Here is a 47,118-nt window from a genome sequence, read left to right on the forward strand (position 1 = left end):
AAGTTTGTGGATGATGTCCTGGTTGGCAAAAATCGTGCTGCATTGGAAAGTTATTATAATGGTGATCAGTACATTCAGCATAATCCTCTTTTTGGTGACGGTGTATCCAATCTGAAACAGGCATTTTCTGCAGTGGGAAGCCAGGGAGCTTCTTTTGGATATGATCAGATCCACATGGTCATTGGAGAAGGCAACTTCGTGCTGGTTGTGAGTGAATTGACATCGCCTAAGGGAACTTCGGCCGCTGTCTATGATCTGTTCCGGGTAGAGAATAGCAAGGTAGCAGAACATTGGGATGTAGTTCAGGACATTCCGTCTAAAACGGAGTGGAAAAATACGAACGGAAAATTCTAAAAAATGCGCTCGTAGTATGGCATGATTGAGACGCTTTCCCAACCGTCCTATTCCTGTTAAAATGATGCAAACATATAACAGGGGGTAGGACGATGGAAGGCTTAAAGCAACGTGTGGGCTGCCTGCATGCGCATCACTCGAACATAGCCTATGTGGAACGGGCTTTTGCTTCTTATGAGGTGGAGCTGGTACATTTTGTGGACCCTGGACTTATGCGCCGGGTTTCGTTGGATCCGAATTTTTCTGCGGCCGATGCCAGTCGCAAGGTAGAAGAGCAACTGAAATGGATTGCTCAAAGCGATATAGACATTATTTTGATAACGTGCACGAATTATATCGTTTTGGCAGAAAAGGCTCAATTGACAATGCCTACGCCAGTAATTGCGCTCGATGAGCCCTTTTTTCATGAGATATGCGATGATTTGCTGCCACGGACCTTGGTATTCACGAATCCGGCTACCGTAGAGGGAACGATGAAGCGTCTTTATCATACGGCTACTCTGTTAGGCAAACCGGATATCTCTTCTATGATAGAGGTTAAGGTGGTGGAGGACGCTTTTGAACTGATTATGCAGGGACGTGAAGACGAGTATAAGGAATTGCTGGTTCGTTCGCTGTATGAGCTAAGGGAGGCTGATCCAAGCAGAGAGCTGGTTGTAGCACAGTTATCTATGGTTGATGCTGCGTTACAGGTGGAGCTGGAGACGGGGCAAACGATTGGTAATCCCTTACGGTCGTTGTCGAATTCAATTGAGGATTTGTTAGGTTAAATAAGTATAACCAAAAGAACTTCCACCCCGTGTTTTGGGACTGTGGAAGTTCTTTTTTTTTGGAGGAGGCTGGCGAGCAGGTTACTTCTGTGTTGTTCATCACAGATTCTGTTGATCTTGGGTGATGAATGCTGCGCCTGCTGATTCTCTTTGGACAAGCGTAACGTATAAACGTTCATGCTCCACGTCTTCCCCAGCAATGATTTTAAGAACTTGTTCGGCAGCTACAGCGCCCCATTTACGCTTGGAATAGTCAATCGTTGTCAGACGGGGCTGAATATATTGCGCCAGCTCGATATTATCAAAGCCGACGATATGAATATCCTTGCCAATCGTCAGCTCTGACTGAGCCATTCGATTGTAAAAGCCCACTGCCATTTCATCATTGAGACAAAATACGGCTACAGGTTCCGAACCCGGGCTAACTTGTTGCTGCAAAATGATCTCAGCCGCCTGTTCACCGCCCGATTTCTCAAAATCGCCGTCAATTTCGATCATTTCAGCCACGCCGCTACGCTCAATGGTCTGCTTGACCGCCTGCATCCGTTGCCATGAATCGTAAGAACCTTCTGGTCCGGTAACCACATATAGCTTACGGTGTCCCAATTCCAATAAATGTTCGATTGCGAGAGCGGCGCCCGCTTTGTTATCCAGCAGCACCTGGTTAATGTTAGGATGATTCAGTTCACGGTCCAACACGACAATTTTATGTCCTCGCTCGGCGTAGTTCAGTAGCTCCTGACTATCAAACGTCTGATCCAGCACAATGGCGCCGTCGATCATGCGTTCCGGCAGCATTCGGTGAGATTGCTTACCGCTGCATACGATGAGATCATAGCCCTTGCGGTTTAAAATTTCCTTGATGCCATACAGTAAATCTCCATAAACGTCTCCACGAAAATCAGTCAGGAAAACGCCAATAATTTTGGTCTGCCTTTTCTTGAGATTACGTGCGGCGGCATTGGGCACATAGTTAAGCTCTTTGGCAATGGCTAAAATACGTGCGCAAGTTTCTTCTGTTACCTTATCGCTACCATTCAAGGCATATGAAACGGTAGATATGGAAACGCCCGCCTGTTTGGCGATATCTTTAATGCTGACCACATCGTCACCTCCTTGTCGTCCGTCTTATAATTGCTATTGTATATTCATTATTAACCACATATCTATTCCAAATGTCGTAGTCCTACACATAAGCAGCAAAGGGCGATCCCGCAAGATCGCCATCCCTTTGTTGCCTATACCAGATTTAGCATCAAAAACTCTTTATAAAATAATCTCCAGACGGTGTACACCATCATGTTCTGCCAAGGCTTGCTCGAAAATCTCGCGTTTGATGCGCAAGGCACCGGAGCGGTAGCGATTATCATCGGCTGGCACGCTTTCCAGTGGTGTTCCGTTCAATACTGTACGGCCTTGCTCACCGCCAGTGTGCTCTTGCAGCATGCGGTAGACGAAGGTGATCGGTTTTCCTGCAAAAGAAAATTCAAATTCCAATCCGTCGAGATGATCCGGCAGCACTGGGTCCAGGATCAGATCTTCGCCCGACTGACGAACACCAAGGACATTCGATATGAGCTGATTCATATAGATTCCTGGACCGCTGGAATAGATTCTCCAGCCACCTTTGACGGGTACGGCTCCTTCACGCAGTTCACCAAACCGTTCCTGTGCTTCATAGCGGGTATTAAATTTACCATCCGAGCTGCTGAAATAGGCGTTGCTTTGGCGCCATTCGGCATTCGGTACGGACGCACGTATGCCGACCGGATTGATGAGCTTCAAGCTGTGCCAAGCGTCGTCCTTGCGTCCCAACTTGGCCATCGCTTCCGCAAAGCGGATATGGGCATGCACATATTGCAGCCCGACCTCACGTCCAAAGTTGGCCGCTTGCTCTGCACGCTTGAAGTGCGAGCTCACACCGCCATCATACTGTGCAGGGCGGTTCATCAGACGTACACCATCCGGGCAGAGGAACTGCTCACGGATGAGTTGCTCATGAGCCAATGCTTGCTCAGGCGTGAGCAGCTGGCTGATCATGCTGCGTGTCATCGGCAGCAGCCGAAAATGGATTCCTGTCTCGGTGTCAGACGGATGGAGCATTAGCTTAGGTTGGCCGGGCTCTTCCATATACACGAAGCCCGGAATAATTCCACTCTCCAGCATGTAGCGGTTAAAGTCTTTACGGATGCCATTGGCCATTTGATGTAGATCTTGTGCGATCTTGTCGGCTTCGCTTACTACACCCGCGGGGGCCTGCTCTAAAGCAGCAGCAAAGTTGCTAATAACTTGGTAGGTGAGTGCAACCGTCCAGCTGCTCGCCATGTATTGCTTCAGCTGAGCATTGGCTGGTTGGAGGGTATCATCCCAATCGCCGTCGCCATAGGCCGACAAATACGTATCATGCAGGAAATTCTCCCGAATATATTCGATTTCCTTCAGGGCATGTTCCATGAGAGTCGCGGTCTGCTTGGTATAATCGAAAGTATGCCGATGGGTGTAAGGCACATTTTCTTCCAGAATACTGTAATCACGGGTAGCGGTCAAATAATCGCCCAGTACCTTGAGCGGCCAGACGATAATATCCCCATGGCTTTCTTCTTGCTGCACGTGAGTATAGTTGTCAAACATAAACCATTGCGGCCAGTTTCCGCTGTCCTCGTACTGATGGCTGAAAACAGTCAGCAGAATGGAACGAACCTCATCGAACTTTTGCATAGTTGAGAAATATTCCACAGGCCCCTGACACACATCACGTGTTCCCCAGGCTGCACCGCCGTATTGCTCCAGACCGTGAGGCACAGAGTAGTGAACGAGCATATTATGGGTGTACCACCAAGCCACTGCGTTCACACGGAATAGCTCGCTCGTTTCGTGTTGACCCAGAGTCAGATGGAAACCGTTCATAAGCTCGGCAAAATATTCCCGATAGCGCTCGCGCTCATCTTCAAAGGAAGCGTGACGCTCTTTGTGCACTGATTCTTGCCCGGCTGAAAGCCCATTCAGCCAACCCTGCACGGTGCAGGTCCATTCGCTGCTGTCACCCAGCTCCAGCACAACCAGAGACGCATCAGGGGAAGCATTCCCCTGTAGCAGTGCGTGAGCGTCGCTCACATGCTGTAATGGAGCGCCCTCTATGTGCATTCGGTACAGCAGGTCTGGATAGGCTTCGGCACTCAGGGAAGCAGAGTCTGCCCGGAAGAGTAGGGCGTCACCTTCACGTTCCATATGAAACGGGAGCTCATATTCGTTCACATGCATAGACATTTGCTGAGTGATGAGGAACGGATAGGTTTTGCCGCTTGCCGCACGCATGTGAAGCCGCACTTCTGGGCTATCGACATTCGTATGATTTGTAATAATGAATGTATCGTCAGCCGTTTTGTAATACCAGCGCACATAATTGAAGCCAATCTCGAACAGGGAAGGCATCGTGAGCAGGCGGTATTTCCCTTGGATTCCGACATAGATACGTTGACCGGATGTCTTGGGAATATTGAGCGCATTACGCGCGTTGGTAATCATTTTGTTGAAATTTGTATTGCCGATTACGAGCTGGGAATTGAACACCCCGTACATATAGGAGGTGGTTGTAATGGTTTCTTCCTTACCTCCTGAGTAATGCCCGCCCATTAAAATGTGCCCATGGGGACGCTCTACACGAAGCTCTTTGGATTTGAGTACGACATGCTCATAGCTGTCCGTGAAAAAGGAAAGTAGTTCATCGCCATCCCGTTCTTCTTCCTGCCGTTTGGGGAAAAGTTGATCCACTTCGGCATCGGTCAAGTCCAGTGTGCGCAGCGGCTCACCGATGGTTTGAGCTGGAGCCACACGCCCTGCCTGAAGATCACTTGCGGCGTGTGCGGGTATGATGGTCTCGGAAGCGTCCACTAAAATGGCAGCTACTTCGTCACGTGCCTTTGTCACCAGCTCCTGATACTCCAGCTTTGTCACTGCGGCTGGATGATTGGGCTGGAACAGACCGTAAAAAGTAAAGCGAGCTTCCCCGGCCAGTTTCACCCGCTCAGATTGCAACGCGGTATAGGCGAATTCGTATTGGTACACTTCATTGGCGAGCGAGTCGCGACGGAGTGCTTCCGGCTCAGTCGTTTCTTTGTACGAAAGTCCAAAGAACTGAAATCCGTCAGTGGAGTAACCAACAGTGCGGGTTAATGAGCCTTGTTGAATGTATGGGAATGCCTGACTTTGAGGCTGGTTTTGACGTGAGCAAACGGTATAGCCTCTTTGTTCATCATGATAGACGGTGTGGTCAATATATTGAGACAAATAAGCTTCATTACTGCGCACAGCAGCGGTATCGGCAATGCCGATATCCTGACCGTACACGACATCTGCTTCCACGTCATCGCCCTGTAGGGTTACATCCCAGAACCATACTCCCAGACGGCTTAGCGTGAAGGTCACCTGATAGCCTACACCAGCGGTGAAACCTTCCCAAATAATCTGCTGATCCGTTTGTCGGATTACTCCCGGTGAGCGAACTCCAAGCAGGGGAGTGATACTTACACCGGACGGACGGTACAGTCTCAAGTACAGATTGTTCAAGGAACCGTCGACTGAATTGGTCAACAGTTGGTTGATCATCGTTGAGCCGTGGGCGATCTTATACACATCACCGCTGCTCAAAAAGGTAAAAGACAGGTCGCCGGCCCGCAGCAAAATATTTTGATCCAGACTTGTATTCATCAAAGGGAACGCCTCACTTTCCTGTTTATTTCACTAACCGAAAACGGCTTTCACTAGTATCTCGGCTGTTAGGTCCTGTAAAGACGGCAAATTCGCCGCTGTCACTGCTGAGGCTCAAATCTGCATGATGATAGCGCAGCTGAGGCTCGGTCAATGCAAATGCCACTTCCCGGCTTTCGCCTGGGGCAAGAAGGACTTTGCAGAAATCTTTCAGTTCTTTCATTGGGCGAACCGTATCACCGCTAATATCACGAATATAGAACTGGACGGTTTCCTCGACTGGACGTGTTCCTGTGTTCGTTACCTGCACTTTAACGGTCAGTTCCTGACCAGGTATAAGGGTATCGCCGGAGAGCTGTACGCTGTCATAGGCTACATCGGTGTAACTCAGTCCATAGCCGAACGGGAATAAAGGTTCGTTTGGTACGTCTAGATATTGAGACACGTAGCGTTCTTTTGTATTCGGATCTAACTGCGGGCGTCCCGTATTAAAATGATTGTAGTACACGGGCACCTGTCCGACCGATTGCGGGAAGGACATGGTCAGGCGACCCGTAGGTTCGGCATCACCGTACAACAAATCGGCAATCGCCGCGCCGCCTTCGCCACCAGGGAACCAGGCTTCCAGTACAGCGTCTACTTCTTCAATAACACCGTGCAGATCCAACGGACGACCATTAAATAGTACGGCTACCATAGGCTTGTTCAGCGTCTTCAGGCGCTTCACCAGTTCCAACTGGGCTTGTGGCAAGCGAATATTGGAACGGCTGCCTGCTTCACCACTCATATCCGAGCGCTCTCCAAGCGCCAACACGATAACCTCTGCTTGGCTGGCAGCTTGCAGAGCTTCTGTATATTGCTCCTCAGTCATATCGTCGATAGAGCAACCTGCCGCAACCGTGAGCAGCGAGGAGGATATTTTCGATTGGAATCCGTCGACAACGCGAATAGCTTCCTCCTGCGAACCACTCCACGACCAAGAGCCCAGGATATCACCGCTCTCTGCAAAAGGTCCGATCAACGCAATAGGTTGATTGCGATTCAATGGAAGAACGGAATCATTTTTGAGCAACACGCAAGATTTAATAGCTAATTCTTTGGCAACCGTACGGTGAGCTTCGCAGAACACAACTTCACGTTCACGCTCAGGGTCTGCGCCGCGTAGCGGATTTTCGAACAAGCCCAGCTTTTGCTTGAGCTTCAATATACGTATCACGGCTTCATCAATGAGCGCTTCATCCAGTTGTCCGCTGCGAACCAGCTCAGGCAGATGCCCGTTATAGCAGGAGGTCATCATTTCAATATCTACGCCAGCCAGCAGCGCTTTCTTCGCTGCCTCGCGCTCATCCTCGGCGATGCCGTGAGGGATAAGCTCCTTGATGGCAGCCCAATCCGAGATGAGTACACCATCAAAGCCCCATTCATCACGAAGCAAATCACGCATCAGGCGCTTATTGCCCGTTGCGGCTACGCCTTCTACGGTATTGAAGGACGTCATCACCATTTCGCAGCCTTCATCTAAAGCAGCTTTGTAGGAGGGGAGATAATACTCTCGCAGCTGCCATGCGGATACATCTACAGTGTTGTAATCCCGTCCGCCTTCGCCAGCTCCATATGCGGCAAAATGCTTCACGCATGCGGCCACCCGGTCGGTATCGTTCGTCAGATCTTTACCCTGAAACCCGCGCACAAACGCACGAGCAAATTCGCTGTTGAGGTAAGGGTCTTCCCCTGTAGATTCCATCACACGGCCCCAGCGCGGGTCACGCACCAGATCGACCATAGGAGCGAATGTGACGTGAACACCGGATACAGCTGCCTCGCGGGCTGCAATGGTAGCGCTCTCTTCTGCCAGCTGCATATCCCATGAGCAACCAATGGCCAGCGGTATAGGGAAAATCGTTTTGAAGCCGTGTACAATATCTGCCATAATTAAAAGCGGAATACCCAAACGGTTTTTACTTAAATGAGCCTGCTGAACACGGATCGCTTCCTTGGCCCCTGCGATGCCAAGCACGGAACCGACGTTATGGACATTTTTTTCTGTGATGCCGAGGGAAGCCATAGGGCCGGTAATTTGACTATCCGTTCCCGCTTCTTCAAAGAAGGCACCCACAAGCTGTAGCAGTTGATCGACTTTTTCTTCAAGCGTCATGTTTTCTAAATAGGAATTCAGGTGTTGTTCCATCATATTCCTCCATAAGCTGTATTGTTGGTGGACAGCTCTCTTTTTCAGATTCATGAGATTTTTTGGATAAAGATGATTCAAAAAAGTGCTGAACAGGCTAATAGCTAGTATAGAAGCATAATATTCTGTCGTATTATTAATCGAAACGTTTCTATTGTTGAACTCAGTTGGATTATATACGCTTTCAAATGGAGAGTCAAATCCAATTCAGCGGGTTTTTATAGACTAAATAACGTAATAAAGATGATATAAACGAAAAAAAGTCGGGATTCTGTACAAATGAAAAATAATATTTCTATTGAATACGGTTTCAATTTGTTCTATAATGACTATCGAAACGTTTCTATTGACGGGTATGGTCCTTGTGCTTTGAACATAAGTGTTATAGCGGTATGCTTTAATCGCTATGTATTTACATGCATCAGGGTTTTGCAAGATTCGATTCCAGTCGCTCCAAAGTGCAAAATATAGATGAACGAGACATTTCGATCTATATATTGTTCATTGGAAGTCGCTAATTGTATTTTCGCAAAATCCTCGTATTTGAATCCGTTATCATATTGCATGATCGGTAAACCGATCATCTCGGGAGGAATTCGTATGATGAAAAGAACGTTGGGGATCATTTTGGCAAGCACCTTATTACTGGGGGGCGCGCTGGTAGGTTGTTCGTCCAAGGATGATTCGTCCGGTAAAGATGCAAACGGCAAGACGACCATCACCTTATGGGGTATGGGAGCAGAAGGAAAGCTGCTGCCTGAAATTGTGAAAGATTTTGAGAAAGAAAATCCAGATATTCACGTCGATGTACAGGCGTTACCTTGGGATAACGCTCACGATAAATTGCTAACGGCTGTTGCCTCGAAGTCTGGTCCGGATGTGGTCCAATTGGGCACGTCATGGGTACCGGAGCTTGCAGCTGCGGGCGCATTGACGGACATCACACCTTATGTCAGCAAGTATCCTGAACTGGAATCGAAGAATTTCTTCGAGGGTGCTGTAGGTACGGCCCAATTTGAAGGTAAACCGGTCGCTGTACCTTGGTACACTGAAACGCGAGTTTTGTTCTATCGTACGGATCTACTGAAACAAGTTGGATATAATGAAGCACCTAAAACGTGGGAGGAACTTTCCGATGCTGCCCAAAAGCTGGCGGCTCGGGGCAAGGGCAAATATGGTATCTCCTTTAGTGCAAAGGAGCAGTCTATGGGCTTTATGTTTGCTCTCCAGAACGGTTCCAAACTGGTTGACGAGCAGGGCAATCCGCTGTTCAACCAACCACCGTTTGTAGATGCTGTGAAGTATGTAAATACCTTTTTCCAAAATGGCTCTAACGCAGTGGATATTGGAATTGATTCCGTTCAAGGTTTGCAAGGCGAGGGTATCGTTCCAATGTTTATCAGCGGTCCTTTTATGATTAAAGAAATCAAGAGCAAGGCACCAGAATTGGAAGGTAAGTGGAATATAGCGGAGCTTCCTGGCAAAGTAAACAACCTGTCCGTTTTGGGTGGAGCCAACCTTTCAATTATGAAATTCAGCAAGCACCCAGAGGAGTCGGCCAAATTCCTGGCTTACATGAGCAAACCAGAAACACAGCTGAAATGGATGGATCTGTCCAGTAACTTGCCTGCGACTACTAAATCGTGGGAAGATGCCAAGCTTAAGAGTGATCCGATGCTTCGGACGATTCGCAAACAGCTGGATCATTCCGCAGCATTGCCGCAACTGGCCGCATGGGAAGAGGTTTCTCAACAATTCATCAAGAGCTTCGAACGTATTTACCGTGGTCATGCCGATGTACAGAAGGAAATGGATGACTTTAATCAGCAGGCTGCAAGTATTATGAAAAAATAATGATCCATATCCGTCATTGTCAAAGGGAGTGAAGGCATGAAAGGAAGCTCGCAGAAGCTTGCGCCATACTTGTTTATCGGTCCCTCCATCATCCTGTTAACGCTGTTTTCGTTGTTGCCGATACTACTGGCGCTCGTGATCAGCTTCACGGATATGGATCTGTCCGGACTCGTTAATTATGATAGTATTCGCTTTATAGGATTGGAAAATTACACGAACGTGCTTTTGGACCCTTCCTTTATAAAGTCCCTGGGTAATACGTTGTTCTTTGTCATCATTGGTGTTCCGTTGGTGTTGATATTTTCGCTCAGCATCGCGATCCTGATTAACATGGGTAAATCACGTGCCTTCAAAGTATTCCGCGTCGTGTTCTATCTGCCGTCCGTAACGAATGTGGTTGCGGTCGCAGTCGTTTGGAGCTATCTGTATAATCCGACGCTTGGATTATTCAACTACGTACTTGGTCTGATGAATTTAGGTCCCGTCCCATGGCTGACTGATCCAACAGTAGCGAAAGTTTCGTTGATTGTGTTAGCAGTTTGGCGGGGCATCGGCTTAAACATGATTATTTTTATTGCGGCTATTAAAGGGATTCCGGGTTCTTATTATGAAGCGGCTCAGCTTGACGGTGCCAATACATGGCAGCAAATTCGTTATATTACGCTTCCGCAGCTTCGTTACGCTATTTTCTTCGTGTCCATCACGACGATGATCGGCTGGCTGCAATTTTTCGAGGAACCTTTTGTCATGACCAAAGGGAAACCGCTGGACGGCACGCTGACGGCTTCCTTGTTCATTTACAATAACGGCTTCCAATTTAGTAAATTCGGGTATGCCGCGGCGGGATCGTTCATTCTGTTCTTCGCGATCATCGCGGTGACGCTGATTCAGTTCCGTTTGCAAAATAAAGCGGAGTCCTGATAGAGAGAGGTGATGAACGTGAAAACAGCTGTTCAGCAAGCCCGCGCCAATACGCGCAGTGGTGAAAAAACATTTCAATGGTTCGTGGCGATTCTCCTGACCGTAGGAGGTCTGTTGATGGTGCTGCCTTTTGCGTGGATGATTCTATCCTCCTTTAAGACAGAGGGGGAGGTAACCAAAATTCCTCCGACCATCTGGCCGCAGCATTTTACACTGGATAATTTTAAATTACTATTCGATAGCATGGCTTTTGGAACCTATCTGACGAATACCCTGATCATTGTTTTAGCTTCATTCTTCGGATTATTCCTGAATGCTATGGCGGGTTATGGCTTTGCTAAATTCCAATTTAAAGGTAAAGGGTTTCTGTTTTATCTGGTACTGGCAACGATGATGATTCCAGGTCAAGTGACGATGATCCCCGTCTATTTGATCCTGAACCAGATGGGATTGACCAATTCCATGCTAGGGATTGTCCTGCCTGGATTGGTAGGTGCGTTCGCGATCTTCCTGTTCCGGCAGTTCATGTCCGATATCCCAGAAGAACTGCTAGAGGCGACACGTCTCGATGGAGCAGGGGAGTTCCGTACTTTTCTGCAAATTGTATTGCCTATCTCGACACCAATTATCGCGGTACAGGCCATCCTGACCTTTATCGGCGGATGGAACAGCTTCCTGTGGCCGCTCATTATTGCGAACGATGAGAAGCTGTACACCTTGTCCGTCGGACTGTCCCTGCTCAAGGGGCAGAACGAAAGTCAATTTGCCCTTCAAATGGCAGGCTCGACCTTTATGGTCGTTCCGATCATGATTATCTTCATTGTTTTCCAAAAGTATATTATTGAGAACTATACGATTTCGGGGATTAAGTAATAGTGTAGTGACGAACTATAGGCTGAACATAGTAACGGCGTAGTTTCTTGGTTTTAAACCAAAGAGACTACGCCGTTTACTCTAATGGAAATATGAACAGCAGGACAACTATTATTATTTAGCAAAGGGTTATTCGCTCAATAAGTTTGTTTATAAAACGAAATACTTAGAAATACGTAACCAATTGCTTATCGTTTATCATGAATGTTAATAAATATATTAAGTATTTAATAATAATATTGACCATGATAAATATGGTGTGTTATATTAAAACCGTAAATAAAACGGCATCTTAGTCTTGGTGGTACAACGGATTTTATTTTCGCATTCAGAGAGGATGGTTTAGGTGGCAGCAGCTGTAAAAGCAAAGATGATTGTAGACAAATCTTTTCGTATTGCTGAAGTCGATAAACGCATTTATGGCTCTTTTGTAGAGCATCTCGGGCGTGCCGTATATGGTGGCATTTACGAGCCTACTCATTCAACCAGTGATGAAAGCGGTTTCCGAAATGATGTTAAAGAGTTGGTAAAACAGCTTGATGTTCCTATTATACGCTATCCGGGAGGCAATTTTGTATCCGGTTACAATTGGGAGGACGGTGTCGGCCCTGTTGCGTCCAGACCTAGACAGTTGGAGCTGGCGTGGAGAACGGTCGAGCCGAATGAAGTGGGTACGAATGAATTTTTCAAGTGGGCCAAGGATGTAGGTTCCGAAGTCATGATGGCGGTTAATCTGGGTACGCGCGGAATTGATGCTGCGCGTAATCTGGTGGAATATTGCAACCACACAGGCGGCTCTTACTGGAGTGATCTACGTCGTAGTCACGGTGTAGAGCAACCACATAAGATTAAAACCTGGTGTCTTGGTAACGAGATGGATGGCCCATGGCAGATTGGTCACAAGACAGCAGAAGAATATGGTCGTCTGGCTGTAGAATCTGCAAAAGCCATGAGGCTGATTGATCCTGACATTGAACTTGTATCCTGTGGAAGCTCCAGCTCCACGATGCCGACGTTCCCGGAATGGGAGGCAACCACACTGGATCATACGTACGAGGTAGCCGACTATATTTCCCTGCACCAATACTACGGCAACCATGACAATGATACGGCTAATTATCTGGCACGTTCCATGGACATGGATCATTTTATTCATACTGTCATTTCGACTTGTGATTATATCAAAGCGAAGAAACGTAGCAAGAAAAAAATGATGCTCAGCTTTGACGAATGGAACGTATGGTACCACTCCAATGATGCAGACAAAAAAATCGATCCATGGTCTGTGGCACCACCGCAGCTTGAGGATATTTACAACTTTGAGGATGCATTGTTGGTGGGCAGCATGTTGATTACGTTCTTGCGTCACGCGGACCGTGTAAAAATGGCTTGCCTGGCTCAACTGGTCAACGTTATTGCGCCAATCATGACCGAGAATAACGGAAAAGCGTGGAAGCAAACGATCTTCTATCCGTATCTGCATGCTTCCCGTTATGGTCGCGGGGTATCACTGATGCCTGTCGTGGATTCCGAAAAATACGATTCCAAGGACTTTACGGACATTCCTTATCTGGATAGCGCTGTAGTTTATGATGAAGAGGGAGACGCGCTGACTGTCTTTGCAGTGAACCGTCATTTGTCTGAATCGCTGGAGCTGACAGTAGATGTACGCAGTTTTGAAGGCTACCGCATTGTCGAGCATACTGTATTGGAGCATGATGATCTTAAAGCGACCAACAGTCCAGCCGGTGAAAAAGTTACACCTCACAACGGCGGCAACGCCAAGCTTGAAGACGGAATTGTAAAAGCTCATTTGGGCAAAGCATCGTGGAACGTTATCCGTCTCGCTAAGTCTCATTAATTCTCTTCTGTAAAAGGTACAGCTTCGACTGTATCTAAATAAGCTCGCATTCTCTCTTGTAAGAGTATTACAAGAGCGGCAATGCGAGCTTTTTGCGTAAAATGAGCCATTTGTCCCTCCATAGATATAGGTTTCTAAGAGAAAGGTGGATTTTAAATAAATATTATGTTTATTACTAAATTTAACTAGACAAAGATGATCCTTATTCACTAAGTGCTCGTATTCCGTACATTTTTATGAAGTTAATTAGACCCAGTGCCATACTTCCCAGGTGAAAAAAGACCCTATTATATCGTTGTCAACGTACTGATATCTGAAATGCAGGGTGTGCAATCCGACTTAAATCCACGTTATACTTTAAAAGACAGTCTATTTAAATCCAAATGGTGGTTGTAGTATTTCGAGAAAGGAATGATCTGTATGAGTCAAACAGACGAATATCGTTTTCAAGTGAACTTGGGCGGTATGATTGATATTTTGGCCAATCATTTATATAGCAGTCCGCGAGTGTTTATACGTGAGGTTCTGCAAAATGCAACAGATGCGATCACGGCTCGCAAGGAGCTGCGGAAGGTTGCTGCTGAAAGTAATGTATTAAAAGAAGACAAGGCCCTTGAAGATACAGCTTCTAAGAGTAACGACTATGAAGGTAAAGTCATCGTGGAGTTATCTGGTTCCGGGGAGCATCAGGTATTGATGATTCAGGATAACGGCATTGGATTGTCTGAAGAAGACATTCACCGTTTTTTGTCGATCATCGGTCAGTCTTCCAAGAAGGGAGCCGATTTGCTGGCTTCTGAGACTTCGTTTATCGGACGCTTTGGGATTGGGTTGCTATCCTGCTTTATGGTGAGCGATGAAATTGTAGTGCTGACCCGCTCGGTGAAGGAAGGCCTCTCCATGGAATGGAGAGGGAAGCCGGATGGGACGTATACGATTCGTCAATTGGAAACCGAGCTGCCTGTAGGGACACAAATTTATTTGCGCTGCAAGCCGGGAAGTGAGTTTTATTATGAGCCAGCGCACGTAGAGGAGTCTTTATTCTATTATGGAGCGTTGCTGCCGTATCCGGTCATGCTGTCTGTAGACGGGGAGACCAAGCGCGTTAATCTTCCATCGACGAGCTGGATGCAGGACCCAGAGCAATTACGGAGTCGCCGTAGTGAGGTACTGGATTTAGGCTATCGCCTGATGGGCGAGCGCTTCAGTGATTTTATACCGTTGCGGACGGCATCGGGCAGAACAGGCGGGATTGCATTCATTTTGCCTCGCAGTGTTAATCTGAACAGCAAGCGGCTGCATCGGGTGTACTTGAAGCATATGCTGGTGTCGGACAAGGCGGAAAATGTTTTGCCGGAATGGGCATTCTTCATTAAAAGCCTGATTTGGACAGATGAATTGCAACCAACGGCATCACGTGAGTATTTTTATGAAAATGAGCAGCTTGACGATGTTCGTTCTGAACTGGGAACCTGTATTCGGGAAGAACTGCTACGCATGGCGCAGTATGAGCCAGACCGCTTGCAGCACTGGATTCGTTTGCATGAGCTGTCCATGAAGGCGCTCGCCGTGGAGGATGATGAATTTTTGCGGATAATGTACCGTTGGTTTTCCTTCGAAAGTACATTTGGGCGGCGTGAGCTGAAAGAACTGATCCAAGAGGCGGACGGACGTCCACTGCATTACACATCGACAGTAGATGAGTATCGTCAGATTACGCATGTGGCGGCGGCGCAATCCATGTTGGTGATCAATGGCGGCTATATTTATGATTCAGACATTTTGGAAAAGCTGCATTGGATTGACTCTAAACTGCAAACAGAGCGTCTTAGCCCTGAGGAAGTATCTCTTTCATTTACCGGGCTAACACAGGAAGAGCGCGAGAATTATTACGGTGTGCTACGTGTCATGGATGCTGCTTTGCAGCCGATGCGTTGCCGCGCTGAGTTGAAACGTTTTGAGCCTGCGAGTTTGCCAGTGTTGTATACCATTTCTCAGGATGCACTGACCTTGCGCTCCATGGAAAACACGGTTGAGGAGACAACCTCACTTTTTTCCAATGTGCTTGATAGTCTGAAAGCAGGAGTCCAGCAGAATTCGGGTTATTCCACCTTATACTTTAATCTGAACAACCCGGTGGTAGCGCGGATTTTTGAAGCTACCGATACACAGATGATTACGGCTGCTACAGAAATGATGTATGTGAATGCGCTTATGATGGGGCACTACCCGATGAACCGCAATGAGTTGGGACTGATTAATCGGAGTGTACTGCATTTTATCAATTGGGGATTAGGGAACGGACAAAATGCGTAATTGCGTAATTATAGGGGGAGCCAAATGGAAGATACGATATATGAATTGATGGAGCAGGCGCAGGATCTGCCCGGAGGGGCAGCAAAGCTGGCGATTCTGGAAGAAGCTGTCCGCTTGGCAGACACTTCCGGGTTGAAGGAACTTGCTTATGAAATCCGGGGAGAGATTGTAGACTGCGCTATTTTTAACGGATATCCATTGAAGTCGCTGATTGCTTTTTCGTGGCAGCTGGGCCAATTTGATCAAAATCCAGAGGAATACGACGCAGATGAGCTGTTGTGGAATTACAAATGGATACTCGGGAAGGTGTGCAGCTTTTCCAATATATCGAAGACTCAAATAGAAGATCTGGCGGAGGATATGCGCAGACGTTATGCCGAATACGGGTATAATGAGCGTCCATATTACTATTATAAGTTCCGCATCGCGATGGACATGGGTGAACTGGATGAAGCACGGCGATATCTGGATACCTTCCGCTTGGTCGAGCGGGACAGTATGAGTGATTGTGAGGCCTGCGAGCAAAGCCAGATGGTACGTTTCTACTACTTGACAGGAGAAGATGAGCAGGCGCTTGCCGTGGCAAAACCGATTTTATCGGGACGGATGAAATGTGCAGAAGTACCGCATGTGACGCTTTCTCAGGTATTATTGCCGCTCTATCGTCAAGGGGAAGCAGCTCAGGCGAAGGACAATCATCGCAAAGGCTATCGCCTAATTCGGGATGACCGCGACTTTCTGAAAACGATAGCGGAGCATATCGAATATTTGGCAATTGCTGATCCGATTCAAGGAATCGAAGTGGTAGAGCGTCATCTACATATGGCGCTGGACTATGAGAGCGGGCTGGAGCAGATGTATTTTTATGCGACGATGGTGAGTCTACTGCAAAAGTTGGATACTTCGGGAGAAAAACGGTTGATCCGGTTGCCTGCTTCCTTGGAATGGGGTAAAGAGGATCGCACATTGACAGAAATCATTGCGTATTTTAGGCCACTGGCAGAGTCAGCGGCGGCTGATTTTGATCGACGGAACGGGAATACGTTTTATTCCGATTGGATCGGGAAGATTGTTCAAACGGCATAGAAGAAGTGGCAGCTGTGACGAATATTTTATACAGCCCAAACAATGAGCAGGTATAATGTTCCTGTGAAATGACAGGAGGGGTTATGTTGTGACTGTAACCGAAAAGGTGATTAACTTCGCACACCGCGGAGCTTCAGGTGTATGTCCTGAGAATACGATGGCGGCATTCCGCCACGCCTTGGAACTGGGAGCAACAGGTATAGAAACGGATGTGCAGCGCACCCAAGATGGGCATCTGGTGCTAATTCACGATGAGTCGCTGGAGCGTACGACAGGTTGCTCACTGGATGTAAGGGATATTACGCTGGAAGAATTAAATAAACTGGATGCGGGCGGTTGGTTTGATGAGAAATTCCGAGGTGAGCGGGTCCCGATGCTGGATGAGCTACTGGAACTAGCCCAGTCCTCGGATATAATTATTAATTTAGAGTTGAAAAATAGCATTTATCTCTATCCGGGAATGGAGGAAGAGGTCATTGCTGCTGTGAAGCGTTTTGGGTTAGAACAGCGGGTAATCATATCCAGCTTCAATCACGAATCGCTGGCGCTCTGTGCGCAGCTTGCTCCTGAAATCAAGACGGGGGCGCTGTATATCGAAATTATGGTTCGTCCATCGGAGTATGCCACCCAATTCGGGGTTACAGCACTTCATGCCTACAAACAAGTTGTTACACCAGAAGCTGTATCAGAGGCTTTGGCATTAGGCGTCGTCTACCACCCATGGACGGTGAATGAGCCAGAAGAAATGAAGCGTCTGCTGGAGGCCGGGGTGAACGGCATCATCACGGACTACCCTGATCGGTTGGCGCACTTATTGGCTGTTCGCTCTTCCTAAGTCGAAGACACATCGGAACTGTGACTAAGGTTTGCAAGGATATGACTGTAGCAATTTATTGAAGCAAAAAAGGCTCTCCTGTACGCACTCGTTTTTGCGAGGCGAGGGAGGGCCTTTTTTGCCTTAAGCCGAAGAGCGTATCATCCACGATGACCTTGATTCCTTTCTACTTGATGCCGAGCCGCATGCGATAGCTGAACAGGATGTCTAGTGTTCTGCCCTGAAAATGATTCTCTACCAGCTTCACGAAGCGGGCTATATCGACGTCAAGCGCTCGATTGCCAAGTTTGAAGAGACTTTGAATACCCCCTTGGCTGAGAGCGAGCCCTGTATAGCGAGCTGTGTCACACTGCTCACGGTTATGGAAGACAATCTCCCGGGTATATCGGAATTGTCCGCTGCGGTGCAGATTAGCTAAATGCTGATCCTTGCTCCATTTATGAGCTTGTTGCTCTACTGGGGCTTCCTGCTCCAAAAGGGTATCCGCTTTGGTGATAAGCTCTGTATAAGCTTGCTCTATCTGCCATTGCAGCAACGGAGGCCAGTCACAGTCAAAGGCCGCGAACACGCCGCCCTGAGCCAAGACCCTGCCCGCTTCCTGAAGCGTGCTCTCGGGGTCCATCCAGTGAAAGGATTGAGAGCAGGTGATGACGTCTACAGTTCCGTCCTCAAAGGGCAGGTTGTTGGAGAACCCGCTTTTGAAGGAAATGGTTCCTGCCCTTGTCGTTCCTGCTGTCTCCAGCTTGCGCTGCGCCTTTCCTCTCATATCTGGGTTAGGTTCGATACCGACGATTTGCCGAGCGGCGTTTTCCCATATGAAGGTTGAAAGTCCTGTACCGCAGCCAAGATCGGCAACTAGCTCTACGTCTCGCTCCAGATAGCGGCTGATAATTTCCACGACGAGTGACGGCGCTTCCGGGCGGTGCTGATCGTAGTTGTCGGCAAAACCGTTGAAACGATCCACATTACTTTGCAGATTTCCTTCAGGTATCATAGGTCCTTTTCCTCCTTAGTTTTGGCTGGGCGGCCGTGCAGATTCAAATGCTGCTGTACTCCTATATTGTACAAGTTTACATGTTCATCCATCTACTCTCGTGATTTCACAGCACCCGTCGGATTTCGGAGGAAGGCAATTCCCCTATTTTATCATTGAAGCAAGCGCCCACTCGCGCATCATGGAGTCAAGCATTGGACGCAAATCTTCGCGTTGCATCCCCATGTGGAGCACGGCTTCCAGATATCCAGCTTTATCTCCAATATCATAACGTGTGCCTTCCAGTTCTAATGCGAGCAGTTGGTTCTGCAAGGCTACTTGATGAAGGGCGTCTGTCAATTGGTATTCACCGCCCGCTCCAGTGGACAGGTTTTCCAATATAGAGAAAATGGAAGGCTCTAACACATACCGACCAATGACTGCCTGCCGCGAGGGGGCCTCTGCCGGAGATGGTTTTTCAACAAGTCCACCGACTTCGTGAATGAGACCGTTCTGGTGAGTGGAGTCAATAATGCCGTATTTACTCACATCCTGTTCTTCCACTGTGCGCACGCCGACGACTTGCTTGCCAGTCGCTTCGTAAACATCCATCATTTGACGAATCGCCGGGGTGGAGGAATTCATAATATCATCGCCCAGCAACACGGCAAAGGGCTCATCGCCAATGAACTGACGAGCGCAGCTTACCGCGTGTCCCAAGCCGAGGGGTTCTTTTTGACGGATATAGTGAATGACTGCTTTACCCCCGATGCTTTGAACTTCACGTAGGAGATCATATTTACCTTTGCTCTCCAGTACCTGCTCCAACTCCACAGACTTGTCAAAATGATCCTCGATGGCTTTTTTATTACGCCCCGTTACGATAATGATGCTCTCAATTCCGGACTTGATGGCTTCTTCTACGATATATTGAATAGCCGGCTTGTCTACGATTGGAAGCATCTCTTTCGGTAAAGCTTTCGTAGCTGGTAGAAAACGGGTTCCTAATCCGGCGGCTGGAATAACAGCTTTTGTAATTTTTCTCATAGAAACTCACTTTCCTTTCGGGATGGGGAACCGAATACCCAGTATCGGCTCCCGATATAATTGATGATCATTCCGGCTGCGGTCGCGATCAGCTTGCCTAAAGCAAGTGGCAACTCGGTTCCAGTGTGAAGCACTTGCAGTAATAAGGAGGTTATCCCTAATACGATGAGGTTGATGATGATGAATTTGGGTAATTGACGCTTGTTAGTGTCGTTTGATAGTTGTTTGTTGAATGTCCATTTGCTGTTCAAAATATAACTGTTGGCTGTGCCGCAGCTGTACGAAATGACCTGCGCTACAATGACCGGCACTCCGCCCCAAGCCAGCAGCATAAAAATGATATAATCTACACCCGTATTCACCAGACCTACGATGCCAAATCGGATCATAGGAAGCAGCTGGACCATGCGACTTTTCATGGGTTAGGCTCCATGACCGGATTTGGGTCCGGTATATACTGCACTGTTGCCGCGCACGGTGCGTCCTGTCGAAATCAGGCTCTCACGGGCTCCTTGCATGTACAGGGAGTCACGGGGTTCAGGGACTTTCATAGCATGCGTCAGACCGTTTTCGTATTGTCCACCCAGATGCTCACGGACAATGTATAGCGGGCGTGCTTTGGTTTCGTCATAAATGCGTCCAACATATTCACCCATAATACCGAGAATGATCAGGATCACCCCGTCGAAGATCAGGCTGATGCTAATCATAGACGACCAGCCCTTCATCACATAGGAGTCGGTGAAAAAGTTGAGAAACAGTACGTACATCAGATACAGGAAGCCGGACATGGAAAGAAGTGCACCGATATACCCTGCCAGTTTGAGCGGTTTAATCGAAAAGGATGTGATCCCGTCCAGACTGAGCTTGATCATTCGTTTCAACGGATACTTGGTTTCGCCTGCGAGCCGCTCATCGCGCTCATATTCTACAGCAGTTTGTTTGAAACCGATCCAGCTGACCAGTCCACGAACGAATCGGTTATTTTCCGGCAGCCGTTTCAATTCTTCTATGACCTTGCGATCCATTAGGCGGAAGTCTCCGGTGTCGACCGGGATATTAATATCCGTTGATGCTTTAAGTACACGGTAGAAGAGGCTGGCAGACCATTTCTTGAAGCGAGTTTCGCCATTGCGTTTGAGTCGTTTGGCGTAGACCACTTCATAGCCTTCCTTCCACTTGTTAGCCATCTTAACAATCAGTTCCGGCGGGTCCTGGAGGTCGGCGTCAATGACGACGACCGCCTCCCCAACCGCATAATCCATCCCGGCGGTAATCGCTAGCTGATGACCAAAATTGCGAGAGAAATCAATCAATACAATGGTGTCATCTCTGAGACTGAATTCCTTGATCAATTGGACGCTGCGGTCCGAACTTCCATCATTTACGAAGATCAGCTCGTAGGGCTCACCCATTGAGCCCATGACTTGTTTCAGCCTCCGGTAGGTTTCCGTAATAACGGCTTCCTCGTTGTACATCGGAATAACTATGGAATAACGGATGGGTTCACTCATTCGTAGTTCCTCCTCATTTATAATGTGATTTCGTATAAAGTACCGCTTCCGCCACGTTCGTCTCCGCCAGGGCCACCTTGACCATCCTGAGCGTTCGCATTGCTGTTTGTGGTGTCGCTTTCGCTGTCGGTTGCTTTGACGTCTGTACTTGTTTCACCCGTTGTTGTTTTCCATTCATCTGTAGGGATTACTTTGCCGTGTTCTTTGATCCATGCAGTGACTTCGGAGTTACCACTGTCCGGACCACCACCGCCTCCACCAGAAATCATGAAGTATTTCACTTGACCGCTTTCGACCAGCGCCTTGATCTTATCGACGGTATAGACTGGATCGGAAGATACAAAACCGTTCATAATAATCACTTTTTGTCCGGCCTCAACCAGGTAAGGAGCAGCCGTTGAATAATTACTTGCTGCGAAAAGGTAGGTTTCACCTGTGTTATTTTTTTGCAAATAGCTCAACGTTTTTTGATCTAAACTTTGACTACCGTTCGGTCCTCCCATTCCTCTGGAACGGGTAGAAGATTTCTGTTCCGTGTCTGTACTTGTTTGTGTGCTTGAAGTATTTCCATCAGAGCTGGATTGCTTTGTATTGTTGGTCTGGTTACTCGTTTGAGTTCCTTCAGCTTGTTGTCCATTGGCGCTCTGGCCTCTGTTGCCATCATTGCCGCCTGGCATTCTACCACCTCCACCGCCGCCAAATTGTGACGGTCCGGCTTGTGGAATCATGCTGTTCCCCCCGTAGATGATCGGTGTCAATGCCCAGTATGCAGGACCGATAAACATAGCGAGTACACTTGCAATGATGGCGAATCTTGTGAACTTCTCAGATTTCAATCGTGCTACTATCAGCAGCACCGTGCCGATGATCCCTAGGATCAATACCGCGATGGACCAGCCGCTGCCAATGGTATCGTTGTAATTTTGCAAAACAAACCAGCTAAATACCGAGGTTGCCAATACTGCTGCGGGTAACAGCCAGGAGAGCCAGTTGGAACGCTCACGATACTGCTTCCACAATTCTACGAATCCTGCTCCAAAGAGCGCTGCAATTGGTGGCGCGAGCATAATCAGGTAATAATGATGAAAGAATCCTGCTACGCTGAAAAATGCAGCTACGGGAATCAACCAGGCCAGCCAGAAGATGACCTCTTTGTGTTTTTGTGTGATATTACGACGTCGAATGCTTGCAAGCAGACCGATGGAAGCAATTAATGCAAATGGAAGCAGCCAGCTGGCTTGACCTGACAGGGAGGATTGGAACAACCGTAAAGGTCCCTTTTCACCAGTGCCGAACATGCCGCCACCGGAATTTCCTCCCGGTCCACCGCTAGGACCGCCCTGGCCACCTTGCCCGTCTCCAGGACCGCCTTGATCATTGCCGCCAAATCCACCCGGTGGCATTTGACCACCTGCACCGAATTCGCCTGCTGTCATGTTGTTGGCACCAGAGTCACCCGTAGTGGTAGTGCTGTCTGATGATATAGTCGTCTGAACCTGATCCGAGTTCGTATTGTTGCTATTCGTTGTACTTTTATTGTTCTGCTCCGTGCGTTGACCGCCACGAGTACCACCTGTTCCCTGATCTCCTGTCAGACGGGACAGGCCGTTATAACCAAAGGCCAAATTCAGTACAGAGTTTGTACCGCTACTCCCCATATAAGGGCGTTCGTCTGCTGGAGTGGAGTCCACCACGACTGCCCAAGAGAGCGACACGATCAGGAGGATGACTGCCGATCCTGCCAGTGTTACTGCTTTTCGTTTCCAGTTAAACTTGGAGGCCAGTAGATAGAACAGTCCCAAAGCGGGAACGATCATATAGGCTTGTAACATTTTTTCGTTAAAGGCGATGCCTACGACTGCAAAAGCTGCGAGGATCAGCCCTGTTTTGCTATTTCTAATGCCTCTGAATAACAGCCATGTTGCGAGCAATAGTGTGAAAACCAACATAGCGTCGATGTTATTCGTGCGGCTGACCGCTACGGCTATCGGTGTCGTTGCCATGGCGAAGGCCGCCAATCGTGCGGATATCGTACCGAAGCTCGGTTTGACGAGTAAGTAAACGAGCAATACCGATCCGACCTGAGCCAGCGCCTGTGGCAAGATAACGCTCCATCCGTGAAGCCCGAATATATAGGCGCTCAGTGTCTGAATCCAGAACACCACAGGCGGTTTGTCTACCGTTACCGATCCGGCAGAATCAAGTGAGGCGAAAAAGAAGTTGTGAAAGCTCTGTAGCATGCTTGCTACGGCCGTCGTATAGTAGGTGTTTACATATTTGTCTTGCCAGATGTTGTATCCGTTCAAAAATGCGGATATCAGCATAATGATGATCAGGGAGATGTCCGCCCTGGTCTTAAACCATTTCTTAATCATGTTCATTCCACTCCCTGTGAAAATTCTTTGTATTTATTCCGTTGTTCTAGCCGCTATCTTCAGGACTGCGGAATGACCAGTCGCTTCTGATCTTGGCCCGGTGAACTACCGGCTTGCTATTATCATGCCATAGGTACCTTAATGGGTTCTGAGCGCTCCCTGAACGTTAGCTGAAAGCTGAGCAGGGGTGCTTTTTTTGCGACAGGATTCAGGTATATTAGATACAGGGAATAAATGAACTGACTTTTTTATGAGAAAAATGAGGCAACATGAAAGGGAAGATTAATAATGAATCCAATACACGGAGTTAAAATTATGCTGGCAGATGATGAGCCTCATATTTTGCAATTTTTAGAGCTTGGACTGATTAATGAAGGATATGAAGTCAGAACCGCCGAGAACGGGAGTGAAGCGCTCGATTTGGCAAGAGAGTTTCGTCCGCATGTAGCGGTGCTGGATGTGATGATGCCGGAAATGAACGGTTTTGAGGTGTGCCAAAGTCTCAAGGAGACGGAGGATAACATCGCGGTTATTATGCTGACCGCCAAGGATGATGTAGACGATCGGGTAAAGGGTTTGAAAATTGGCGCGGATGACTATGTCGTGAAGCCCTTCAGTTTTAATGAGTTGTTGGCTCGCATTGAAGCGCGCTTGCGCAATCAGTTCCCCGATCTGCTAGGCGAAGTGGTTCACGGACCCTTTCAAGTGGATGATCGACGGAAGGAAATTCGTTATCAGAGTCAGGTGCTGGAGCTGTCGCCTACCGAATATGAACTATTGAAGTTTCTGGTGCTAAACCACGGGATTGTGCTGAGTAAAAGTCGTATACTGGACCGGGTATGGGGGTACGATTTTGGAGGCGAGGATAATATTGTTGAGGTGTACATTCGCTCCTTACGTGAAAAACTCAAAGACAAGGAGCACCGGGTCATTCGTACGCTGCGCGGTGTGGGATACCGGGTGGATCTGCTATGAAGGCGGGCGGGAAAAGCCGGAGAAAATATGCACTCCGTTCTCTCCGGTCCCAGCTTTTAGCCAGAACGTTACTCATTTTGGCTTTACTGCTCGTATTAATTGGTTTTCTACAATATTTTCTAATGAAAGATTTTCTGTATCGCAGTCGGGCAGAAGCTATGGATACGCAGCTGAATTCAATTCCTGCCGATTTATTGATTAAGGATTCACAGGAGCAGAGTGGGGTAACCGCTCCCCAAGAACAAAGCAATCGGAGGAATAATCGACCGGGGCCGTTTTTGTTCTGGCCGGATATGTCGCTCGCTTCTGTAGATATAGATGGCACCTTCCAGAGCTTGTCCAACGAAAACGGGCTTAAGCCGCCACGTCTCACCACTGAGCAATATCATGCGATGCAGCAGAGCAAACGTATGCGTCACGGCTATCAATTAATCACGGATGCTCAGGGGAAAGAGCAACTGGTTGTATTCCGTCCGCTCGGTCCACCTGACCGTTCGTCCGGTTTACTTCAAATGGGCGTATCCACGAATTCTATGCAAGAGCAGTTGATTAACCAGCTTCGCACCTTTATTTTATTATCACTGATTGCGCTTGCGATTGGGTTGGCGCTTATGCTTCCTGTGCTGCGCCGCACGTTGGTACCCCTTTCCAGGATGGTCCAGGCAGTCAAACGTATCGATGCGGGCAATCTGGCCGAGCGCTTTGACGCAGAGCAGGGTCAGTATGAGGTGGATCGTTTGGCGGTTTCATTTAACGGGATGCTGGAACGGTTGGAGCATTCTTTTGCTGCCGAACGGGAATTGCAGATGCAGATGAGACGATTTATTGCGGATGCTTCCCATGAACTACGCACCCCGCTCACCTCTATTCACGGCTTCTTGGAAGTGCTGCTTCGTGGGGCAGCATCTAATCCGAAGCAGCTTCAGTCGGCACTAGAAAGTATGTATGGTGAATCCAAGCGGATGAATAAACTGGTCTCTGATTTACTATTGTTGGCTAAGCTGGATCGAACACCGGAGTTGAAGCTGGAAGACATATCACTAGATGCATTGCTGCTGGAAATGAAACCGCAACTCCTTATGCTGGCAGGTACACGTAAAGTGGTTTTTGATATGACGGCAGGTATACGGGTATTGGCAGAAGGGGATAAAATCAAGCAGGTAGTGCTCAACCTGTTTCACAATGCTGTTCAGCATACTGATATGGAAAGAGGTGTGATCCAGGTAAACCTGTCTGCAGGTAAGAAGTTGGTGAATATCCAAATTCGTGATAACGGACCAGGCATGAGTAAAGAACAGCTGGAGCGGATATTTGAGCGTTTTTATCGTGGAGATGAATCGCGTACACGTAGCTCAGGCGGGGCGGGCCTTGGTCTGGCCATTACACAGTCTATCGTGGAAGCACATGGCGGGAACATTACGGCCGAAAGCACACCGGGAACGGGAAGTGTATTCAAAGTTACGCTACCTTTAGCGGGAACAGTATAGTATTTAAGATTATGGCGTAACATAAAAATAGCCCCCCGTACCGCAGCTTTGGTTATAACACGGCTCGGGAGGCTTTTCTATTGTTAGTTAATCAGCGAAGCTTTTTGTAAAAGCACGTGAAGAACCTTGGCGGATGCCTCACGGGTTGTAGGTGCATTCGGCTGGAAGTAGGAGGAGCCTTTGATCGCTTCTCCGTTGATGATACCTGCTGCACTTACTTTTTCAATACTGTCCTTGGCATAGCCTGCAAAGGATGAAGCATCATGGTACGGTGTACGTGCAGGGCCATCGGCTGTAGCTTTGATTTGAAGCAGGTCTACAGCTTTACCCAGCACGACAGCAATTTCTTGACGACTGATATTAGCGTTCGGATCAAACTTGTCGCTGCTGCGGCCCGTAATCAATCCTGCTTCATAAGCGGCTGCTACATCGCCGGAGTACCAGCTACCTGCCGGGATATCACTGAATGGTGCAGCAGTACCCGGTGTCAGGCCGAGTGCTCGGGTTACCAGGGCTGCAAATTCTGCACGTGTCACGTTCTTTTTCGGTGAGAAAGTCGTGTCAGTCGTGCCGTTAATCAGCAACTTGTTCGCTAGCGATTGAATTTCCGATTGGGCATACGACGATGAAATATCTTCAAAGCTAACGGGACGTGTCGCCGCTGCATACGTCGAGAAGCCCGGACGGCTTACCTTGACGACGGTAGATCCATCAGCCTGCTTGGTGAAGACGGATGGAACGGGATAGACATTTCCATTTGCCGTATAGAGTACACCGGCTGTATTGGAATCAATTTGACCAGGTACGGTAAAGGATCTGCTAATAAACTGTCCTGGAGCAACTTTGAGCGATTGACTCTTGCCACCAGTGACAACATTAGCTTCAAACCCTACCGGGGTGCCGATCACATTGGAGCCTTTCAGCTTACTTGTAAAAGTGCTGCTCGCCTCTGTCTGGCTGCTGATTACCACTTCAATGCCTGCACCAGCAGGAACATTTTTCAGAGCGGATACTGGCAAAGCCATAGAAGAGCCTGTATTGCTTACAATCAAGCTGCTTCCTGCCGCAGCCTTGCCCAACGTTACCAGTTGTGTGGAAGTGAGCGATGCCTTCGTCGTTTGGCCTGCTTGGCTAGTAGCCGACAGTACAATAGCTGTCGGGCTGGAACCTGCTGCTGTCACGGCAGCCTGCAAATCTGCATCGGTTACTGTCAGCGACTGTACATTATTGTTCAATGCAACGGCTGTAGTGATAGTTTTAACAGCCTGTCCTTGTTTCACAACGCTTTGAAGTGAAGGTGCAGATGTAGGGACAGGAGTGGATGTGTTCGTTGTAGCAGAAGGTGTAGTATTGCTTCTGCCGCCACCTCCACCACCTCCGCCTCCACCACTACCGCTAGATGCGGCGCTATTATCCACGCGAATAGCTTTAGTGGCGGTGAAGAGTTTAGGGCCGTCAGCATTGCGTACGACTTCGCCGTCTTTATTCAGTTCTGGAGAACTGACTTCCAGCTTGTATACGCCGTCCTTCAAATGCTGAATCACGGGCTGACCATTAGCATCCAGAACAGGTTTTCCCTTGTCATCTAATTCGACGTAACTTCCGTCAATATCCTTGAAGGAATATGCGCCTTGTTTGAGGCGAGCGTTGGCTCCTTGTTCTTTGGAAGTCGTAATGCCGTCAATAAGACCGATTAATTTATCATCTACGCCGTATACATAAAGCGCGATCTGGTTGGTTTTATCTGTGGTCAGGCGGAATGCCAAATCTGTTGAACGTTGAGCACCTGTACGACTCGGATAAATAATTGGGTTGGTGACACTCAAGTCCTGCAAGCCGAAGCCATTTGTAGGATTTTCTTTGCCCACATGAACGACGAAAGGCAGATGAAGTGTTGGCAGTCCGGCGCTTTTCAGAATAACTTCCCCTTCATATACACCTGTGGCTGCACCCGAATTTGGTTGTACAGACAGGAAGAACGGTTGCGATTTACCCGGTTCTGCCGAGATTGCTCCATTCGCGCCCACACCTTGCAACTGAACGGCAATGTTGCTCACGTCAGGTGTAGCAATCGGTTGAGTTGGATCAGAAGTTACATTATCATGTAAAACGGTGCTCGCTTCATATTGCACAGTGTTAGCCGACAAGTTTTTGAGTTGAAGCTGAATCTGCTTCGCATCACTACCAGGTCGTAACACCCCGAAGCTGGCGGAAGGATTATAATTTACAACCTCCTGCCGATTAAAGTTTTTGTCGAGAATCGTAATCTTTTCGACGGTTTCCAGCAGGGCTGGCGTCTGAATCGCATTAGCGATGTTTACAAGGCCTGCACCTTGGGAATACACATCATATTGGATTTTATCCTCATCAAAGAGTGTAATTGAAGTGTTGGCGAGCGCAGCGCGGATATCAAACGGTGTCCAGTTCGGATGCTGCTGCTTCAGCAGTACAGCAAGTCCAGCCACATGTGGAGACGCCATACTTGTACCGTTGCTACGTTTGTAAGCCTGCTCATAAGATGCATCTGGATAGAACTTGGCGAAAGCAGGGTAGGTTGATAAAATGCCAACACCTGGTGCGCTCACGTCTGGTTTGATACTGAGCAGTTCATCTCCGTTCGGTCCGCGGGAGCTGAAATCGGCCATGGTATTACCTGCATTATCTGTGCGAATATAGTCTGCTCCAAAGGAAACTGAGAACTTTTCTCCAGCGTTGTCTACGATTTGTTTAGCCAGTGCACGGCCTTCCTTACCTTTCATGTCAAAGGTTGGAATAAAGTCAAAGCTGTCACCCAAATTGGAATTAACGTAGTCATCGCGACCTGAAATACTTTCCCCTAAATCAGCTTTGGTGATGTCGCCCGCTTTTGTATTCCCATTAAATACGATAACAGCCTTCGCACCGTTTTTTTTCGCATTTGCGATTTTATCCACGAATGCCAAGTTGCCGCGTGAAACGAGGACGATTTTTCCTGCTACGTCTTTCCCTTCAAAATCATCAGGTTGTCCCAGATTCGCATATACGAGCTCATAAGGGGCAGTTCCCAAAATGGAGGCAAAGTCTTCTCTGCCCGTCTCCCAGCCCATCAAATTAAAATCATAATGTGCATAAGCATCATTAGTTACGGCCTTTTTCAATTCACCGTTAGCCTCCCAATAGGTGTCACGGGTGACCGAAGCTGTACCCGAGAAGCTTTTGCTCGGCGAAGTAGCTGCACCGACGGAAATCGCCAGCTGTGATGTTGCGGGAGAACCCATGGAATAAAAATAGGGGCCATCCTGTGCCGCATTACCATTCGCTATGACTGCGACTACGCCGGAAAGTACAGCATTATTAATAGCAATGGAATCCGGGGAGTTCGGGTCCTTTTCGGAATCCGAGCCCAGCGACAGGTTAATGACGTTCATACCATCTTTGACAGCGCGTTCAATCCCATCAATGACCTGTGCGGAGGAACCGGAGGAACGACCCGTCTTGGTATTGCGTCCAAGCACTTTATACACGTATAAGTCCGATTTATAGGCAATACCCTTTTGTACAATATCTGAGGATTTATTTGCGGCTTTACCGGCAATCGTGCCGGAGACGTGAGTACCATGTGTCGTTCCGCTAAAACCTGTGCCGTATGGGTCATTCTCTTTTTCAAGGAACGGTTCCTCGTAAGGGTCGTTGTCCTGTTCAAAAGAGTCATATCCGCCTTTATAGGCTTCTTTCAAATCCGGATGCTCATAATCGATACCGGTATCAATAACCCCGACCTTGATTCCCTCGCCATTCAATCCTTTGGCCCAGGCTTCAGGAACACCAATCTGGTCCAGCGGTGCGTTATCATAAGTGGCTTCACTGGCTGTAAGTGTTGGTGGGTCCTGTACGGGGATGGAATAATACGTTTTGTTTTCATGAATGGATTTTACGCCTGGCAGTTTAGCCAGTTTTGGAATCTTATTGGCCGGCAATGTGACCTCCAAGCCGTTAAGCACCGTGTTGTACTGGTAATTCACCTGGAGAGAAATACCATGCTCAGCGGCTTGGTCCACGAACGTAGTTTGCTCGGTGGCAATCGCGGATTCCGCTTTTTGCTCAGATTGAGCTGTGAAAGCTTGGACGCCTGTACGTGCCGCATATTTGTCTACGGCTAAGGGCTCACCATCAAGCTGTACGATGACTCTGACCTGGCGGGAAGAGTCTGTGCTTAGCTCTGGCGAAATGAAGGCCGGAGCCGCCTCAATAGTCAATGCTTGCTGAGCTTCCAAAAATGAGTTGAGCTGTAGATCTGCGGTAGCAGCAGAACTGACAGACGGCAGAGACAAGCTTACCGTCAAGGCAAGAGCGAGTGATACGACAGGTATTTTTTTCAAAATGATCGGCTTTTTCAAAGATTTCCCTCTTTTCAATCAAAATATGATATGTCTACATACTAGGATTTGAAGCCACTGCCGTTGTTCTCACGCCTCCCTTAATATCTAAAATAATAGAATTGACCACTGGTGACTAACTTGCCAGTTTTGAGGCATATCTTACCATATTGGTGGGATATATTACTATATGTTTTTTATATTTTTAGAAAAAATAAGGGTAACATTACATGTAGATTCCATGGAAATGTTATGAATTTACTAGATTATTTTTGAAAACAATCAAAGGGGAATGGGAGAATGCGAGATTTAATGATATAATCTGCATTGGAATTGTTGAGGTTTCACAATCATGTAAAATGCCTAAGGCAAAGGAGTCGATTATGTTGGCAAAAACGTTGATTTTCGGGCATAAAAATCCGGATACGGATACCATTTGCTCAGCTATTGCTTATGCAGACTTAAAAACCAAACTGGGCGCGGACGTAGAGCCGGTTCGTCTGGGCGAGGTGAACGGGGAAACGCAGTATGCACTGGATTATTTCAAAGTGAGCGCGCCACGTCTGGTTGAGCAGGTTGCTGCTGAAACGGACAACGTCATTCTGGTCGATCATAATGAACGCCAGCAAAGCGCCGCTGATATTGACAAGGTACGTGTAACTGAAGTCATCGACCATCACCGGATCGCTAACTTTGAAACAAGCCAGCCGTTATACTTCCGCGCTGAGCCGGTGGGTTGCACAGCCACCATTTTGAACAAGCTCTACAAGGAAAATGGTATAGCGATTCCGAAAGAAATCGCAGGTCTAATGTTGTCCGCGATTATTTCCGATTCCCTGTTGTTTAAATCCCCAACTTGCACGGATCAAGACGTAGCTGCTGCTCGTGAACTGGCTGAAATTGCTGGTGTAGATGCAGATCGTTACGGTTTTGACTTGCTTAAAGCGGGAGCTGATTTGAGTGGTCATACCATTGAACAGTTAGTAAGTCTGGATGCCAAAGAATTTCAGATGAATGGTCGCAAAGTGGAAATTGCTCAAGTGAACGCAGTAGACGTCAACGATGTGCTATCGCGTCAAGCTGACCTAGAAGCTGCATTATCCCAAACCATTGAGGCCAAAAATCTCGATCTGTTCCTGTTCGTTGTAACAGACATCGTGAACAGTGATTCCATTGGTATTGCCCTGGGAAGCCAAGCACAAGCGGTTGAGAAAGCCTATAATGTTCAGTTGGACGACAATAAGGCTGTTCTAAAAGGCGTTGTATCGCGCAAATCGCAAATTGTGCCTGTATTGACTGACGCTTTTAATAGCTTGTAATGATAAATAATAAGCCTCCTGAACCCGACTGCATAATGGCAGTGGAAGCAGGGGGCTTATTTTTATTTCTTCAGTTCTGCCAGGACATCTTCGATGCGGAATTCAAATGCCAATTTCAACTGATCGCTCATCAGGCGCCAGGCGTTTTCAGCTACAGCGAGATCGCCGCTATGAGTAAAGGCATGTGCGGCACCCATGTATTTTTTATACTTCACGGGGACATCTGCTTCAATCAGCCGTTTGGCATACAACTCGGCTTCGTCAGCCAAGGAGTCCAACTCCGCGGTTATGATCAGAGCAGGAGGGAGATTATGTAGTGATTCTGCAAAAATGGGGGAAACCAACGGATTTCGCGCCTCATCTGGTGAGTTCAGATAACTTTCATTAAAGATTTTTGCTACTCGTGGCGGAATCCCCTTCTCGAATTGGGGCTTCAATTTGGGATCTGTAGCAATATCCAGTGGTGGGTAATCCAGTACCTGATATACAATCGGAAATTCCTTGCGCTCCCGGGCCATAAGACACAGCGCTGCCGCTAGATTGCCACCCGCACTGTGTCCCCCAACCGCAATGCGTTGAGGATCTACGTTAAGCACATCAGGATGCTCGTACAACCATTGGGTCACATCATAGCTTTCCTGTAGTGGGATAGGGAATTTATGTTCCGGGGCCAAGCGATAATCAACATTAACGACGACGCAATTCGCACGTTCAGCAATGACCGGGCACCAGGGATCATCCATTTCGGCGCTGCCCATTACAAAACCGCTGCCATGGAAATTAACGAATACAGGGAGTGGATCAGCAGACCGGTGAGAAGGTTCATATACAATCACCCTGGAGTCACCAACAGAGGTGGGGATGATCCTTTCTTTCCGATGTACTTTGGGAGAATGCGAAGGTTTGAAATCGGACGCAGCTACCATTCTGCCAGCCGATATGCGGGCGAGTTTGACGAACAGTTTTTGTCTCAGTCTTCGCACCATTTTTCTCTCTCCTCTCTGGAGTCGGTTAGACGCGAACCTTTAACATCTTCAAACGCAGAACGTACACGTGACAAATAGGTTTGGAACTGACAGATTTCCGACTCACTAAAGTCTGACATCAGACGTGAAGCCAGCCCTAGGAAAAAGGGATCCATCTGTTGAATTTTACTTCTTCCTTTATCGTTCAGGGACACGAACACTCCCCGCTTGTCATTGGGATCGTCATATTTATTAATGAATCCCTCTTGTTCGAGAGAAATAACCATAGAACTGATTGCTGCCCGGCTTACACCCATCTTATCAGCCAAAGCAGAAGGAGATGACATTTCATCTCTTTGCGCTGAAAGTACACAAAGCGCGATATATTGCCCGTAGGAGAGACCAAATTCACGTGAACGTTTTTCCATATTTTTTCGTATTTCATACGTTATGGAAAATAAATCCACCAAAACACCAATCGGTTTATTGCCACCTGGAAAGAGATTATAGGCCAGTTGACGAATTTCGGAGTCCAAAAAAAAGAACATGCGATCCACCTCGATGTAGTTAATTAGTTAACTGTAATTTAATTAACCACTGGTTGCAATGATTTATACAAACTTTGTTCCGCATTTTTTAAAAATATATCTGTAAAACGTCATATCCAGGGGCCGATACACTGATCGAGGCCCTGATTCACAAAGGCTTGTATGGAGGGCTGGCGCAGGGTACGTCCTTCTTGCCATCGCCACTCACTATATTGAACCTTGGCGGTATACATGGGTTGCACCCAAAATGCGTCTTGATGCCGATCCGGTTTATTGCTAAAAGGTCGCTCCGATATGGTATGTGGCAGCAGGCGCTCGGTAAGCTGACGCCAATCTTCCCGAGTCAGCTTACCCGTACCCACATGCCCGATATAGCGCAGCATTCCTTGTTTATCATATTGGCCCAGCAACACAGCGTTGATAATGCCTCCGTTCAGGGTATAGCCACCGATAACGGCAATGATATCGCCATAATTTTTGACTTTGACCCATCGTCCGTCTTTTCCGCCCAATGTGTACGGACTATCCAGCTTTTTACACACAATGCCTTCCATTCCTTGGCTGCACATGACCTGAAATAGAGCTTGTCCATCAGGATGAGCGGGAGCCAGTTGAATCCGTTCATTCGGTATGATGATCTGATGCAGCAGTTCAAGCCTTTCCTGTAACGGTTTAAGATGAACCCACTCCCCGTTCAGATAAACAATATCAAACAACATGTAAGTAGCGGGTACAGCTTCATAGGCTGACTGAATTCGATCCGTCCGACGAATCAGATCCCGTCGCATAATTTCATGGAACGATGGCTTACCGTCGGCACCGAGTGCGATCATTTCCCCGTCCAATATGACCGAATCAGCCTTACAGTAGGAGGGGAAGAGAGCAAGCTCCGGGTATAAAAGCGTTCGTTCATGCTGTTTGCGGTTGAACAGGCGTGTGCTGCCCTGGTCGTGATACGTCAAAATTCTCGTACCGTCCCATTTTATTTCATAACGCCAAAGGCCCGGATCTACAGGTACTTTTTCGCTCAGTTCCGGCTCAAACGGGATGACAGGTTTTAATTCCGTACGCAACGCAGCACCTCCCTTGCCTTAATTGGAATAAATATAGTGTCGACGATAGATCCTATTTTATGTATGTAATGTTTCGCTGATTCCTAAATAGGGGAATGATAAGGATATCTAGCGTCGGCATGAAGTGATTGCAGTAATTCGTTAGCATGGAGTTGTAACGGGATTTTCTTCAGTCAGAAAGGGGATTGGTTTCATGAGACAAATTCGCGAGGAGGACCATGCAGTAGTCATGGTGGATGATGGACAAGTAGTTGCAGAAGTAGGCTATAAATCCATAGATGACCACTCTTTGGTCATTGACCATACATTTGTATCCGAGCAGTTACGGGGTCAAAAAATCGGCAAGGAGCTCATCGACCGAGTGGTTGATATGGCAAGGAATCAGCATAAAAAGGTTATCCCTGCTTGCTCGTACGCGCTTGCTCTGTTCAAGCGCCATCAGGAATACAGTGACGTATGGCAGCAATGAATATGGATCATCAAGGCTGCTTAATTGCATAACCGATACAACACCGGAGCGGGTAATCAGACCTTCCCGGTGTTTTTTTGTGTGCATAAAGCTTGTAAAATCAATGCATTCTACCGTTGATATAGGGAAGTAAAGGGCTATTTTCAAATGTTGAAGCATATTTTCTGACAGATGGCTGTGAAATTGTTCATACTGTTGTCACTTCACAGGCTGTCCATGAGTTCTATATAATATATTATGGTTATGACTACAACAGTAACGAAAACCTGAATTTAACGAAGGAGACGCTCATGATGAATAAAGCGAGTGAGGACAAGCAGTACGTTCCAACGAGCAATCGTAATTTTACAGCCTTGATTATCACCGTTTCCATTATAGCCAACGTGATTATTTTGCTGCTGTTCTTTTCGCCGATCGGATACCAGGGTAGTGTGAGTTTTGATCTCACTATTTTCCCAAGGCTGAATGCGATTTTTAACAGCTTCACATTTATTTTTCTGGTGGCTGCACTGGTTGCTATTTTCAAAAAGAACATTAAGCTTCATAAAACCTTTGTTTTGCTGGCCTTCGCCAGTACCGTTTTATTTTTATTTTCCTACCTGACCTTTCACTACATTTCGCCGGAAACTGCAAAATATGGTGGGGTGGGTATCCTTCGGCCGATCTACTTTACGCTGTTGATTTCGCATAGCATACTGGCTGCGATTATTGTACCGCTAGCACTGTTCACGGTTGTATGGGGATGGACGATGCAGGTAGCAAAACATCGTAAGATTGCGCGCTGGACGATGCCAATTTGGCTATATGTGAGCTTGACCGGGGTACTGGTGTACGTTTTCATGGCCCCATACTATTAATAGATGTAACCCTTTGATGGGTTGATTTAGGGAAATGGCGTCTCTGCTGAAGAGGCGTCTTTTTTGTATCCAATAAAAGAAAAATTATTCCTTCTAAATTTATTTTATTAAAAAAACGTTCCTTCTATAACGGTATTTCTGCTATAATTTGCCTTAATCAACTAAGAACAAGGGGGTCACCATGTGACAAAGAAAGCGAAAGGCAGGTTACGGTTGCTTGTATCTATGCTGGCGCTGGTTGTACTGCTGAGCAGCTGCGGTGGTGGAGGATCAAAGTCGGAAAAGGTAGACGGAGGGAAAGTAACACTGCAATTTTGGACTATTGCACTACAACCTACATTTACCCCGTATTTCAATCGGGTGATTGCCGATTATGAGCAGAAGAACCCCAATGTCAAAATCGATTGGAAGGATTACCCTTATGACGCAGTAACCAACAAGCTGTTGACAAGTATCGCTAGCAACAGCAGTCCGGATGTAGTCAATCTCAATACAGAATTTGCTAGTCAAATGGGCTCCAAGGGTGCTGTTGTTGATATGAATGAGCATTTGTCGCCCGAGGAAAAGGCTGCTTATTTCGAGGGTATTTATAATTCCACCGTTATTAACGGTAAAGCTTATGCGCTACCTTGGTATACCGGTACAGAAGTGCTTTACATGAATACAAAGCTGGTCAAAGCCGCGGGGTTGGACCCTGCTCATCCGCCCAAAACTCGGGAGGAATTGTCTGAGTGGGGCCGTCAGATCAATAGAAAAATTGGCAAAGCAGGCTATGCGCAGCAACTTGTATCCAAGCTTTTCGCTGTGGACGGCATTCCTATTCTAAATAAAGAAAAGACAGCAGCGGCGTTCAATACACCAGAGGCAGTCACTATGATTGATAATCTAAAAAAACAGATGGAAGATGGCGTTGTACTCAAGGAAGACGCTGAATTCTCACAACAAGTGAAATATTATGCCGGCGAGCAGGTTGCTTTCGAGCTGGCAGGCCCGACGTTCATCAATTTTATCAAAACGGCAGCGCCGGACGTTTATAAGAACACAATTGCTGTCCCTGTCCCAACCGGTAAAGCTGATGTGCGGCTCTCCAATTCCATGGACCTGGTCGTACCTGCTAAGTCTGCACATGTGGACGAAGCAGTGAAATTTGCTGTTTTCTTGACAAACGCAGAGAGTCAAACAGCTTTTTCTAAAGCGGCGAATACACTACCTTCCACAAAAGACTCCATTAAAGATCCATATTTTACTCAGTCTGACCAATCATTAGAAGCACAAGCCAAGGTAGTATCTGCGCAAAGCTTGGATAAGGCGACAGATTATATGGTCGGTGTGCCTAATGCCAAAGATGTGAACAGTGCCATCGCGCGAGCTTTACAAAATATTGTATTGAACGGCACGGATACGAAGCAGACGCTTACTGCTCTGGAGCAGGAAGTGAACGATATTTTAAAGCAATAGGTTTGACAGGGGGGTAAGTGAATACTCCCCTGTTCATTTATCAAAATCAGGTGGTGATGCAGCATGATCAAATGGTTGAGGTCGGAGTCCTTTACGGCCTGGGCCTTTATGACGCCGGGACTGTTATTGCTTGCCGTCTTTGTATTTTGGCCTATTATTTACAGCATTCCGCTGGCATTGACGGACTACTCTGTCATATCAGATACCCATTTTGTCGGCTTCGATAATTTTGAAGCGGCGTTTAAGGACCGTAACTTTCTTGTTTCGATTTGGAACTCATTGTTGTACGTGCTCATTGTCCCCTTTCTTCAAATTTTCTCCATCCTGATGGCTGTGCTTGTGAATAGCCGTATCCCGGGAATTAAAATATTTCGTACGACCTACTACATCCCTGTTGTGACTTCGATGGTAGCGGTAGCCTTAATTTGGAGCTGGCTGTTGGGCAATAACAGCGTAGTGAACTACTTGCTCATGCAGGTCGGCTTGATTAGCAAAGACATACACTGGTTATCAGACAGCAACTTGGCCTTGTATGTACTAATGTTCATCACAATGTGGAAGGGACTCGGGTATTATATGATGCTCTATCTGGCTGGATTACAAAATATTCCTCAAGATCTGTACGAAGCCGCTAGAGTCGACGGAGCAAGCCGATGGCGTCTGATTGTTCATATTACTCTTCCACTGCTGAGACCCTACGTTCTGTTCTGTACCCTTATATCGCTCATGTCAGCTATTCGCGTATTTGATGAAGTGTATGTACTAACCAAGGGTGGACCGGGAACGGCCACGTTGACATCCAGCTTGTATATTTTTCAAAAGGGCATGGAGCAGTTTAATTTTGGATATGCTTCCGCGCTTGGCTTAATTGTCGGTGCAATGATTGCCGTACTTAGTATTATCGTATTCCGATTCAATAGGAAAGGCGGTGTCAATCCCTATTGATGAATCTAAAGGATGACAAAATGCTACGCTCGTCTCTTCCTAAAAAGGAAAGCAGCCGCATCATGCGCAGTCTTGCTCGAATGCTAAGAATGACGGTCATCTACGTGCTTCTAGTGCTACTCGCCCTCTTTTTAATGGGACCGTTCCTATGGCTGCTCAGCGTATCCCTCATGCCAGGCCGTAACATTTTTTCAACGCCGCCCGCTATTTTTCCGACCTTTATTGATTTCGACAACTATGTTCAGGTGTGGCAGTTCATGAATTTTCCAAAGTATATGCTGAATACGGTCATCATTACGGTGTTGGGCGTTGTGCTTAATGTGGTGCTCGCCAGTCTGACGGGATATCCCTTGGCTGTATTTCGTTTTAAGGGTAAAAATCTGGTGTTTACGCTGCTGATTGCCACGATGATTATTCCTTCCTACACCGCATTTATTGTGCACTATCTGACCATTCAAGGGCTCCATCTGGGCAATACATATTTGGGTGTGGTGTTGCCCGGCGCAGTCTCCGTGTTCAACATTTTTCTAATGCGACAGACGTTTATTCATATTCCCACCGATGTGCGTGATTCCGGTAAAATGGACGGCGCTTCGGAGTTCCGAATTTGGTGGCAGCTGGTGCTTCCGCTGGTCAAGCCGGCGCTCGCTGTAATTTCTCTATTGGAGGCGATGTCGTTCTGGAACAGCTTTCTGTGGCCTATCGTTATTTTGAACGATACGGAGCTATATCCGCTGGCAGCTGCGCTTACGTATCTCAACGGTCAATTTGCTTATAACTTCGGCTGGATTGCTGCAGGCACAATGATTTCGGTACTGCCGATCATTATATTGTTCCTGTTCACACAGCGCTACTATATGGAAGGATTGGCGGGAGCGGTAAAAGGATAAGCCAGTAGTCACGGCTACGAAGAGCCTGTTAAGGGAAGGAGACGATTGCGATGAAATTGTCCAAAGGAATGGGGCTTCATTCGGGTGTAGGGCTATCACCGCAGGAGATACAATATTATTTTCGTGATGTGTATGACAGCGGGGAAAGGCTGGTTATCTCCGAACCGCGTCTGATCTGTGAACTGTCCTCTCGCTTTGCAATGAATCAGGAGTATGAAGGTGTGCTGGACCCCGAGGGACCGATCAAGCTCATTGTACCTCCAGGACCGGGTGTACCGACTGAAACACGGGGAAGCGTACAGTTGGTGCTCGAATATGACGGAATGCTTGCTGCAGATGGATATCGGTTGGACATTCAGAAGGACGGGCGGATTGAAATCCATGCTTCCAATAAAAGAGGGCTCAAATACGGCATGGATGCCCTGCATCTCCTGCTTCAAGTGGAACAGGAGCGATGTACTCTGCCGGTGATGTCTATTCGGGATGAGCCTTCCTTCCCGGTCAGAGGAATTATTGAGGGCTTCTATGGGAAACCGTGGAGTTTCGCGGATCGGCTGGATGCCGTCCGTTTTATGGCTGCGCATCGGATGAACACGTTCATGTATGCCCCCAAGGATGATCCATATCATCGTGAGCTATGGAGAGAGCCGTACCCAGAGGATACGTTTGCCCAGATTTGCGAATTGAAGGAAGCCTGCGAACGGCATGAGATTGATTTTCATTACTGTATCAGTCCAGGGAACGACCTGAGCTTTGGCAGCGATGAAGATTTCCTCAAATTGACGGAAAAGCTGGCGGCCGTGATTGCGATTGGCGTACGTCATTTTTCTGTATTAATGGATGACATTGACTACGTACTCAAAGGGGAAAATCGACATTTGCTGGGCCGATCGGGTCACGCTCATGTCTTTTTGACGAACAAGGTTCACACATGGCTGGCTGAACGGCTGCCTGAGTTTACACTGACAGTCTGTCCTTCGGAATATTGGTCGTATTGGGATACCGAATACAAAAAGGATTTCCGTGAGCGGCTGCATCCGGAGATTAAGGTGTTCTGGACGGGGTACTTTGTTTTTGCCCCACAGATTAGTCGAGAGCACGCCGCTGATAATCATGCATTCTTCGGGCATGAGCTGTGGCTGTGGGATAACATCCCGGTGAATGATTGTGACCATGATCGGTTATTCCTTGATCCGCTGCGCGGACGGTATTCCGGACTACCGGACTGCGGACATACCGGTATGGTGGCCAACCCGATGAATCAGTGGGAATGCTCCAAAGTGACGCTCATTACGATGTCCCACTATATGTGGAACAGTGAACGGTATATGCCTGAGCTATCTTGGCAATGGGCTGCGCGGGAGTTAGCGGGAGAGCGTGCGGATGAACTGATGTTTTTCTGTCGTCAAAACAGGAACAGCCGACTAGGCGGCAACACGTATGAGGACGTGGACCTAGCTTTGAAAATGCGCGATATCCCTGCGCTGGATATGTACTTTGAGCGGCTGCTTCAGGCGGTGAGCGTCCTGCGGAACGTGCCTGCCGATGATCTAGCCGCAGGGTTCGTGTCCCAGGCTGCACCGTGGCTGGAACGAGCCGAGCTGGATGCGGGCCTGTGGCAGGTGTTGCGTCAAGCCGCGCTCAGCAGCGAGCGACAGGACGATGCACAGTCGGGGGAGAGCAGCACGCCGAGCGAAGCAGTTGACGGGCAAGAGCCGTCGCCTCTGACGGACGAAATCGCAGGAAAACTGCGACGCGGTATCACTGCTTGCTTAGAAGCGGAGGCTCGGCTGGGTAGCAATCCGGCGATCCGTGCTGCCGCGCAGTGGGGTTATGTCGATCAGGACGAACAAGGCAAATATCGACTGATCTTGTGAGTATTTGCGTTGGATTAAGAAACCAAGGCAGCATAGCTGCCCTGAAAATAATCATTTGCCGTTAGGATAACGGTAATTTTCAGGAGAGGTGGAACGTATGGTGAAGCCAAACACCCGATTACTTTTTATACCGCTGGATGAGCGGCCCTGTAATTATCAATTTCCTTATTTACTGGCACAGGGCACAGACTTGGAAATGGAGCGACCCCCATTAGAATGGATGGGACAAAAGAAAACCCCTGGCGATACGACCAGACTATGGGCATGGCTCGAAGAACGCGCGGCTACTGCTGATGGAGCCATTGTGGCGATGGATACGTTGCTGTACGGAGGAATCGTACCTTCTCGATTACACGGTATGTCGAGCGAGCAGGTCAGAGATAGAGTGAATCGGCTTCGCAGGCTAAAGCAACTATATCCGCAACTGACTCTGTATGCATTTCAACTAATTATGCGTTGTCCACAATACTCTTTGGCTGATGAAGAACCGGATTACTATGCCGATTGGGGGCGTGAGATATTCCGAAAGGGCTTCATTGAGCATCGTCAGGAGCTGGGGATCGCTACCGCAGAAGAGTTGCTCGAATTAACTGATATTAAAGAGCGTTTGCCAATGGAAATACTGGATGATTACCTGGGGCGTCGCCATGTGAATTTGGAGGCTAATGAAGTTGCACTGGATCTCGTAGCAGAAGGTATCATTGATTTTATGATTATCCCACAGGATGATTCGGCTCCCTACGGCTATACCGCCAAGGATCAGCAGCGGCTAAGAAGTCGTATTTCTGAGCTTGGGCTGGATTTGAATGTATACATGTACCCGGGGGCAGATGAAGTGGGTTGTACGTTGCTAGCTCGTTGGGTTAACAAGATGAATAATGTAGTCCCACTGGTGTATCCTCGATTGTCTGCTTTGCAGGGGGCATTCGTAGTTCCGCTTTTTGAAGATCGCTATTTTTACGAAACCTTAAAATATCAGATTATGGCGGCAGGTGGGCTGATAGCTTCCTCAGCAACGGAGGCTGATTTGATTTTGTTGGCTAACACACCCGGTGACACGATGGCAGAAGCTTCATCCCAGCAGCGTGCAATGACGGGATATGATGTACATCGGAATGTGGTAGAGCTGGTTGAGTACGGTTCTTATATGCTGCAATATGCAGGTCAAAATGTTGCAATTGCTGATGTGGGCTACGCCAACGGCGCAGATCTCAAGCTAATTAGACTATTGAAGCAAAAAGGACTGCTTTTTAAGCTGGCAGGTTATGCAGGCTGGAATACCAGTTCTAACACGCTGGGCACCGTCATTGCCCAGTCTATGCTGTATACCTACTATGGCTCTACGGAGGAACATTTGGATTTTCTGTCGCTGCGCTACGCCGAGGATGCCTGTTATTGCGCTGTGGTACGTACGGCTATGAATAACGGGATTGTGGAGCAGATGGGTTTTACCAAGTTTATGCTCGATGGACCGAGAGGCTCGGTAGCTGCGGTTATTCGCGGACGGCTGGAGCAGGCGCTCAATGAATATGTGAACGGGCCGGAAGGCCACGTGGAAATTACAGATTGCTACATGCCGTGGAACCGCACCTTTGAAGTCGGATTAACCGTACGGCATCATGCCGATAAGAGAGGGTGATTCCTATGGGAATGGAAGGTGTATTATCCAAAGTTCAGCACGGACTGATCGTATCCTGTCAGGCGCTACCAGGCGAACCGTTGCATGGAGCAGATTCTATGGTCAAAATGGCGCTTGCCGCACAGCAGGGTGGAGCTGTAGCGATTCGCGCCAATGGCGCATCGGATGTACGTGCGATTAAACAGGCAATTTCTCTACCAGTCATTGGCTTGATTAAGCGGGATTATGATGATTCTGATATTTACATTACGCCTACCCTTCGTGAAATGGAGGAACTGGTGGAGGCAGGCGCAGATATCATTGCGCTAGATGCCACATTACGACCGCGCCCAGCGGGATGCAAGCTGAAGAGGCTCATAGATTATGCCCATGAGCAGGGAGTCACTTCCATGGCAGACATATCGACACTGGAGGAGGCGCTTCATGCGGCCTCCCTTGGCGCAGACTGCGTATCCACCACGTTATCCGGGTATACGCCGTATTCTACTCAGATTGAGGGTCCTGATCTGGAGCTGGTTCGGAGAGCGTCAGAACTGGTTCCCGTTCCTTTAATTGCAGAGGGCAAAATCTATGATCCAGCGCAGGTTGAGGAAGCATTCCGAATGGGAGCACATGCAGTGGTTGTAGGCTCGGCGATTACCAGACCCCAATTGATTACGCAGCGGTTTGCCGATGCCGCAAGGAAGGCAGTGAAATGCATCTATGGAGATGAACGACCGAATTAACACGTATTATCCTTCATTAACGAAATCGGAGCAGAAAGTCGCCTTGTGCGTACTGGATCATCCCGCAGACATCATATATTTCTCCGTGACAGAGCTTGCGGATTTTGCAGGTACAGGCGAAACGACCGTCATGCGCTTTTGCCGGAAGATTGGTTTCAAGGGTTATCAGGATTTCCGACTGTCCCTGGCGCAAAACCAGACTTATCGTAAAACCGATATGGGCGAGGAGAACATCGACCCAGATGACGAACAAGATATTACGCGTACGGTGTATCACAACATGCTCGATATTTTGCACTCCAGTATGGGACTGCTGGACCATTCAGAGCTTGGTCGTGCGATTGCGTGTCTCGATCAAGCGGGCTATGTTCAATTTTTCGGCGTAGGTGCTTCGGGGATTTCCGCGCAGGACGCTAAAAACCGTTTCTTACGGATCGGGCGCCGCGCCGAGGCCGTAGCAGACGGACATATTCAGTCGATGATGGCGGTGTCCATGAACCCGGGTGATGTGGCTATCGGCATCAGTGTATCAGGAAGTACGCTGGATACGAACGATATGCTGCACAAAGCCAAGCAAAACGGTGCAACTGTTATTGCAATTACGAATTATGCGAAATCACCCATTACCTCCATTGCAGATATCGTGTTGCTGACCGCAGGTAAGGAAGCGCCGATAGAAGGTGGTTCAATCGGCGCTAAAATCTCACAACTATTCGTGATTGACCTCATCTGCGAAGGGCTTGCTCGCAAACACACGAATCACACCAAACAGATGAAGGAAAAAACAGCGAGGGCCGTTATTGAACGAAGCTATTGAGATTTTTTAGTTATGGATTGAAAAACGGTGCGCTCCGACAGTTCAATGACTTGTGTTTGTGGTGCTTATGAATGGCTATTTCATGTATTGCTATTAATAGAAGGTTTGTACAAAGAGCTAGTAAGCTTTTATGTGGGGTAATAAGGAGGTTGGTGTGGTGGCAGTTGCTGTGAACAGAGTCATTGGAATCGACATTGGGGGCACATCGGTGAAGGCCGCCATAGTGGCACAGGACGGATCGGTGCTTGATGAAATCCGGCTGGATACGGATGCTTCCCGTGGACGTGAATGGGTATTGTCGCGGGTGTCAGAATCTGTGCTCGGACTGTTGCGTTCTTTTGGAGATACCAGCATGGATGCCCATATAGATGTGGGTGCTCTAGGCATTGCTACTGCTGGCAGAGTAAATGTGGAGAGCGGCGAAGTTGTGTATGCCACAGATAACCTACTTGGCTGGCAAGGTACATCCTTAGTAACGTGGGCTAGAGAAAAACTGGCTTTACGAGCGGTTGCTGATAATGATGCGAACGCCGCTTTACTTGGAGAAGCGTGGCAGGGAGCGGGGAAGGGCAAGCGACGCTTGGTGATGCTCACGTTGGGAACAGGTGTCGGAGGTGCATATATGGAAAATGGCCTCTTGTGCAGAGGGGTTCATTGGAGCGGCGGTGATTGGGGGCACAGTATTCTATTTCCCGGAGGACACCCCTGTAATTGCGGAAAAAAAGGGTGCGCCGAGCAATATGTATCGGGGAGCGCCCTGTTACGTCGAGGTAGGGAACACGTCGGTAAATTGTACCGCTCGGGGAACGAGATTGTGAAAGAGGCCGCTCACGGTAACCAGGAAGCAATCCAGGTGCTGGATGATTACACCGCAGATTTAGCTGTGCTTCTGGCTAACATCGCAGTGACTCTTGATCCTGAGGGGATCATTGTAGGCGGAGGAGTAGCGGACACGGGAGAGGTCTGGTGGCCCATGCTGGAAAAGCATCTGCACCAATTTGGAGTTCAAACGGAAGTAAGTCGGGCATTGTTGGGCAATCGCGCTGGAATCATCGGCGCTGCACGGCTTGCCTTCGAAATGACCGAGTCCTAGTACAAGAATGAAAGGGGAACGAACCATGACGCAAAAACGGCTTGATACCGACATTGTTGTGATTGGCGGAGGTCTGGGGGGGACATCGGCAGCTCTTGCGGCGGCGAAGGCTGGCATGAGAGTCATCGTGACAGAGGAGACGGACTGGTTAGGGGGGCAGTTAACTTCACAGGCGGTTCCCCCAGATGAGCATCGATGGATCGAACAATTTGGTTGCACAGCAACATACCGTGAGTTCCGTAATCGTGTACGTGACTATTACCGTCAGAACTATCCGTTAACCGAAGAAGCTCGAAATAATCCCATTCTCAACCCTGGGAACGGTTGGGTAAGCCGTCTGGCCCATGAACCACGGGTAGCTCTGCGGGTGCTTGAAGATATGCTCGCTCCCTATTTGAATACGGGGCGCGTTCATGTATACTATCACACCGTGCCTATTGCCGTTCAGACGGATGGGGACTGTATTACTTCTGTAACTATCCGTACCTCGAGTAGCGCTGATCATAAGTGTGGATTTAGAGTGCTGCACGGAACGTTTTATCTGGATGCGACAGAGTGTGGTGATCTCCTTCCAATGGCGGGCGTGGAGCATACGAGTGGGGCGGAGTCGCGGGCTGCTACGGGTGAACCTCATGCACTGGAGTGTGCTAACCCTTTCGATATGCAATCTATCACACATGTGGCTGCCGTAGACTATATTCCCCGGGAAAGCTTCATTATAGAGCGGCCGCAACAATATGATTTCTGGAGCAATTATATTCCTTCCTTTTCCCGTTTTCCGATTTTGAGCTGGTTTGCTACAGACGCGGATGATACCAGTAAACTAAAACAGTTCACATTGTTTCCTAACGATCAGGGCATTGTATCCTTATGGGATTATCGTCGTATTGTAGATCCCTCGATATGGAGCGAACCGCTAAATGATGGTGAGGTAACTCTTTTAAACTGGGCGCAAAATGATTATTACGTAGGGCCATTGATCGGTGTCACCGCTCAGGAGCAGGCAAAACACCGAGAAGGAGCGCGTGAGTTGACTCGTTCATTAATATATTGGCTTCAAACCGAAGCGCCCCGGTTAGATGGAGGGTTCGGCTATCCGGGAATTCGACCAAGGGGTGATATTCTCGGCACATCTGACGGTCTGGCTAAAACGGCTTATATTCGCGAGTCACGCCGAATTCAGGCCAAGTATATGATATCTGAGTTTGATGTAAGTCGTGAGCTTCGGGGGGAAGAGGGGCCAAAGCGATATACAGACAGTGTAGGTGTAGGTAGCTATCATTTGGATCTTCATCCAACTACGGTATCTCAGCGAACATTCTACATCCCTAACTATCCCTATGAAATTCCATTGGGCTCACTTATTCCGGTGAGAGTGCGCAATTTACTTCCTGCCTGCAAAAATATAGGGATGACCCAAATAGCCAATGGCTGTTATCGATTGCATCCTACAGAATGGAATATAGGAGAATCAGCGGGAAGCCTGGCGGCTTACTGTGTCTCCAACGAAGTATATCCCATTGAAGTGAGCCGATCAGCAGAGCATCTTGGATGTTTTCAAAATGTTCTTCTTCGCCAAGGTGTGGAACTGCACTGGCCTGCAGAGGTATTTATGCCAGAGGAAGTCATCAGCTAATGAAGGGGCAACTAGCCCCTCGACTGATTTAAATGAGCTGGAAGATGAGTGGGTTTATTCTAAAATAAAAAAAACAAAAAAAGTGCTTGCTAAGTTGCTGGGGTTTATGATATATTATTTGAGCTGACAACAAAACAGCAGTTTCAAAAGCAAAAAGCTTGGGCGAAACGATCTTAAAAAAAATAACCCTTGCATTTTTGAGATGAACATGATATGATCTTATAGCTGCTGAAAAACGCAGCGAAAGAGAAATGTTTGATCTTTGAAAACTGAACAACGAGTGAGTAAAACGATTTTGTTCGCAAAATCAAACAAG

At 47.9% G+C, this 47,118-nt stretch carries 35 protein-coding genes (1 of these 35 only partly in view); 23 read left to right on the top strand and 12 right to left on the bottom strand.

Going from position 1 to position 47,118, the window contains the following annotated elements; all coding sequences use genetic code 11:
- Positions 1 to 354, top strand: partial view of a stalk domain-containing protein gene (locus C1T21_RS12290; protein WP_103048460.1) — the 3' end only. Its footprint begins 867 nt before the window's first position; the window shows 354 of its 1,221 coding nt (coding positions 868–1,221); its start codon lies off the left edge, out of view; it ends in the stop codon at positions 352 to 354.
- 92 nt (positions 355 to 446) lie between these two features.
- Entirely contained in the window at positions 447 to 1,124 is a 678-nt protein-coding gene (locus tag C1T21_RS12295; RefSeq protein WP_103048461.1) for a hypothetical protein, read from the top strand.
- A 99-nt stretch (positions 1,125 to 1,223) separates the two neighbouring features.
- Here C1T21_RS12295 and C1T21_RS12300 read toward each other — a convergent pair whose 3' ends face one another.
- From C1T21_RS12300 to bglX, 3 genes are all read right to left on the bottom strand, one after another.
- Positions 1,224 to 2,228, bottom strand: a complete 1,005-nt coding sequence (locus C1T21_RS12300) for a LacI family DNA-binding transcriptional regulator (RefSeq protein WP_103048462.1) — start codon at positions 2,226 to 2,228, stop codon at positions 1,224 to 1,226.
- 162 nt (positions 2,229 to 2,390) lie between these two features.
- Positions 2,391 to 5,831, bottom strand: coding sequence for a GH36-type glycosyl hydrolase domain-containing protein (locus C1T21_RS12305; RefSeq protein ID WP_103048463.1), 3,441 nt, complete (start codon positions 5,829 to 5,831; stop codon positions 2,391 to 2,393).
- Between the two features lie 25 nt (positions 5,832 to 5,856).
- The gene (gene bglX / locus C1T21_RS12310; RefSeq protein ID WP_103048464.1) at positions 5,857 to 8,019 is read right to left on the bottom strand and encodes a beta-glucosidase BglX; all 2,163 of its coding nucleotides are present in this window, start codon (positions 8,017 to 8,019) and stop codon (positions 5,857 to 5,859) included.
- A 600-nt stretch (positions 8,020 to 8,619) separates the two neighbouring features.
- Between bglX and C1T21_RS12320 the strand changes: the two genes are divergently transcribed.
- The 7 genes from C1T21_RS12320 (at position 8,620) to C1T21_RS12350 (ending at position 17,765) form a co-directional block, all read left to right on the top strand.
- Complete coding sequence (locus C1T21_RS12320; RefSeq protein ID WP_103048466.1) at positions 8,620 to 9,873, top strand: sugar ABC transporter substrate-binding protein; 1,254 nt, start codon at positions 8,620 to 8,622, stop codon at positions 9,871 to 9,873.
- Between the two features lie 36 nt (positions 9,874 to 9,909).
- Positions 9,910 to 10,794, top strand: a complete 885-nt coding sequence (locus C1T21_RS12325; protein WP_013308374.1) for a carbohydrate ABC transporter permease — start codon at positions 9,910 to 9,912, stop codon at positions 10,792 to 10,794.
- A gap of 18 nt (positions 10,795 to 10,812) precedes the next feature.
- Entirely contained in the window at positions 10,813 to 11,667 is an 855-nt protein-coding gene (locus C1T21_RS12330; protein WP_103048490.1) for a carbohydrate ABC transporter permease, read from the top strand.
- Positions 11,668 to 12,013: 346 nt separating this feature from the next.
- On the top strand, positions 12,014 to 13,528 hold the full coding sequence (arfA, locus tag C1T21_RS12335) for an arabinosylfuranosidase ArfA (protein ID WP_103048467.1): 1,515 nt from the start codon (positions 12,014 to 12,016) through the stop codon (positions 13,526 to 13,528).
- A gap of 420 nt (positions 13,529 to 13,948) precedes the next feature.
- The gene (locus C1T21_RS12340; RefSeq protein ID WP_103048468.1) at positions 13,949 to 15,844 is read left to right on the top strand and encodes an HSP90 family protein; all 1,896 of its coding nucleotides are present in this window, start codon (positions 13,949 to 13,951) and stop codon (positions 15,842 to 15,844) included.
- 24 nt (positions 15,845 to 15,868) lie between these two features.
- Positions 15,869 to 16,930, top strand: a complete 1,062-nt coding sequence (locus C1T21_RS12345; protein ID WP_103048469.1) for a hypothetical protein — start codon at positions 15,869 to 15,871, stop codon at positions 16,928 to 16,930.
- Positions 16,931 to 17,018: 88 nt separating this feature from the next.
- Complete coding sequence (locus tag C1T21_RS12350; RefSeq protein ID WP_103048470.1) at positions 17,019 to 17,765, top strand: glycerophosphodiester phosphodiesterase; 747 nt, start codon at positions 17,019 to 17,021, stop codon at positions 17,763 to 17,765.
- A 166-nt stretch (positions 17,766 to 17,931) separates the two neighbouring features.
- Here the strand turns inward: C1T21_RS12350 and C1T21_RS12355 are convergent, their stop codons facing one another.
- The 5 genes from C1T21_RS12355 to C1T21_RS12375 form a co-directional block, all read right to left on the bottom strand.
- Positions 17,932 to 18,759, bottom strand: coding sequence for a class I SAM-dependent methyltransferase (locus C1T21_RS12355; RefSeq protein ID WP_103048471.1), 828 nt, complete (start codon positions 18,757 to 18,759; stop codon positions 17,932 to 17,934).
- Positions 18,760 to 18,903: 144 nt separating this feature from the next.
- On the bottom strand, positions 18,904 to 19,785 hold the full coding sequence (galU, locus tag C1T21_RS12360; RefSeq protein ID WP_025723867.1) for a UTP--glucose-1-phosphate uridylyltransferase GalU: 882 nt from the start codon (positions 19,783 to 19,785) through the stop codon (positions 18,904 to 18,906).
- Positions 19,782 to 20,204 carry a GtrA family protein gene (locus C1T21_RS12365; protein WP_103048472.1) on the bottom strand — a complete coding sequence of 141 codons (423 nt, stop codon included), beginning with the start codon at positions 20,202 to 20,204 and terminating at the stop codon, positions 19,782 to 19,784. The genes galU and C1T21_RS12365 overlap by 4 nt, the downstream gene beginning before the upstream one ends.
- A gap of 3 nt (positions 20,205 to 20,207) precedes the next feature.
- Positions 20,208 to 21,299: a glycosyltransferase family 2 protein gene (locus tag C1T21_RS12370; RefSeq protein ID WP_103048473.1), complete on the bottom strand. Its 1,092-nt coding sequence runs from the start codon at positions 21,297 to 21,299 to the stop codon at positions 20,208 to 20,210.
- Positions 21,300 to 21,316: 17 nt separating this feature from the next.
- The gene (locus C1T21_RS12375; RefSeq protein ID WP_103048474.1) at positions 21,317 to 23,674 is read right to left on the bottom strand and encodes a glycosyltransferase family 39 protein; all 2,358 of its coding nucleotides are present in this window, start codon (positions 23,672 to 23,674) and stop codon (positions 21,317 to 21,319) included.
- Positions 23,675 to 23,962: 288 nt separating this feature from the next.
- Between C1T21_RS12375 and C1T21_RS12380 the strand changes: the two genes are divergently transcribed.
- Together C1T21_RS12380 and C1T21_RS12385 are read left to right on the top strand one after the other, a co-directional pair.
- A complete protein-coding gene (locus C1T21_RS12380; RefSeq protein WP_061830691.1) occupies positions 23,963 to 24,649 on the top strand; it encodes a response regulator transcription factor in 687 nt (228 codons plus the stop codon).
- Positions 24,646 to 26,136 carry a sensor histidine kinase gene (locus C1T21_RS12385; RefSeq protein ID WP_103048475.1) on the top strand — a complete coding sequence of 497 codons (1,491 nt, stop codon included), beginning with the start codon at positions 24,646 to 24,648 and terminating at the stop codon, positions 26,134 to 26,136. The genes C1T21_RS12380 and C1T21_RS12385 overlap by 4 nt, the downstream gene beginning before the upstream one ends.
- An 83-nt stretch (positions 26,137 to 26,219) precedes the next feature.
- On the opposite strand, the gene C1T21_RS12390 is transcribed toward C1T21_RS12385, so the two are convergent.
- The gene (locus C1T21_RS12390) at positions 26,220 to 30,512 is read right to left on the bottom strand and encodes a S8 family serine peptidase (protein ID WP_103048476.1); all 4,293 of its coding nucleotides are present in this window, start codon (positions 30,510 to 30,512) and stop codon (positions 26,220 to 26,222) included.
- 365 nt (positions 30,513 to 30,877) lie between these two features.
- On the opposite strand from C1T21_RS12390, the gene C1T21_RS12395 reads away from it, so the two are divergent.
- Positions 30,878 to 31,810 (top strand): manganese-dependent inorganic pyrophosphatase, encoded by a 933-nt coding sequence (locus C1T21_RS12395; protein ID WP_061830773.1) that lies wholly within the window; start codon positions 30,878 to 30,880, stop codon positions 31,808 to 31,810.
- 62 nt (positions 31,811 to 31,872) lie between these two features.
- On the opposite strand, the gene C1T21_RS12400 is transcribed toward C1T21_RS12395, so the two are convergent.
- The 3 genes from C1T21_RS12400 to C1T21_RS12410 all read right to left on the bottom strand — a co-directional run bounded on the left by C1T21_RS12400 (position 31,873) and on the right by C1T21_RS12410 (position 34,396).
- On the bottom strand, positions 31,873 to 32,796 hold the full coding sequence (locus C1T21_RS12400; protein WP_103048477.1) for an alpha/beta hydrolase: 924 nt from the start codon (positions 32,794 to 32,796) through the stop codon (positions 31,873 to 31,875).
- Positions 32,781 to 33,323, bottom strand: a complete 543-nt coding sequence (locus tag C1T21_RS12405) for a MarR family winged helix-turn-helix transcriptional regulator (protein ID WP_061830683.1) — start codon at positions 33,321 to 33,323, stop codon at positions 32,781 to 32,783. Before C1T21_RS12405 ends, C1T21_RS12400 begins: the two co-directional genes overlap by 16 nt.
- 110 nt (positions 33,324 to 33,433) lie before the next feature.
- Positions 33,434 to 34,396: an ATP-dependent DNA ligase gene (locus C1T21_RS12410; RefSeq protein ID WP_103048478.1), complete on the bottom strand. Its 963-nt coding sequence runs from the start codon at positions 34,394 to 34,396 to the stop codon at positions 33,434 to 33,436.
- A 193-nt stretch (positions 34,397 to 34,589) separates the two neighbouring features.
- On the opposite strand from C1T21_RS12410, the gene C1T21_RS12415 reads away from it, so the two are divergent.
- The 11 genes from C1T21_RS12415 to C1T21_RS12465 all read left to right on the top strand — a co-directional run bounded on the left by C1T21_RS12415 (position 34,590) and on the right by C1T21_RS12465 (position 46,802).
- Positions 34,590 to 34,865 (top strand): GNAT family N-acetyltransferase, encoded by a 276-nt coding sequence (locus tag C1T21_RS12415; protein ID WP_013308402.1) that lies wholly within the window; start codon positions 34,590 to 34,592, stop codon positions 34,863 to 34,865.
- A gap of 290 nt (positions 34,866 to 35,155) precedes the next feature.
- Complete coding sequence (locus tag C1T21_RS12420) at positions 35,156 to 35,722, top strand: DUF420 domain-containing protein (RefSeq protein ID WP_013308403.1); 567 nt, start codon at positions 35,156 to 35,158, stop codon at positions 35,720 to 35,722.
- A gap of 183 nt (positions 35,723 to 35,905) precedes the next feature.
- Positions 35,906 to 37,180 (top strand): ABC transporter substrate-binding protein, encoded by a 1,275-nt coding sequence (locus C1T21_RS12425; RefSeq protein WP_103048479.1) that lies wholly within the window; start codon positions 35,906 to 35,908, stop codon positions 37,178 to 37,180.
- A 63-nt stretch (positions 37,181 to 37,243) separates the two neighbouring features.
- Positions 37,244 to 38,125, top strand: a complete 882-nt coding sequence (locus C1T21_RS12430) for a carbohydrate ABC transporter permease (protein WP_103048480.1) — start codon at positions 37,244 to 37,246, stop codon at positions 38,123 to 38,125.
- A complete protein-coding gene (locus C1T21_RS12435; RefSeq protein WP_023986649.1) occupies positions 38,125 to 39,015 on the top strand; it encodes a carbohydrate ABC transporter permease in 891 nt (296 codons plus the stop codon). The genes C1T21_RS12430 and C1T21_RS12435 overlap by 1 nt, the downstream gene beginning before the upstream one ends.
- 50 nt (positions 39,016 to 39,065) lie before the next feature.
- On the top strand, positions 39,066 to 40,892 hold the full coding sequence (locus C1T21_RS12440) for a protein O-GlcNAcase (protein ID WP_103048481.1): 1,827 nt from the start codon (positions 39,066 to 39,068) through the stop codon (positions 40,890 to 40,892).
- 97 nt (positions 40,893 to 40,989) lie between these two features.
- Positions 40,990 to 42,531, top strand: a complete 1,542-nt coding sequence (locus C1T21_RS12445) for a DUF4127 family protein (protein WP_103048482.1) — start codon at positions 40,990 to 40,992, stop codon at positions 42,529 to 42,531.
- A gap of 5 nt (positions 42,532 to 42,536) precedes the next feature.
- Positions 42,537 to 43,256 carry an N-acetylmannosamine-6-phosphate 2-epimerase gene (locus tag C1T21_RS12450; protein WP_103048483.1) on the top strand — a complete coding sequence of 240 codons (720 nt, stop codon included), beginning with the start codon at positions 42,537 to 42,539 and terminating at the stop codon, positions 43,254 to 43,256.
- Complete coding sequence (locus C1T21_RS12455; protein WP_103048484.1) at positions 43,234 to 44,073, top strand: MurR/RpiR family transcriptional regulator; 840 nt, start codon at positions 43,234 to 43,236, stop codon at positions 44,071 to 44,073. The genes C1T21_RS12450 and C1T21_RS12455 overlap by 23 nt, the downstream gene beginning before the upstream one ends.
- 130 nt (positions 44,074 to 44,203) lie before the next feature.
- Positions 44,204 to 45,166, top strand: a complete 963-nt coding sequence (locus tag C1T21_RS12460) for an ROK family protein (protein ID WP_103048485.1) — start codon at positions 44,204 to 44,206, stop codon at positions 45,164 to 45,166.
- 25 nt (positions 45,167 to 45,191) lie between these two features.
- Positions 45,192 to 46,802 carry an FAD-dependent oxidoreductase gene (locus tag C1T21_RS12465; protein WP_103048486.1) on the top strand — a complete coding sequence of 537 codons (1,611 nt, stop codon included), beginning with the start codon at positions 45,192 to 45,194 and terminating at the stop codon, positions 46,800 to 46,802.
- Positions 46,803 to 47,118 lie beyond the last annotated feature (316 nt).

It is taken from the genome of Paenibacillus sp. F4 (genome assembly GCF_002894905.1).
GTDB lineage: Bacteria > Bacillota > Bacilli > Paenibacillales > Paenibacillaceae > Paenibacillus > Paenibacillus polymyxa_B.

Excerpts from the sequence above, each read along its gene's own strand:
- C1T21_RS12295 (WP_103048461.1), top strand. The coding sequence starts at position 447 with ATGGAAGGCTTAAAGCAACGTGTGGGCTGCCTGCATGCGCATCACTCG.
- C1T21_RS12305 (WP_103048463.1), bottom strand. The coding sequence starts at position 5,831 with ATGAATACAAGTCTGGATCAAAATATTTTGCTGCGGGCCGGCGACCTG.
- bglX (WP_103048464.1), bottom strand. The coding sequence starts at position 8,019 with ATGGAACAACACCTGAATTCCTATTTAGAAAACATGACGCTTGAAGAA.
- C1T21_RS12320 (WP_103048466.1), top strand. The coding sequence starts at position 8,620 with ATGATGAAAAGAACGTTGGGGATCATTTTGGCAAGCACCTTATTACTG.
- C1T21_RS12325 (WP_013308374.1), top strand. The coding sequence starts at position 9,910 with ATGAAAGGAAGCTCGCAGAAGCTTGCGCCATACTTGTTTATCGGTCCC.
- C1T21_RS12340 (WP_103048468.1), top strand. The coding sequence starts at position 13,949 with ATGAGTCAAACAGACGAATATCGTTTTCAAGTGAACTTGGGCGGTATG.
- C1T21_RS12345 (WP_103048469.1), top strand. The coding sequence starts at position 15,869 with ATGGAAGATACGATATATGAATTGATGGAGCAGGCGCAGGATCTGCCC.
- C1T21_RS12355 (WP_103048471.1), bottom strand. The coding sequence starts at position 18,759 with ATGATACCTGAAGGAAATCTGCAAAGTAATGTGGATCGTTTCAACGGT.
- galU (WP_025723867.1), bottom strand. The coding sequence starts at position 19,785 with ATGAGAAAAATTACAAAAGCTGTTATTCCAGCCGCCGGATTAGGAACC.
- C1T21_RS12365 (WP_103048472.1), bottom strand. The coding sequence starts at position 20,204 with ATGAAAAGTCGCATGGTCCAGCTGCTTCCTATGATCCGATTTGGCATC.
- C1T21_RS12370 (WP_103048473.1), bottom strand. The coding sequence starts at position 21,299 with ATGAGTGAACCCATCCGTTATTCCATAGTTATTCCGATGTACAACGAG.
- C1T21_RS12375 (WP_103048474.1), bottom strand. The coding sequence starts at position 23,674 with ATGATTAAGAAATGGTTTAAGACCAGGGCGGACATCTCCCTGATCATC.
- C1T21_RS12380 (WP_061830691.1), top strand. The coding sequence starts at position 23,963 with ATGAATCCAATACACGGAGTTAAAATTATGCTGGCAGATGATGAGCCT.
- C1T21_RS12385 (WP_103048475.1), top strand. The coding sequence starts at position 24,646 with ATGAAGGCGGGCGGGAAAAGCCGGAGAAAATATGCACTCCGTTCTCTC.
- C1T21_RS12400 (WP_103048477.1), bottom strand. The coding sequence starts at position 32,796 with ATGGTGCGAAGACTGAGACAAAAACTGTTCGTCAAACTCGCCCGCATA.
- C1T21_RS12405 (WP_061830683.1), bottom strand. The coding sequence starts at position 33,323 with ATGTTCTTTTTTTTGGACTCCGAAATTCGTCAACTGGCCTATAATCTC.
- C1T21_RS12415 (WP_013308402.1), top strand. The coding sequence starts at position 34,590 with ATGAGACAAATTCGCGAGGAGGACCATGCAGTAGTCATGGTGGATGAT.
- C1T21_RS12420 (WP_013308403.1), top strand. The coding sequence starts at position 35,156 with ATGATGAATAAAGCGAGTGAGGACAAGCAGTACGTTCCAACGAGCAAT.
- C1T21_RS12430 (WP_103048480.1), top strand. The coding sequence starts at position 37,244 with ATGATCAAATGGTTGAGGTCGGAGTCCTTTACGGCCTGGGCCTTTATG.
- C1T21_RS12435 (WP_023986649.1), top strand. The coding sequence starts at position 38,125 with ATGAATCTAAAGGATGACAAAATGCTACGCTCGTCTCTTCCTAAAAAG.
- C1T21_RS12440 (WP_103048481.1), top strand. The coding sequence starts at position 39,066 with ATGAAATTGTCCAAAGGAATGGGGCTTCATTCGGGTGTAGGGCTATCA.
- C1T21_RS12445 (WP_103048482.1), top strand. The coding sequence starts at position 40,990 with ATGGTGAAGCCAAACACCCGATTACTTTTTATACCGCTGGATGAGCGG.
- C1T21_RS12450 (WP_103048483.1), top strand. The coding sequence starts at position 42,537 with ATGGGAATGGAAGGTGTATTATCCAAAGTTCAGCACGGACTGATCGTA.
- C1T21_RS12455 (WP_103048484.1), top strand. The coding sequence starts at position 43,234 with ATGGAGATGAACGACCGAATTAACACGTATTATCCTTCATTAACGAAA.
- C1T21_RS12460 (WP_103048485.1), top strand. The coding sequence starts at position 44,204 with ATGTGGGGTAATAAGGAGGTTGGTGTGGTGGCAGTTGCTGTGAACAGA.
- C1T21_RS12465 (WP_103048486.1), top strand. The coding sequence starts at position 45,192 with ATGACGCAAAAACGGCTTGATACCGACATTGTTGTGATTGGCGGAGGT.